Origin of the sequence: Pseudomonas sp. MSSRFD41 (assembly GCF_014230245.1) — a bacterium.
In the GTDB taxonomy this organism is placed as follows: Bacteria; Pseudomonadota; Gammaproteobacteria; order Pseudomonadales; family Pseudomonadaceae; genus Aquipseudomonas; species Aquipseudomonas piscis.
Map to the genome: position 1 here is coordinate 110,552 of NZ_JACKZK010000010.1, position 56,489 is coordinate 167,040.

The following is a 56,489-nucleotide window of genomic DNA, read 5'->3' on the forward strand; positions in this document are numbered from 1 at the left end:
ACCGGGTCCTGCTGGTCCTCAAGCGCTTCCCGATGAAGAACGCCGACGACCTGTACCAGGGCGTGCTGGATGTCGATTGGCAGGACCACATGCTGGCCGACGGTACCCTGGCGGTGGAGTTCAGCGGGCATGGCTCGGGCATCGACAACACCCACTTCGGCGCCTTGAAGGTCAAGGACGCCATCGTCGACAAGCTGCGGACCCCAACCGGCGAGCGTCCCTCGGTGGACAAGCTCAACCCGGACCTGCGCATCCACCTGCGCCTGGATCGTGGCGAAGCCATTCTCTCCCTCGACCTGTCCGGTCACAGCCTGCACCAGCGTGGCTATCGCTTGCAGCAGGGCGCCGCGCCACTCAAGGAAAACCTCGCCGCGGCGGTGCTGATCCGCGCCGGCTGGCCGCGTATCGCCGCTGAAGGCGGGGCCCTGGCCGACCCGATGTGCGGTGTCGGGACCTTCCTGGTGGAGGCTGCGATGATCGCCGCTGACATCGCCCCCAACCTCAAGCGCGAGCGCTGGGGCTTCACCGCCTGGCAGGGGCATGTGCCGGCGCTGTGGCGCAAGCTGCACGACGAGGCCCAGGCCCGTGCCCAGGCCGGATTGGCCCGGCCGCCGTTGTGGATCCGTGGCTACGAAGCCGATCCGCGCCTGATCCAGCCGGGTCGCAACAACGTCGAGCGTGCTGGCTTGAGCGACTGGATCAAGATCTACCAGGGCGAGGTGGCGACCTTCGAGCCGCGCCCGGACCAGAACCAGAAGGGCCTGGTGATCAGCAACCCACCCTACGGCGAGCGCCTGGGGGACGAAGCAAGCCTGCTGTACCTCTACCAGAACCTGGGCGAGCGCCTGCGCCAGGCCTGCCTTAACTGGGAGGCGGCGGTCTTCACCGGCGCCCCGGAGCTGGGCAAGCGCATGGGAATCCGCAGCCACAAGCAGTACTCGTTCTGGAACGGTGCCCTGCCTTGCAAGTTGCTGTTGATCAAGGTGCAGCCGGACCAGTTCGTCACTGGCGAGCGCCGGACACCCGAGCAACGCCAGCTGGAGCGCGAACAGGCCCAGGCCACGCCCGAGCCGGTCGAGCGCCAGTACAACAAGAACGGCAACCCGATCAAGCCGGCTCCAGCCCCGGCCCCGGTGGTGGAGCAGGCGCGCTTGAGCGAAGGCGGGCAGATGTTCGCCAACCGCCTGCAGAAGAATCTCAAGCAACTTGGCAAGTGGGCCAAGCGCGAGGGTGTGGAGTGCTACCGGGTCTACGATGCCGACATGCCCGAATACTCCCTGGCCATCGACCTGTACCAGGATTGGGTGCATGTGCAGGAATACGCGGCGCCCAAGTCGGTGGATCCGGAGAAAGCCCAGGCCCGGCTGTTCGATGCCCTGGCGGCGATCCCCGTGGCACTCGACGTCGACAAGAGCCGTGTGCTGATCAAGCGCCGTGAGCGCCAGAGCGGCACCCGCCAGTACGAGCGCCAGGGGGCCCAGGGGCAGTTCACCGAGGTCCGCGAAGGCGGGGTCAAGCTGCTGGTGAACCTCACCGACTACCTGGATACCGGGCTGTTCCTGGACCACCGGCCGATGCGCATGCGCATCCAGAAGGAAGCGGCGGGCAAGCGTTTCCTCAACCTGTTCTGCTACACCGCTACCGCCAGCGTGCATGCGGCCAAGGGCGGGGCGCGCAGCACCACCAGCGTCGACCTGTCGAAAACCTACCTGGACTGGGCGCGGCGCAACTTCTCGCTCAATGGCTTTTCCGACAAGAACCGCCTGGAGCAGGGCGACGTGATGGCCTGGCTGGAAACCTGCCGCGACGAGTTCGACCTGATCTTCATCGACCCGCCGACCTTCTCCAACTCCAAGCGCATGGAAGGGGTGTTCGACGTCCAACGTGACCATGTGCAGTTGCTCGACCTGGCCCTGGCGCGCCTGGCCCCGGGCGGCGTGCTGTATTTCTCCAACAACTTCCGCAAGTTCCAGCTGGATGAGAATCTCGTTGCGCGCTACCAGGTCGAGGAGATCACCGCGAGCACCATCGATCCGGACTTCGCCCGTAACGGCAAGATTCACCGCGCCTGGAAAATCAGCGTTCGCTGAAGGCCGCACAAGCCCACCGAGGCCTGAATTTCCAGGCTTCGGAATGGCTTGATACTGGTCAAATTAATGGCTAATGGCTATAACTCACAGCAAGTCCGAATGACACCCAAACTCGCTGGCGTGATGAGTTCTACTTATGCCGTTGCATGTGGTACGCCCGAAAATCCTGGGTTTCATCAGTGAAGAAGTTTCCGCCTGGCTGGTGGCCCTGTTGGTGCTGCTGGCCGGTGGCATCCTGACCGGCCTGCTGGCCTGGTCCACCTACAACCTCAACAAGCAGCAGTTGCGCCAGCGCTTCCAGTTGCTGGCCAGCGAGCGCTACAGCCGCATCGAGGAACGCTTCCAGGACCAGGAGCAACGCCTGGATGGCCTGCGGCGTTTCTTCGTCAATTCCGACCTGGTGAGTCGCCAGGATTTCGATGGCTATGCCAAACCCCTGTTGCGTCGTACCCAGGCCTATGCCTGGGCGCCGCTGATCAGTCGTGCCCAGCGTCCGGCCTTCGAGCAGGAGGTGCGAGACCAGGGCGTGGCAGGTTTCTCCATCCTGCAACTCAATGGCGCCGGGCAAATGGAACCGGCCGGCGAGCGCGAGGACTATGCCCCGGTGTTGTACAGCCAGACCCAGAGCCCGATGGGCTCGCCCCTGGGCTACGATCTGCTGGCCCAGCCCCTGCGCCGGGCCACCCTGGAACGGGCGCGGGAGCTGGACGGCATGGCGGTATCGGCGCCGGTGCACCTGGTGGCGGTCGACCCGGCCTATGCCCGCGGCGTGGTGATGGCGGCCCCGGTCCGGCGCGCTGTGCACGGTGGTCAGCAGCAATCGCGGCCTGACGGCTACGTACTGGCGGTGATCAGTCTGCGGCAGTTGGTGGCCGAAGGGTTGTCGGTCCCGGCCAGCGACAATCTCTCGGTGCGCATCCTCGACCTGTCCAGCGAAGGCCGGCACGAGGTGCTCTACGAATCGAACAACCCGCCGATCAATGGCTACCTGCATGCCAGCCGCTTGCTGCGCCTGGCGGACCGCGATTACCAGGTGGAGGTCCGGCCGGGGGCGGCCTTCTTGCATGCGAACCATTTTTCCCTGGCCAGCCTGGTGATTCTCGGCGGTCTCTTGAGCCTGTTGCTCAGTGCCTTGCTCTATGTGCTGGTGAGCCAGCGCCGGCGGGCCCTGACCCTGGTGGAGCAGCGCACCGCCGAGCTGCGCAGTCGCGAACACGAACTGCGCGGGACCCACAGCCAGCTGCGTAGCGTGCTCAACGCCGCGACCCAGGTGGCGATCATCGCCACCGACCTGCGCGGGATCATCACCACCTTCAACGCCGGGGCCGAGCAGATGCTCGGCTACAGCAGCAGCGAAGTGGTGGGGGTGTTGACCCTGGAGAGCCTGCACTTGCCCAAGGAGCTGGAGAGCTGGGCCCAGAGCCTCAGCCAGCGCTATGGCAAGCCGATCCCGATGTCCCAGGCGATGCTGGTGGAAGAGGGCACGACGCGTGGCCAGGAAGCCCGGGAGTGGACCCTGGTGCGTCGCGATGGCAGCCACCTGCCGGTGAACATGCTGGCGACCCCGGTGCTCGACGACCAGGGCTTGTGGATCGGCCACCTGGCGATCTGCATCGACATCACCGAGCGCAAGCGCGTGCACGAGGCCCTGGCCGCCCGTGACCGTTTGCTCAAGCGGCTCAGCGCCCATGTTCCTGGCGGCATCTACCAGTTCAAGATCGACGCCGACGGGCACATGAGCTTCAGCTATGCCAGTGATGGGCTGCGGGAGATCTACGAGATCGATCCGCAGCAACTGCAAGAGGATGCCGCGCCGGTGTTCGAACGCATTCATCCCGAGGACCTGGAGCGGATACGCCAGTCGATCCAGGTGTCGGCGCAGCACCTGAGCCCTTGGCGCGAAGAGTACCGGGTCTGCCTGCCGGAGCGTGGCCTGCGCTGGGTGCGCGGCGCGGCCAGCCCGGAAAGCCAGCCCGGTGGCGGGGTGCTATGGCACGGCTATATCTCGGATATTTCCGATCTCAAGCGGGTCGAGGAAGAGTTGCGTGCGCTGTCGGTCACCGACGCCCTGACCGGTATCTACAACCGACGTTATTTCCAGGAGCAGTTGCAGAATGAGATGCAGCGCCTGGAGCGCAGCGGCGGGGAGATGGCGGTGATCATGCTGGACATCGACCACTTCAAGCGGATCAACGACCGCTATGGCCATGCCGTGGGCGACCAGGTGTTGCGCGGGGTGTGCCAGCGCATCAGCCGGCGCTTGCGCCGCACCGATGTGTTCTGCCGCCTGGGGGGCGAGGAATTCATGCTCCTGTGCCCGGACACCAATGGCCGGCAGGCGCAGGTTTTGGCCCAGGAGCTGTGGCAGGGCTTGCGCGGTGCGCCGATCGAACCGGTGGGCAGGGTCACCGCCAGCTTCGGCATTGCCAGCTGGCGCGTGGGCGAGGGCGCGGATGGCTTGCTGCTGCGGGCCGACTCTGGCGTCTATGCCGCCAAGCAGGCCGGGCGCGACCGGGTGCAGCCCGAGCAGGTGTGAACGGCAGCGGCGGCGCAGAGGCCACCGCTGCAACAGGGCCTAGCGTGTTGCCGCGCTACCGGCCAGTTTGGGCTGGCGATAGAGGTCCAGCAGGACCTGGTCCAGCACCGAGGATGCGCCGAAGGGTTGCGGATCGTTGAGGATCGCCACCACGGCCCAGGTGTTGCCGTTGTCGTCGCGGCTGTAGCCGGCGATGGCCCGAACCGTATTCAAGGTGCCGGTCTTGATGTGCGCCTCGCCGCTCATGGCCGTGCGCTTCAGGCGCTTGCGCATGGTCCCGTCCATTCCGGCGATAGGCATCGAGCTGATGAACTCGGCAGCGTAGGGGCTTTTCCAGGCCGCCTGCAGCAGGCCGGCCATCTCCCGAGCGCTGACCCGCTCGGCCCGGGACAGGCCGGAGCCGTTCTCCATCACCAGGTGTGGCGAGGTGATGCCTTTTCTCGCCAGCCACTGGCGCACCACCCGCTGCGCGGCCTTGGCGTCGTCGCCGTCGGCTTCGTTGCGATACTTGGCCCCCAGGCTCAGGAACAGCTGCTGGGCCATGGTGTTGTTACTGTACTTGTTGATGTCGCGGATGATCTCCGCCAGGTCCGGGGAGAAGGCCCGGGCCAGGACCTTGGCGTCCTTGGGCACCACGGCCAGGCGATCCTTGCCCTGGATGCTGCCGCCCAGTTCGTTCCAGATCGCCCGTACCGCACCGGCGGTGTAGGTGGCATGGTCCAGCAGCGACAGGTAGGTCTGCGAGCTGCAGCCATCGCCCAGCTGGCCGCCGACGGTGACGATCACGCTGCCATCGGCCTGGGGCACCGGGTTGTAGCGCACATCGCCCGTGCATTGCTTGCCGCTGAGGGCCTTGACCTGGTTGTCGATGCGGATCTTGGCGATTGGCGGCTCCACCGATACCAGCACCCGGCCGGAGTCGTTGCGGGCGACGAAGCGCAGGGCCTTGAGGTTGACCATCAGGGCATCGGGCTTGACCAGGAACGGCTTGTTCTCGTCCTTGCCGTCGTCATCGAATTCCGGCAATTGCGGCTGGACGAAATAGTTGCGATCCAGGACCAGGTCGCCGGTGACCTGCTGCACGCCGTTGGCCCGCAGGTCGCGCATCAGCAGCCAGAGCTTCTCCATGTTCAGCTTGGGATCGCCGCCGCCCTTGAGGTACAGGTTGCCGTTGAGGATGCCACCACTGAGGGTGCCGTCGGTGTAGAACTCGGTCTTCCACTGGTGGGTCGGACCGAGCATTTCCAGGGCCGCGTAGGTGGTCACCAGCTTCATGGTGGAGGCCGGGTTGACCGATACGTCGGCGTTGAAGATGGTCGGGGTGCCTGGGCCATCGAGGGGCAGCATCACCAGGGACAGGGCGTTGTCCGGGACCTTGGCGGCCTTGAGGGCTTGCTGGACCTTGGGAGTCAGGGTGGTGTTGATCGGGGCGGCGTAAGCCTGGAATGCCAGGGGCAAGACGACACTGGCGAGCAGCAGTGGACGCAACGATTTGATCATATGGAATGGAACCCTGCAGTCGAGGGGAAAAAAGGCGAGGGGTACCAACGAAAATCCCTCAGTGGTCATGAAAGTGTCGGCATTATGCCCCAAGGTATAGCGGCTTGTGCCGTGCCACGGCTCGCGGTGGCGGTATTTTTTTTGCCAATGGCCGACCGACGTTCTCATAGAGTCAGGCAATCACCTGGCTAAACTGGTAAAGTGCCGCCCGTTATTACTGATGAGGATTGTTCCATGGCCACTAACCGTTCCCGCCGTCTGCGCAAAAAGCTCTGCGTAGATGAATTCCAGGAGCTGGGTTTTGAGCTGAACCTGGATTTCAAAGAAGATCTGTCCGACGAAGCCATCGACGCTTTCCTCGACGCATTCCTCAAAGAAGCGATGGAAGCCAACGGCCTGGGCTATGTGGGCGGTGACGACTTCGGCCTGGTTTGCCTGAGCAAGCGTGGTTCCGTCAGCGAAGAGCAACGTGCCACCGTTGAAGCCTGGCTCAAGGCGCGCACCGAGTTGACCAACGTTGAAGTCAGCCCGCTGCTGGATGTGTGGTACCCGGACAACGCGATCAACCCGACCGTGTGATGTCATGCACGGACGACCCGGCCGGGTCGTCCGTGCGTTGTTGCCCGAGGGCAACCTTTCCTTTTTTCCCTATCGATCGTTGCTCCGGCCTCGGGCTTGTCCCGGGTTTTGGCGTGGGCGCCATTCGCCGGCTCCAGGCTTCAGGCGTTGCGCCAGTTGAGGATCAACAGGGTCAGCACCCCGGCGACGATGCCCCAGAACGCCGAGCCCACCGAGAACAGCGTCAATCCGGACGCGGTCACCATAAAGGTGATCAGCGCTGCTTCGCGCTCCTTGGTTTCGCTCATGGCGACGGTCAGGCCGTTGATGATCGAGCCGAACAGCGCCAGCGCGGCGATAGACAGCACCAGCTCCTTGGGCAGGGCGGCGAACAGCGCGGCCAGGGTGGCGCCGAAGGTCCCGGCGATGCCGTAGAAGATCCCGCACCAGACCGCCGCGGTGTAGCGCTTGCCATGGTCTTCATGGGCATGGGGCCCGGTGCAGATCGCCGCGCTGATGGCCGCGAGGTTGATGCCGTGGGAGCCGAAGGGCGCCATCAGCAACGAACCCAGGCCGGTGGCGGTGATCAGCGGCGAGGCTGGTACGTTGTAGCCGTCGGCCCGCAGCACGGCGACCCCGGGCATGTTCTGCGAGGTCATGGCGACCACGAACAGCGGGATGCCGATGCTGATGGTGGCCGCCAGGGAGAAGTGCGGGGTGGTCCAGACCGGGGTCGCCACTTCCAGCTTGAAGCCGCTGAAATCCAGCAGTCCCATCATCCCGGAGAGCGCCGTGCCGATCAGCAGGGCTGCCAGCACCGCATAGCGCGGTGACAGGCGCTTGACCACCAGGTAGGTGAAGAACATGCCCAGCACCAGGGCGGTGCGATGCTGGGCGGCGACGAAGATCTCGCTGCCGATCTTGAACAGGATCCCGGCCAGCAGGGCTGCCGCCAGGGATGCCGGGATCTTTTTCACCAGGCGTTCGAAGCTGCCGGTGAGCCCGCAGATGATGACCAGCACCGCGCAGGTGATATAGGCGCCAATGGCTTCGCCGTAGGTCACGCCTCCCAGGCTGGTGATCAGCAGCGCGGCGCCGGGGGTCGACCAGGCGATGGTGACAGGGGTGCGGTAGCGCAGGGACAGGCCGATGCTGCATATCGCCATGCCGATGGACAGGGCCCAGATCCACGAGGAGATCTGGCCGCTGCTCAAGCCAGCGGCTTGTCCGGCCTGGAACATCAGCACCAGGGAGCTGGTGTAGCCGGTCATCATGGCGATGAAGCCGGCGACTATGGCTGAAGGCGAAGTGTCGGCCAGGGGGCGCAGTTGCGCGGGGGTGGCATCGGACATCATGGAGTTCCTTGTTCTTGAAAGACGCGATGGACCGGTCTTCCTCCAGGGCGCGAGCCGCGAAGGAGGGCACTGCGATGCCGAAGGTCCAAGGGCCCAAGCCTAAACGTAAACCGTGCTTGCCGTTGTCATACAGCCGCGCCTGCAAACAGCCGTACAGTCCGGGTGCGCCAACGGGGGGCAAGCACACTTTTTACTGTTGCGTCCCAAGGGTTGTGTACAATGTGCACCTGTTTTAACGCGATACTTGCCAGCGCCCCACCGTGGCGTATTAAAGTCACGCTGACACCGCTGCAGTCCTCCCGACCCGAGTGCCCATGAACGAACAGTTGCAACCCCTGAAGAAACAACCGCGAGCAGGCAAGGCCGGACGCAGCGGAACCCAGGACGATATCGTCTACGCGCATATCTTCGAGGCCATTCTCGAACAGCGCCTGGCGCCCGGTACCAAGTTGAGCGAAGAGGCGCTGGGGGAGATTTTCGGGGTCAGCCGCACCATCATCCGCCGCGCGCTCTCGCGCCTGGCCCACGAAGGCGTGGTGCTGCTGCGTCCCAACCGTGGTGCAGTGGTGGCCAGCCCGAGTGTCGAGGAGGCGCGCCAGGTGTTCCTCGCCCGGCGCCTGGTGGAGCGGGCCATCACCGAGCTGGCGGTGCAGCACGCCACCACCGAGCAGTTGCTGGAGCTGCGGCAGATGGTCAACGAGGAGCGCGACAGCTTCTCCCGTGGCGATCGCGGAGCCGGCATCCGTCTTTCCGGGGAGTTCCACCTGAAGCTGGCGGAGGCGGCGAAAAATGCCCCGCTGATCAGCTTCCAGCGCAGCCTGGTATCCCAGACCTCGCTGATCATCGCCCAATATGAAAGCGGCAACCGTTCCCATTGCTCCTACGACGAGCACACCCAGCTGATCGATGCCATCGAGGCGCGGGATGCCGAGCTGGCGGTGAACCTGATGATGCACCACATGGACCACATCGACAGCAAGCTCAATCTCGACGAGGAAAGTGCCTCGGACGACCTGCACGCGGTGTTCTCGCACCTGCTGCAGACGAAAAAACCGGGCCGCTCCAGCGCCAAGCTGTAGGGCCTCGTCGTGCACGACCGATCCCCCGCTCCATGTTCCATGGGGCGGGGGATTTTCGTTTGGTGCCCCGGGGCGCCGGGCGGCCGAATGATTGTTGTGGGTTTTTATTTTAATTGTATACAGTTCTGCCTTCAGCGCTCTCGGCCAGTCCGCGGCGGCTTTTCATCGTGCCCAAGGAGTCCAAGGCATGAGCGGCAGAACCCTGCGTATCCATTCTTGCGCGATCCATTATTTCGACATGGTCCGCCGTTGCCGCTCGATCCGCGAGGCGGCCCGGTGCTTGAACGTTGCGTCTTCGGCAGTGAACCGGCAGATCCTCAAGATCGAGGACGAGATCGGCGCATCGCTGTTCGAGCGCTTGCCCGGCGGCCTGCGCCTGACCCTGGCCGGCGAGGCGTTCAGCCGGCATGTCAGCCTGGTATTGCAGGACCTGGAGCGAGTGCGCCTGGAATTCGATGCGCTGCGTGGACTGCAGAGCGGGCACGTGGAGATCGCCACGGTGGAGGGCGCCACCGTCGACCTGCTGCCGGCGGTACTCAAGCGCATGCGCGACCTCTATCCCCAGGTGACCATCGGCGTGACGGTACAGGGCTCACAGGCGATCCCCCTGGCGTTGATCAATAACCGCGCCGACCTGGGCCTGGCGTTCGCCTTGTCCAGGGCGCCGGATATTCGTCAACTGAGCGTCGGTCACTTTCGCCTGGGAGCGCTGGTCAGCCCCGGGCATCCCCTGGCCGATCGGGGCAGCGTGAATTTCGCCACCTGTGCCGAGCATGGCTTGATCCTGGCCAAGAGCGAGCTCTCGATCCATCACTTGCTGATGCCCCTGCACAAGCGCCTCGGCCTGCTGGACAAGCCACCCCTGCAGAGCAATTCCATGGAACTGGCGCGACAGATGGTCCGCCACGGCCTGGGCGTGGCCTTCCAGACCCGGATCGGAGTCGAGGCGGACCTGGCCCAGGGCGCGCTGGTGCACATCCCCTTGAGCGACCAGGGCGGCATCTACAGCGACCTGGGGCTCTATGCCCGAAGCGGTCGCGACCTGCCTGGCGCGGTGGAGGCACTGGCGCACCTGCTGGATGAAGAGATCGGTATTCGCCAGCGCGCCGAGTGCGCTGGCCGCCAGCCAGTGCTCAATGTCGATCAGCTAAGGAAATCGTAGGAGCGAGGCTTGCTCGCGATGGACTGCAGAGCGCCGCGTTTATCCAGCCAGCAAGCGCTAACGTTGACAACCCTCGCGAGCAATCGAGCGTCGACCGGCTGCTCCTGCAGGGGATCACCTCGCTTAACTGACCGGCATCAGGCCAGCGCTGCCGTTTTGGCAGCATGCCGGGCGATATTCTGTGCTTTGGCCCCTGCGGCGCTTGTGTCGATACTGCGCCGGTCGGCAGCCAGCGAAGCTGCCATCAGCCACAGGACATAATAAAAATGAAAAAGGCACTACAAGGCGCGACCCTGCTGATGACCTTGATCGGAGCGGGGCAAGCGACCGCCCTGGAATGGATGAGCAACAGCGTGGGCTTTCGCTATGGCAAGGCATTCACCAATCCCAACAACCCGCACTCCATCAGCAAGCGCATCTACAGCTTCACCCACGCCAGCGGCTACCAGTACGGCAGCAACTACCTGCACCTGGACGTGCTGCTCTCCGACAACGACGACCCGCGCAAGGGCACCAACAAGGGCAGCAGCGAAGTGTATGGCGTCTATCGTCACCAGCTCTTCGCCTCACGGGTGCTGGATACGCCCCTGGGCACAGGCCTGGTCAAGGATTACGCCCTGACCCTGGGTTTCGACGCCAGCCGCAACAACAACCTGGGTTCGGCGAAGAAACGCGCCCTGGTGTTCGGCCCGACCCTGAAGTTCAACACCGTCGGCGTGCTCGACCTGAGCCTGCTGTACTACAAGGAAAACAACCATTCCGGCATCCCCGGGGCCAAGGACCCCGACCACACCTTCGACGATACCTACCTGCTCAACCTGGCCTGGATGCGGCCATTCGAGCTGGGCAGCCATGCCGCCAAGTTCCAGGGCTTCGTCAACTACATCGGGGAGAAGGGCCATGACTACAACGACCGTGACACGGCCCCGGAAACCCTGATGCGCACCTCGTTGATGTTCGCCGTGCTGCCGGGCAAGAACGTCAAGCCCAACCTCTACCTCGGGGTCGGCTACGAGTACTGGCACAACAAGTTCGGCGTGGATGGCGGCCGTGGCACCCGCACCTCGGCGCCCACCCTGAACCTGGAAGTGACCTTCTAGCCCGAGTAATCGCCCCGGTGCCGGGCCTTCCCCTGGGCCCGGCCACCACCGCCGATCAAGATCTCAACGCCGTTTCACTCGTTCTCTTCCGGATCGGGCTTGAGGCCGGCCAGCAGCGCCTCGAAGCTGGGGGCGAGAATCTCCGGTTCGTTACCGTCGTCGTGTCGCCACAGGCGCACCTCGGGGCCCCGGCTCGGGTCGATGATGAGCTGGTCGCCGCTGCCGTCCCCGGCGATGGCGATCACCTTCCTGCCCAGTTCCTCGCAAGGCCACTCGGAGGCCACGGCGATGCTGTAGCTGTCGTCCGGATCGCTTTCCAGGGCCAGGTAGTGGAAGGCCTCGATGGCGAAGGCGGCCTCGTCGTTCTCGAAGTAGTTCAGCGTGGGCGCGCCGCCATTGACCGTGCGCAGGAACTGCAGGTAGTCCGCGGGCAGGGTGACGCCCTGCCTGGCCTGGAATTCGACGATCTCATCCAGGCTCGGGATGGGCCGTTCGATGACGCAGTTCTGGTAGTAGATGCCCAGTTCAGCTAGCTCTCTCATATGCTTTCTTCCGGTTCGGGGGCGGCCTGCGGCGATGTCCCTTGTTGCTCCATGGGGCCCGGGGCAGAGCAGCAGGGCCCGGGCGAAGGGGCAGATGATACGCAGTACGGGCCCATCCGCGTGAGCGCTTTGCCGATGGTCGGCGCGAGCGTGCGCAGCAGGTTGCGACTCCATGAAAAATCCCCCGGTCGAGCGGTATCGAGCGGGGGATCCTTGGCGCCGGGGGCCGATCAGCGCTGGTGTACTTGCTGGCCGGCGGCGTAGGTCTGCAGCACGGTGCGGTCGTCGCCCAGGGTCATCAGCACGAACAGGGTCTCGGCGATGCTCTTGGCCTGTTGCAGGCGGTACTCCAGCAGCGGCGTGGCCTTGTAGTCCAGGACCAGGAAGTCGGCGTCGGTGCCGGGGTGCAGGGTGCCGATCCGTTCTTCCAGGCGCAGGGCCCGGGCGCCGCCGAGGGTGGCCAGGTACAGGGATTTGAACGGGCTCAGGCGCGCACCCTGCAACTGCATGACCTTGTAGGCCTCATTGAGGGTGTTGAGCAGCGAGAAACTGGTGCCGGCGCCGATATCGGTGCCCAGGCCGACATTGAGCTTGTGCTTCTCGGCCATCGGCAGGTTGAACAGGCCGCTGCCGAGGAAGAAGTTCGAGGTCGGGCAGAAGGCCACCGCCGAGCCGGTCTGCGCCAGGCGCGCGCACTCGTCGTCGCACAGGTGCACCCCATGGGCGAACACCGAGCGTTCGCCCAGCAACTGGTAGTGGTCGTAGACGTCCAGATAGCCCTTGCGCTCGGGGAACAACTCCTTGACCCACTCGATCTCCTGCAGGTTCTCGCTGATGTGGGTCTGCAGGTAGAGATCGGGATATTCCTTGAGCAACTGGCCGGCCAGGGTCAACTGCTGCGGGGTGCTGGTGGGGGCGAAGCGCGGGGTCACTGCGTAGTGCAGGCGACCCTTGCCATGCCAGCGCTCGATCAATGCCTTGCTGTCCTGGTAGCCGGATTCGGCGGTGTCGACCAGGTAGTCCGGGGCGTTGCGGTCCATCATCACCTTGCCGGCGATCATCCGCAGGTCGAGCTTCTGCGCGGCGCTGAAGAAGGCGTCCACCGACTGCGGGTGCACGCTGCCGAACACCAGGGCGGTGGTGGTGCCGTTGCGCAGCAGTTCCTTGATGAACACCTCGGCCACTTCGTCGGCATGGGCCCGGTCGGCGAACTGGCTTTCGCAGGGGAAGGTGTAGGTGTTGAGCCAGTCCAGCAGTTGCTCACCGTAGGCACCGACCATGCCGGTCTGCGGCAGGTGGATATGGGTGTCGATGAAGCCCGGGGTGATCAGCGCGTCCGGGTAATGCTTCACCGGTACCTCGGCGGGTAGGCTCGCGAGCAGTTCGCTGGCATGGCCGAGGGCGCTGATCCGGCCGTTCTCCACCACCAGCAGGCCGTCCTCGAAGTACTCGTAGGAGGCTTCGATTCCGACCTCCGCCGGGTCGGCGATGCTGTGCAGGATGGCGGCACGGTAGGCTTTGCGAGTCTGGGACATGGTCATTCTCAAGTGTGTGGCTGTTTCAGTTCGAGGCCCGGCTGCGGCGCGAGGCCGGCAGCAACTTGGCAATGGGTTCGGCGGTGACGCTGGGCTGGCCGAAATGGGCGTTGTAGGTGGCGATGATTTCACCAGCGATGGAGATGGCGATTTCCACGGGCAGCTTGCCCTTGACCTCGTCCAGCCCCATGGGGCAACGCATGCGTTGCAGGGTGGCGGCGTCGAAGCCGCGACCGCGCAGGCGATGCTCGAACTTCACCCGCTTGGTCCTGGAGCCGATCAGGCCGAAATAGGTGAAATCGTTGCGCTTGAGCAGGGCGGCGGTCAACTCCAGGTCCAACTGGTGATTATGGGTCATGACGATGCAATAGCTGCCGGGGGGCAGGTCATCGATCTCGTCCACCGGCTCCTCGCTGACGATCTTGCGCACCCCCTGGGGAATCTGTTCGGGGAACTCCTGCTCGCGCGAGTCGATCCAGCGCACCCGGCAGGGCAGCGCGGCGAGCAAGGGTACCAGGGCGCGGCCGACATGGCCGGCACCGAACACGGCAATGTGCGCCTGCACCTGGCCCATGGGCTCGAACAGCAGCACCGTGGCCCCACCGCAGCACTGGCCGAGGCTGGCGCCGAGGCTGAAGCGCTCCAAATGCGTACCCTGTTGGCCGCTGGCGAGCATCTGCCGGGCGATCTGCATGGCCTTGTATTCCAGGTGGCCGCCGCCGATGGTGTCGAAGGCCCGGCTGGCGCTGACCACCATCTTCGAACCGGCGTTGCGCGGGGTCGAGCCCAGCTCTTCGATGATGGTCACCAGCACGCAGGGTTCACCCTGGTTCTGCAGGTCGGCGAGGGCGTTGATCCAGTCGTACATGTTCACCTCGACATCGCTGTTGTCTGTTCCGGCCTCATCGCGGTCTAGAGCGGAGCCAGTTCGGATTCGCTCTCGACGGCCTTCGCCACTTGCAACTGGCGCATCTGCTCACAGCCCCAGAGCACCCGCTCCGGGGTCGCCGGGGCGTCGATCCGTGGCTGGTGCCGGTAGTCGCCGAGGCTGGCCACGGCGTCCTTGATGGCGCACCAGGCGGCGATGCCGAGCATGAATGGTGGTTCGCCCACCGCCTTGGAGTGGAACACCGTGTCTTCCGGGTTCTTGCGGTTCTCCACCAGCTTGACCCGCAGGTCCGCCGGCATGTCCGCCACTGCCGGGATCTTGTAGCTGGCCGGGCCGCAGGTCTCAAGCTTGCCCTTGGCGTTCCATACCAATTCCTCGGTGGTCAGCCAGCCCATGCCCTGGATGAAGCCGCCTTCCACCTGGCCGATGTCGATGGCCGGGTTCAGCGACGCGCCGACGTCATGCAGGATATCGGTGCGCAGCATCTTGTATTCGCCGGTCAGGGTATCGACGAGCACCTCGGCGCAGGCCGCGCCGAAGGCGAAGTAGTAGAACGGCCGGCCGCGGGCCTGGGCGCGGTCGTAGTAGATCTTCGGCGTCTTGTAGAAGCCGGTGCTGGACAGCGACACCTGGGCGAAATACGCCTGCTGGATCAGTTCCTCGAAGGTCAGGATCAGCTCGCGAACCCGCACGTGGCCGTTGTGGAACTCTACATCTTCCTCGCTGACCTGGTACTTGCGCGCGGCGAACTCCACCAGCCGGTCCTTGATGGTCTGCGCCGCGTTCTGCGCCGCCTTGCCGTTGAGGTCGGCGCCACTGGAGGCCGCGGTCGGCGAGGTGTTGGGCACCTTGTCGGTATTGGTGGCGGTGATTTGCACCCGGCCGATATCGACCTGGAACACCTCGGCCACCACCTGGGCCACCTTGGTGTTCAGGCCCTGGCCCATCTCGGTGCCGCCATGGTTGAGGTGGATGCTGCCGTCGGTGTAGACGTGGACCAGCGCGCCGGCCTGGTTGAGGAAGCTGGCGGTGAAGGAGATGCCGAATTTCACCGGGGTCAGGGCCAGGCCTTTCTTCAGCACCGGGCTGTTGGCGTTGTACAGCCGGATGGCTTCGCGGCGCTCGGCATACTGGCTGCTGGCCTCCAGTTCGGCGGTCATTTCCTCGAGCATGTTGTGCTCGACGGTCTGGTAGTAGTGGGTGACGTTGCGCTCGGTCTTGCCGTAGTAATTGGCCTTGCGCACCGCCAGCGGGTCCAGGTGCAGGTAGCGGGCGATGGCGTCCATCACTTCCTCGATGGCGACCATGCCTTGGGGGCCGCCGAAACCGCGATAGGCGGTGTTGGAGGCGGTGTTGGTCTTGCAGCGGTGGCCGTTGACCGTGGCGTCGCCCAGGTAGTAGGCATTGTCGGCGTGGAACATTGCCCGGTCGACGATGGACGCCGACAGGTCCGGCGAGCAGCCGCAGTTGCCCGCCAGTTCCAGCTGGATGCCGTGCAGCCGGCCACTGTCGTCGAAGCCCACGTCGTATTCGATGTAGAAGGGGTGGCGCTTGCCGGTCATCAGCATGTCCTCGACCCGGGGCAGGCGCATCTTGGTCGGCTGGCCGGTGAGGCGCGCGATCACCGCGCACAGGCAGGCGGGGCTGGCCGCCTGGGTTTCCTTGCCGCCGAAGCCGCCCCCCATGCGACGCATGTCCACCACGATCTTGTTCATCGAGACGTCCAGCACCTCGGCCACCAGCTTCTGCACTTCGGTGGGATTCTGGGTCGAGCAATAGACGATCATGCCGCCGTCCTCGGTGGGCATCACCGAGGAGATCTGGGTCTCCAGGTAGAAATGCTCCTGGCCACCGATGTGCAGGGTGCCCTGGATGCGGTGGCTGGCGCTGGCCAGGGCGCTGGCCGAGTCGCCGCGCTGATGGGTGTGGCTGTCGAGCACGAAGTGGCGCTTGCGCAGGGCCTCGACCACGTCCAGCACCGGCTCCAGGTCCTCGTACTCGATGATCGCGGCCATGGCGGCCTGGCGTGCGGTATCCAGGTCGCGGGCGGCCACCGCCAGCACCGGCTGGCCGACGTATTGCACGGTGTCGATGGCCAGCAACGGGTCGCCGGGCAACAGCGGGCCAATGTCCTTGAGGCCGGGAATGTCCTCGTGGGTGATGACGATGCGCACCCCTTCGAAGGCATGGCAGGGCGCCGTATCGATGCTGATGATCCGGGCGTGGGCGCGGTCCGAGAGCCGAGCATAGACATGCAGCTGGTTGGGGAATTCCAGGCGGTCGTCGATGTACACCGCTTCGCCGGACACGTGTTTTTCGGCGCTGTCATGCTTGACGCTGCGACCGACGCCGGTGGTCAGGTCCTGGCGAAACAGGGCCGAGAGTTCGTCCTGGGTCTTTTCGACCTTGTGCTGGTTAGACATGAGCGGTCACCCGGGTCTGGATGTGCGGTGTGTGCAGTTCGATGAAGTACTTGCGCAGCAGGTTCTGCGCGCTCAGCAGGCGGTACTCCTTGCTCGCGCGAAAATCCGAGAGCGGCGTGAAGTCCTGGGCCAGGGCCGCGCAGGCCTGCTCGATGCTCGCCTGGGTCCAGTCGGCGCCGGTCAGGATCGCCTCGCAGTGCCTGGCGCGCTTGGGAGTGGCGGCCATGCCGCCGAAGGCGATGCGCGCCTCCTCGATCACGCCGTCGACTATCCGCAGGTTGAAGGCCGCGCAGACGGCGGAGATATCGTCGTCCAGGCGCTTGGACACCTTGTAGGCGCGGAACTGCCGCTCGGCGCTGGCGCGGGGCACGATGATCTTCTCGATGAACTCGCTGTCCTGGCGGGCGGTGACGCGGTAATCGATGAAGTAATCCTCCAGGGCCAGGGTCCGGCGCACCTGGCCCTTGCACAGCACGATCTGCGCGCCCAGGGCGATCAGCAGCGGCGGCGAGTCGCCGATGGGCGAGGCGTTGCCGATATTGCCGCCCAGGGTGCCCTGGTTGCGGATCTGCAGCGAGGCGAAGCGTTGCAGCAGTTCGCCGAAGTCCGGGTACTCGCCGCGCAGGGCGTCGTAGCAATCGGTGAGGGTGGTGGCCGCGCCGATCTCCAGGCGGTCGTCGAAGCATTCGATGCGCTTGAGCTCGGCGATATTGCCGACGTAGATCATCACCGGCAGGGTACGGTGGAACTGCGTCACCTCCAGCGCCAGGTCGGTGCCGCCGGCCAGCAGGCGGGCCTGGGGATAGGCGTCGTAGAGGTCGGCCAGGTCGGCGACGGTCAGGGGCACCAGGCAGCGCTTGTCACCGCTGTTGAGCTCGGCCGTGTCTTGCGGGGCGATGGCCTTGAGGCGGGCGATGGTCTCGGCCTGGCGGGCATCGAACTGGTCGCCGCGCTCATCAGCGCAGGCCTGTTCGGCGGCGGCGAGGATCGGCCGGTAGCCGGTGCAGCGGCAAAGGTTGCCGGCCAGGGCTTCGTGGGCCTTGTGGCTGTCGGGCCGGCTGCTGTTCTTCTGCAGGGCGAACAGCGACATGACGAAGCCCGGCGTGCAGAAGCCGCACTGCGAGCCGTGGCAGTCGACCATGGCCTGCTGCACGCTATGCAACTGGCCCTGGTGCTTGAGGCCTTCGATGCTGATCAGTTGCTTGCCGTGCAGGGAGGATACGAAGGTCAGGCACGAGTTGAGGCTGCGGTAGCGGATCGATTCGTCGCCCCGGGCATCGACTTGCAGCTCGCCGACCACCACGGTGCAGGCCCCGCAGTCACCACTGGCACAGCCTTCCTTGGTGCCGGGCTTGCCCAGGTGTTCGCGCAGGTAGTCGAGCACGGTCAGGTTCGGGTCCAGGGTGCGCTCGCTGCGGAGCTCCTGGTTGAATAGAAACTGGATCACGGAAGGCCTCGCAAACTCATTATTGTTGTTAAGCGACGTGGGCCGAATTTAGTCATGTCTGACTTTTCGGTCAATAATTTTCTGACTTGTAGGTCAGGAAATTTATTCACCCAACAATTCAAGTATGACCAAGATCCTCATGGCCGCAGGCGCGGGGCCGGGCAGCAGTCGACAAGCAGCGGCGCAGACCCGACCGATAGCCGTCCGTCTGCGGGTTTCATGGCAAATTCCGCTGCCCTGGCACTCCGCGCCGGGGTATCAATTGCGCTACACTTCGCCGCTTGTGCCGATTAAAGATTCTGAAGGAAAACCATGACGTTCAAGGCGCCGGACAGTCTCGCCGAGCAAATTGCTCACCACCTCGCCGAACGTATCATTCGCGGGGATCTCAAGCCTGGGGAGCGCATTCAGGAACAGAAGGTCACCCTGGCCCTCAATGTCAGTCGCGGCTCGGTCCGCGAAGCCTTGCTGATCCTGGAGCGCCGCCACCTGATCGCCATCCTGCCGCGCCGCGGCGCCCATGTGACCGAGCTCACCGAGCACAAGGTCCGCAGCCTCTGCACCCTGATGAGCGAGATGTACATCCTGCTCGGCAACTCGGTGGCCAGCGGCTGGCAGCAGCAAAGCGACATGGCGCCGTTCCTGCAGATCCAGCAACGCCTGGAAAGTGCCTACCAGAGCCAGGACATCCGCGCCTTCGTCGAAGACAGCTTCAGCGTGATGCGCGCCGCCTATCCCTTCGCCAACAACCCGTACCTGCAGGAGACCGTCGAGAACCTGCAGCCGGCCATGAGCCGCGCCTATTACCTGGCGCTGGACCAGCGCAAGGCGTCCATGAGCGAGTACCTGGAGTTGTTCGAGCAGCTGCTGGCTGCCGTGCTGGCCCGTGACCTGGCGCAGATCCGCCGGGTGCTGACGGCCTACGGCCAGCGCAGCAGCGACCTGGTGGTGTCTGCCCTGGCGGATGCGTAAACGTGCGACTCAAGTGCATCAAGCTGGCGGGGTTCAAATCCTTCGTCGATCCGACCACGGTCAACTTCCCCAGTAACATGGCGGCGGTGGTCGGGCCCAATGGCTGCGGCAAGTCGAACATCATCGATGCCGTACGCTGGGTGATGGGCGAAAGCTCGGCGAAGAACCTGCGCGGCGAATCGATGACCGACGTCATCTTCAATGGTTCCACCAGCCGCAAGCCGGTGAGCCAGGCGAGCATCGAGCTGGTATTCGACAACTCCGATGGCACCCTGGTGGGTGAGTACGCGGCCTATGCGGAGATCTCCATTCGCCGCAAGGTGACCCGCGACAGCCAGAACAGCTACTACCTGAACGGCGCCAAGTGCCGTCGCCGCGACATCACCGACATCTTCCTCGGCACCGGCCTCGGGCCACGCAGCTACTCGATCATCGAGCAGGGCATGATCTCCAAGTTGATCGAAGCCAAGCCCGAGGACCTGCGCAACTTCATCGAGGAAGCCGCGGGCATTTCCAAGTACAAGGAGCGCCGGCGCGAGACGGAAAACCGCATCCGCCGGACCCATGAGAACCTGGCGCGCCTGACCGACCTGCGCGAGGAGCTGGAGCGCCAGCTCGAGCGCCTGCATCGCCAGGCCCAGGCCGCTGAGAAATACCAGGAATACAAGGCCGAGGAGCGTCAGCTCAAGGCGCAACTGTCGGCCTTGCGCTGGCAGGCGCTGAACGAGCAGGTGGGGCAGCGCGAGTCGGTGATCGGCAGCCAGGAGGTCAGCTTCGAGGCCCTGGTGGCCGAGCAGCGCAACGCCGATGCCGCCATCGAGCGCCTGCGCGACGGCCACCATGAGCTGTCCGAACGCTTCAACCAGGTGCAGGGACGCTTCTACTCGGTAGGTGGCGACATCGCCCGGGTCGAGCAGAGCATCCAGCACGGCCAGCAGCGCTTGCGCCAGTTGCAGGACGACCTCAAGGAAGCCGAGCGCGCGCGACTGGAGACCGAGTCGCACCTGGGCCACGACCGCACCTTGCTGGCGACCCTGGGCGAAGAGCTGGCGCTGCTCGAGCCCGAGCAGGCACTCACCAGCGCCGCTGCCGAGGAAGCCGCGGCGGCCCTGGAAGAGTCCGAGGCCACCATGCATGGTTGGCAGGAACAGTGGGACGCGTTCAACCTCAGGTCCGCCGAGCCAAGGCGCCAGGCGGAAGTGCAGCAGTCGCGCATCCAGCAGTTGGAGGCCAGCCTGGAACGCCTGGCCGAGCGCCAGCGCCGCCTGGGCGAAGAGCGCGAGCAACTGGCTGCCGATCCGGAAGACGCGGCCATGCTCGAGCTCCATGAACAACTGGCCGCCAGCGAGGCCACCCTCGAAGACCTGCAAGCCAGCGAGGAGTCCCAGGTCGAGCGCCTGGAACAGCTGCGCCAGCAGTTGCAGCAGGCGACCCAGGCCCAGCAGCAAGCCCAGGGCGAGTTGCAGCGGCTCAATGGTCGCCTGGCGTCCCTGGAGGCGCTGCAGCAAGCGGCCCTGGACCCGGATACCGGCACCGCCCAATGGCTGCGTGAGCAGCAACTGGCCGAGCGTCCACGCCTGGCCGATGACCTGCAGGTGGAGGCCGGCTGGGAGCTGGCGGTGGAAACCGTGCTGGGTGCCGATCTGCAGGCAGTGCTGGTGGAGGATTTCACCGGTATCGACCTGGCTGGGTTCGAGCAGGGCGACCTGCGCTTGTTGAGCCTGCCGGGAGAGGCTTCGTCCTTGCCCGGCAGCTTGCTGGACAAGGTGCAGTCCCAGGTCGACCTGGCGCCCTGGTTGGGCCAGGTCAGGCCGGTGGACAGCCTCGAGCAGGCCTTGGCCTTGCGTGGCCAGCTGGCGGCGGGGCAGAGCCTGATCAGCCGCGACGGTTATTGGGTCGGCCGGCATTTCCTGCGGGTGCGTCGCGCCAGCGACGCGCAGAGCGGGGTGTTGGCCCGGGGCCAGGAAATCCAGCAACTGATACTCGAGCGCGACGAGCGTGAAGCCAGTGTCGAGGACCTGGAAAGCCAGTTGCTCAACCTGCGGGCCCAGCAGCGCCAGCAGGAAAACGGGCGTGAGCATCTGCGCCGGCTATTGCAGGACGAGGCTCGCCAGCAGGGTGAGTTGAAAGCCCTGTTGTCCGCTGGCAAGGCCAAGGCCGAGCAGTTGCATCTGCGCCGTAGCCGCCTCGACGAGGAACTGGTCGAGCTGGCTGAGCAGCGCGAACTGGAGCATGAGCAGATCGGCGAGGCGCGCCTGCAACTGCAGGATGCGCTGGACGGCATGGCCTTGGACACCGAGCAGCGCGAGTCGCTGCTGGCCCAGCGCGACAGCTTGCGCGAGCGTCTCGACCGGGTGCGCCAGGAGGCACGCCAGCACAAGGACCACGCCCATCAGTTGGCGGTGCGCATGGGCTCGCTCAAGGCCCAGCACGATTCCACGCGCCAGGCCCTGGAGCGCCTGGAGATGCAGTCCGAGCGCCTGACCGAGAAGCGCGAACAGTTGAGCCTCAACCTGGAGGAAGGCGAGGCGCCCCTGGAAGAGTTGCGCCTCAAGCTCGAAGAGTTGCTGGAGCGGCGCATGAGCGTGGATGTCGAGCTCAAGGCCGCGCAGATCGCCATGGAGGATGCCGACCGTGAATTGCGTGAAGCCGAGAAGCGTCGCAGCCAGGCCGAGCAGCAGTCGCAGTTGATCCGCGGGCAGCTCGAGCAGCAACGGATGGAATGGCAGGCGCTGAGCGTGCGGCGCAAGGCGCTGCAGGAGCAGTTGCTGGCCGATGGCTACGACCTGGACGGGGTGCTGGCGACCCTGGCGGCGGATGCCAGCGAGCCTGCCGCGGAAGAGGAACTGGAGCGGATTGCGGCGCGGATCCAGCGCCTGGGGGCGATCAACCTCGCGGCGATCGACGAATACCGCCAGCAATCCGAGCGCAAGCGCTACCTGGATGCCCAGGATGCCGACCTGGTACAGGCCCTGGAAACCCTGGAGAACGTGATCCGCAAGATCGACAAGGAAACCCGGAACCGGTTCAAGGACACTTTCGACCAGATCAATGGTGGCCTGCAGGCATTGTTTCCAAAAGTTTTCGGTGGCGGCAGCGCTTATTTGGAACTGACGGGCGAAGATCTACTCGATACAGGGGTGACGATCATGGCGCGCCCTCCGGGTAAGAAGAACAGCACTATTCATTTGCTCTCCGGTGGAGAAAAGGCACTGACCGCCCTGGCCCTGGTATTCGCCATCTTCAAGTTGAATCCGGCACCTTTCTGCATGCTCGACGAAGTTGACGCACCGCTGGATGACGCTAACGTTGGACGCTATGCAAAGCTGGTCAAGGAGATGTCGCAAACGGTGCAGTTCATCTATATCACCCACAACAAGATCGCCATGGAAATGGCCGATCAATTGATGGGGGTGACGATGCACGAGCCCGGTTGTTCGCGCCTGGTAGCCGTGGATGTCGAAGAGGCCATGGCGATGGTGGACGCTTGAGCCGGCAGGGTTGAGGGGGCTGTGGGGGGCAGCGCAGGTGGTTTTTCACCATTGTCGGGCTAGCCAGGCGACATATTGGCCATAAGCGGCGCGACAGACGGTGTAAAGTTGCCTTTGGTCGTGCTAGTTTAATGTCAATTTTTTCTACGCGTGAGCAAAAGGCCATTCAGAACATAGAGTTGGCGCCACGTTTTAAAGCGGTTTGCAGATTGTAAGCCCCTTATTTTTCAGCATTTTTCATAGAGGCACGGGATTACATGGAAATCGGTCTGCGCGAGTGGCTGATCGTCATCGGCATTATTGTCATCGCCGGTATTCTTTTTGATGGCTGGCGGCGTATGCGCGGCGGCAAGGGCAAGTTGAAGTTCCGTCTTGATCGAAGTCTTTCCAACTTGCCGGACGATGATGGCAATGCCGAATTGCTGGGTCCGTCCCGGGTGCTGGACAACCACAAGGAACCGCAACTGGATGAGCATGACTTGCCTTCGGTGAGCATGCCGGCCCGCGAGCCCCGGGAAAGTTCTTCGTCCAAGCGTGGCAAGCGTGGCAGCGAGCCGCAGCAGGGTGACCTGAACCTGGACCTGGATCTGGACAGCGGCCCGGGCTTCAGCAGCCGTGACGATGATTTCCCGGCCGATGAAGGCAAGGCTGCCAGCCTCGGCGACAAGGAGCAGCCCCAGGCCGAGGAAGTGCTGGTGATCAGCGTGATCTGCCGCGATGCAGCGGGCTTCAAGGGCCCGGCGCTGTTGCAGAACATCCTCGAGAGCGGCCTGCGTTTTGGCGAGATGGATATTTTCCACCGCCACGAAAGCATGGCTGGCAACGGCGAGGTGCTGTTCTCCATGGCCAACGCGGTCAAGCCCGGGGTGTTCGACCTGGACGATATCGACCACTTCAGCACTCCGGCCGTGAGCTTCTTCCTGGGCCTGCCGGGCCCACGTCATCCGAAACAGGCTTTCGACGTGATGGTGGCCGCGGCGCGCAAGTTGTCCCAGGAACTCAATGGCGAGCTCAAGGACGACCAGCGCAGCGTCCTGACCGCCCAGACCATCGAGCATTACCGCCAGCGCATCGTCGAGTTCGAGCGTCGCGCCCTCACCCAGAAGCGGTGATCCTCTGATCGCTGGCCAGCGATTTCGCCAAAGCGGGATCTATCCTGTAGGAGTCGACCGGCCAGCCAAGCCTGTACACAATTTTCGATCGAGCAGCCTAGGCTGCTCTTTTGCTTTATGAGAGAACCCCATGACCGCCGCCGAAACCCGCATTCTTGAGCTGCGTGCCGAGCTGGACCTGCACAACTATCGCTACCATGTGCTCGATGAGCCCAGCATCCCGGATGCCGAGTACGACCGCCTGTTCCGTGAGCTCAAGGCCCTGGAGGCCGAGTACCCGGAGCTGGTGACCAGTGACTCGCCGACCCAGCGGGTCGGCAGCGCGGCGCTCTCGGCTTTCACCCAGGTCCGCCATGAGATCCCCATGCTCAGCCTGGGCAACGCCTTCGAAGAAGTCGACATGCGCGAGTTCGATCGCCGGGTCAATGAGGGCCTGGACCTGCCGAGCGGCGACCTGTTCGGCGGTGGCGCGGTGGTGCAGTACAGTTGCGAGCCCAAGCTCGACGGCCTGGCGGTCAGCCTGCTGTACCAGGACGGTGTGCTGGTGCGTGGCGCCACCCGGGGCGACGGCACCACCGGCGAGGACATCAGCATCAACGTGCGTACCGTGCGCAACATTCCGCTGAAGCTGCAGGGCAGTGGTTGGCCGGCGACCCTGGAAGTGCGTGGTGAGGTGTTCATGTCCAAGGCCGGCTTCGAGCGCTTGAACGCCGCGCAACTGGAGGCGGGCGGCAAGACCTTCGCCAACCCGCGCAACGCCGCGGCGGGCAGCCTGCGCCAGCTGGATTCGAAGATCACCGCCAGTCGGCCCCTGGAGTTCTGTTGCTACGGCCTGGGCCAGGTCACGGCGGACATCGCCGATACCCATATCGGCAACCTCGAGCAGCTCAAGCAGTGGGGCATGCCCATCAGTCGCGAGCTGCGCCTGGCCAAGGGGATCGACGAGTGTCTGGACTACTACCGCGAGATCGGCGAGCGGCGTAACGCGCTGCCCTACGAAATCGACGGCGTGGTGTTCAAGGTCAACAGCATCGCTTCCCAGCGCGAGCTGGGCTTCCGTGCCCGGGAGCCGCGCTGGGCCATCGCCCACAAGTTTCCGGCCATGGAAGAACTCACCGAGTTGTTGGATGTGGAGTTCCAGGTCGGTCGTACTGGCGCGGTGACGCCGGTGGCGCGCTTGAAACCGGTCAAGGTGGCGGGGGTGACCGTATCCAACGCCACCTTGCACAACATGGACGAAGTGGCGCGCCTGGGGCTGATGATCGGCGACACGGTGATCATCCGGCGTGCCGGCGACGTGATCCCGCAGGTGGTGCAAGTGATCACCGAACGGCGTCCGCAGGATGCCCGGCCGGTGCAGATTCCCGAAAGCTGCCCGGTCTGTGGCTCCCATGTCGAGCGCACGCAACTGGTCAAGCGCAGCAAGGGCCGCGAAACCGTCAGCGAAGGTGCGGTCTATCGCTGCGTGGGCCGCCTGGCCTGCGGTGCCCAGCTCAAGCAGGCGATCATCCACTTCGTGTCCCGGCGTGCCATGGATATCGAAGGCCTGGGGGACAAGACCATCGAGCAACTGGTGGACGAGCAGCTCATCGCCTCGCCGGCCGATCTCTACAAGCTCGAGTACGAGCAGATCATCGATTTGGAAGGCTTTGCCGAGGTCTCCAGCAACAAGCTGCTCAAGGCCATCGAAGACAGCAAGCGCCCGTCACTGGCGCGTTTCGTCTATGCCCTGGGCATCCCCGATGTCGGCGAAGAGACCGCCAAGGTCCTGGCGCGCTCCCTGGGCACCCTGGAGCGGGTACGCCAGGCGTTGCCGCAGGTGTTGACCTACCTGCCGGATGTCGGCCTGGAAGTCGCCCACGAAATCCACAGTTTCTTCGAGGACAGCCATAACCAGCAGGTGATCGGCGCCTTGCTGGCGGCGGACCAGTGCGCCCTGGTGCTGCAGGACCAGGGCGAGCTGGGGGCGGAATTCGCCGCCAGCACCACCTTGGGCGGCATGCTCGACAAGCTGAACATTCCTTCAGTGGGACCGGGTGCGGCACAGAAGCTGGCGGACAAGTTCGGTTCCTTGCAAGGGGTGATCGACGCCGATTGGCTGGACATGCGCCAGGCCTTGCCGGAGAAGCAGGCCAAGGCGGTCCGTGAGTTCTTCGACAATCCCGATAATGCCCAGTTGGCCCAGGCCATCGAGCAGCAGTTGCGTGACTTCGGCATGCACTGGCAGAGCGAGAAGAAGGTGGTCGAAGGCTTGCCCCTGGCCGGCCAGACCTGGGTGCTGACCGGTTCCCTGGAGTTGATGAGCCGCGATGTGGCCAAGGACAAGCTGGAAAGCCTGGGAGCCAAGGTAGCGGGTTCGGTTTCGGCCAAGACCCATTGCGTGGTGGCGGGGCCCGGGGCCGGTTCCAAGTTGGCCAAGGCCAACGAACTGGGCCTGAAGGTGCTGGACGAGGAGGCATTCGTCGCCTTCCTTGGTGAGCACGGCATTTCCGCTTCCGCCTGAAGCTTGGGCCGGCCGGCGCGAGCCAGCGTCCGTCGGCCCTGCTTGGCGACACTCCAAGTGCTTGAAGCCCTTCGAGTTTTTTATTCTGCAATGAGCGGTTGTATCTTCAACTCAGATAGGTACAATGGCGCGGCTCGCCGTCAGGTGAGCGTCGTTATGGTGGCCCCATCGGTCCCCCCGCAACGATTACCCGTCAACCTGGTCAGGCCCGGAAGGGAGCAGCCACAGCGGGAACATTGTGTGCCGGGGTGTGGCTGGTGGGGCTGCCTCCATAACGCCCTCGTCGGTCCTCGATGAGTCCTAGCCAAAGCAGAATCCTGAATCTTGTACAGCGCAAGCTGTGCAGGTTTTGTCGCGCCTGCAGGTTTTATTACCTGTCCTGGCGGCTTCGGCGTGCAGTGTCAGCTGCACTCGGCGCCGGGGATGGCAACCCCTACACAAGGAGTGAACATGGCGTTGACCAGCAAGATTTCCCCCTACGACCCGCGATGGCCCCTGGCATTCGCCGCCGAGCGCGAGCGTATTGCGCCGGGTTTTGCCGATGATCTGCTGGCCATTCACCACGTGGGCAGTACTGCCGTGGCCGGGCTTGCGGCCAAGCCGGAAATCGATGTGCTGCTGGTGGTCGCGCAGCATCGGGACGAGGCGCTGCGCCAGGCTTTCATGGCGACCTTGGGTTATGTCCGAGGCAGCGATTTGTCTGCCGGACATCATTTCTATCGGCGGGACGTCGCTGGGGTGCGGACCCACAAGGTGCACGTGTGCCTGGCGGGGCATGGGCAGATCCGGCGGATGCTGGGGTTTCGCGACCTGTTGCGCAGCGACCCCGACCTGCGCCAGCGCTATCAGGAACTGAAGTTGCAGCTGCAAGCCAGTAACCGCGACGGCATCGGTGAGTACCTCGCGGGCAAGGCGCCTTTCATCGATGCGGTGATGGAGAGCTGTCGGTCGTGATTGCTCCGGGCGCGCTCATGCGCCGAGTTTCTCGCGCAGCAACTGGGCGAAGGCATCCCGGGCGCGGTGCTGCTGCACGTCCTGGTGCCAGACAAAACGGTTGTCTACCGGCGCCAGGTCATCGAAGCGCTGCACGGTCAGGGTCGAGGACTGCGCATAACGATCCAGTACCCCTTCGGGGATCAGCGACACCCCCACGCCCGCACTGACGCAGCCGATGATGGTGCCCCAGCTGGCATAGCCAGTGATCGGCAGGTTCAGGCCGTGCTTGCCGAGCCAGTTCTCCAGGGCGCGGCGATAGGGGCAACCGGCTGGCCACATGAACAAGTGCTGGCCCTGCAGGTCGCTGGCGCTGTGGATCGGTGCGCTGCCGGCACTGGAAATCAGCACCAGGGGTTCGTGGTAGAGCACGGTCTGTTGCAGTTTCGCCGGCAGCGTATCGATGGCCACCAGGGCGCCGTCGATACGCTGGTGGCGCAATGCTTCGAAGAGTTGCGACCAAGTGCCAGTGACCAGTTCCACGCTGACGTGTGGGTAGCGCCGGTGATATTCGGCCAATAGCGGTGGTAAGCGGCCGCCGGCGCAGGACTCGATCGAACCCAGGCGCAGCGGGCCGCTGGGTTCGGCCTGGCTGTCGACCGCGCGTCGGGCCTCGTCCACCAGGGCGAGGATGCGCTCGCTGTAGCCGAGGAAGATTTCCCCGGCCGGGCTGATCCTCAGGCCGCGCCCGATGCGGGTGAACAAGGGGGTGCCCAGTTCGTTTTCCAGCTGCTTGAGGCGGTTGGTGATATTGGACGGCACGCAGTGCAACTGCTCGGCCGCGCGGGCGATGCTGCCGAAGCGGGCCACGGCTTGCACCATCTTCAATTGAGCCAGTTCCATCGTTCATTTCTCGTGAGTAATGGGCTCAGTATTGATCAATTGTTGTGAGCTTTCGAGGGCGCGACACTGCAACTCCCTACCTTGCCTGGAAGTTTGCCTCGTGAAGATCTCGCCCTCGCTGAAACTGGTTCTGGCTACGGCCATGGTCATCTTGTGCTGGGCCTATTCGCCGGTGGGTATCCATATCGGCCTTGAGGGCTACAGTCCCGGGCACCTGGCGTTGCTGCGCTTTCTCATCGCTTCGGTATTCATGGTCGGCATGGCACTGGTTGCGGGTATTTCCCTGCCGCGCTGGCGCGACATGCCCTGGTTACTGGTGCTGGGATTCTTCGCCATCGCCCTGCATCACGTCAGCCTCAACTACGGGCAGCAGGGTTTGAGCGCTGGCGCATCCAGCGTGCTGGCGCAAGCGGCCCCGATCTTCAGCACCCTGATCGCGTTTTTCTGGCTCAGGGAGCCGGTCAGTGCCTGGTGCTGGGGCTGTGTGGCGCTGGGCCTGGTGGGTGCATTGCTGGTGGTGGCTGGTGATCGCGGCCTGGGTTCGATCCAGCCGCAGGGCTTGCTGGTGCTGCTGGCGGCTTTTTCCTGGGGGCTGTATTTCGTGCTGCAGCGGCGCTTTTCCGGGCGCTACGGGCTCTTGACCACAACGTGCTACATGGTCTGGGGCGGGACCTTGCTGTTGGCGGTGTACACCCCGGGCCTGACCCAGGCCGTTGTCCAGGCGCCCTTGCGGGTGAACCTGGCGGTGCTGTTGCTCGGGTTGTTTCCCAGCGCACTGGCTTACCTGGCCTGGGCCTATGTGCTGGCGCGGGTCGAGGTCAGCCGGGCGTCGATCGCCATGTACCTGATCCCGCCGGTGGCCATGCTGCTGGCCGCGATCGTCCTGGGCGAGACGCTGCGCTCCGGGGTGCTGTTGGGGGCGGCGGTGGTGCTGGGGAGTGTGATGGCGATGCAGTTGGAGGGGCGCTGGAGCAAGAGCGCCAGTGCGCGGGCCATGAACGACAAGGCCCCGGTTTGACGGGGCCTTATGCAGTGGATCAGCTTTTCTTCTTGAACAGTCGGCCGATGAAGGCGACGACAGCAAGCACGCCGATGACGATGAACTTCTTGCCGGCCAGGAGCAGGACCCCGAGCTTGGCGAACAGTCCGGCCTTGCTGGCAATACCGCCGGCCACCAAGGCTGCCAGGCCATAGGTGGCCAGCTTGTCGGTGCTCGGGTTGTAGTCGGCGTAGCGGTTACCGTCGGTGAAGTTGGTGAAGGCCAGCACCTTGGGAATCTCGCGCTTGATGGTGGGCAGGTCTTGCATGGAGGCGACCGCATTGAGCTCCAGCACGCCTTCACGACCCAGCACGCGGATGCTGTAGTTCAGGGTGTTGTGCTCGGCGCCTTCGGCCTTGAGCTCGCGGGCCCAGTACATCTTGTGCGATTGCGCGTCATAGCTTGGCTGCTCGGCCCAGCCCAGCAGATGGATGGCGCCGTAGCCTTGCTCCTTGCGCTCTTTGTTGTCTTCCTCGTCCGCGGCCTGCATTTCTTTGAGCAGGTCCTGGTAGTCGATCTTCGCTGCGTCTTCGTCGGAGATGTGGCCGTCGTTCTTGTAGCTGATGATCACGCCCCAGCCTTCGGCGGCCAGCGGGCTGACGTCACTGGGCACGATCATGCCCAGGGTGGTGAAGCCAGGCGGGTTGCCCCAGCCTTCGGTGAGCAGCTTCTCGGTGTCCTTGGGAGTGAGGTAGTAGAACTCCTTGCTCAGATCGAGGCTGGCGATGTCGCCAGGTAGCTTGATGTTGCCGTGGCGTGGCGAGAGCGAGGCGAGAAACTGTTCGGCAGTCTGGGGTTCGGCGTCCTTGGTGTCGGGCGTGTCGGCAGCGTTGGCGAAGAATGGGGTGGCGCAGAGCACGACCATGGCCATGAGGTGACGCAGGTACTTCATCGTATTCCCTTACATTTTGTGACAAGTAATAGGCGCGCAAGGATAACGATGAGCCGCTTGCTGCTCAATGCAATGTTTCCATTTATTTCCGATGAGTGGCGAAGGACGGTCCAAGGGCGACGATTGCGCCCCTGGGAAATAAGAGGTCAGTTCGCGGTGAGGTACAGCACTCGCAGGCGGTGCCCGTCGGGGTCGAGGGCGAGCAGGGTGTAGCCGAAACCCGTCTCGGTCGGCTCCTGGACGATGGTGATGCCCAGCGCCTGCCAGTGACGATGCAGTTCATCCACCGCTTCGCGGCTGTCCACGGCCCAACCCAGTTCGCCACCGCCCGCGCACGCCTGGGATTCGGGCTTGACGGCCTGCCGGGACCAGAGTCCGAGCTTGATTCCCGAGTCGAGGATGAACAGGGCGAAATCCGTCGAAGCCTGCGCCGGCGGCTTGTCCAGCAGGCGGCTGTAGAAGTCCGCGCTGTCAATGGGGCTATCCACGTAGAGCAAAAAATAGGTGTTGGTGATCATCATGACTCCTGGAGGACTGGATTGCAGCGGCAGCTTATGCGCCGGGGCCGTCAGTTCCTGTCAGGAGTCGCAAGGTGAAAAAGAGGCCCGCTCGCAAGGGGGGGCGAGCAGGCCTCTCTTGATTGATTGCGGGGCTCAAGGCTTGGACAAGGCCTGGTCTACCGCTGCTATCAGCTTTCCCAGATCCTTCGGGGTGGCTTTGTGAATGACACCGAACAAATAAGCCCGCTGTTCGTCTTCATCACCCAGATCGGCGAAGAAGGCTTTCAGCTTCACTCCCAGTACTTCGGCCAATAGAAATAGAGCTTCAACGCTGGGGGTGTAGGTGCCGGTTTCGAAGCGGCTGATGGTTTTGGGGTCAAAACCGGTTTTTTCACCTAGTTCAGCCTGAGTAAGCCCCGCTACCTTTCGATAGCGCTTGATGGCTGCACCCAAACTTGAAATTTGCATCGCTCAATTCCCATTTAGAATCAAGAACTTAACGATAAATATTGGCATTAGACAACACCATGTTTCATCACCTTGCTTTGCAAAATGTGATGTATTTCGTAGAATCGGCGCCTCGGACAGGTATTTGGTGATCTAGTTTCAGAAGGCAGGTTTATGAAACAAGAAATCATTGCATTTCCCTTGTTCACCTAAACCCAGGACTTGGCAGAGGCTCGAACGTCTCGTAATCCCGCCAACACTTCGTCCGCCGCCTCCATCTGACGCCTTACCTGATCCTAGTTGATCTATGTCGAACCGACGGTCAACCGCGGCGCAAACCCGCTGTACGGCTGCAATCAGGGCGTATCTTCCGATTGAGTTGTACCGCCAGGAAAGTAATCGCCAATCAATTAATGCCGACTCTGGCAACTATTGATTGCAGGCTGTCTATGGAGTTCTAAAGTGCGTCTCAATTTGCCGGTCAACTCTATCGAGCAGACCTTTCCCGACCAGCAGCGGCTCATATCCGCCACCGATACCAGCAGTCACATTACGTACTGCAATGCCGAGTTCGCCGCCATGAGTGGCTTCAGCCAGGGCGAACTGATCGGCAGCACTCACAACCTGGTACGACATCCGGATATGCCGGCTGCGGTGTTCGAATCCATGTGGCGCTATCTCAAGGCCGGGCGCAGCTGGATGGGGGTGGTGAAGAACCGCTGCAAGAACGGCAACTTCTATTGGGTCAGCGCTTATGTCACGCCGATCCTCGAGGACGGGCGACTGGTGGGGTATGAGTCGGTGCGGGTCAAGCCGACCCGGGAGCAAGTGCGCCGCGCCGAAGCCCTGTATGCAAGGCTGCGCGCCGACAAGTCACCGGTCCCGGCGTGGCGGCACCTGGAGGCTGGCGCCCGGCCTTTATTGCTGCCCATGGCCGTCGCCACGGCCTGCCTGGCGGCATTCAACTGGCTGCCGACCCTGGCGGCCCAGGGCCTGACGCTGGCCGGCTTCCTCGGCGTCGGCCTGTTGGCCCAGCGCCACCTGGGACGACAACTCAAGGAGATCGTCAGCAGCACGCCCAACACCTTCGCCGATCCGATCTGCGCCCTGGCCTATAGCGAATCCCTTGGCCCGGCAGCGCAACTGCAGATGATCCTGGTCAGCGAGGAGGCTCGATTGAAAACCGCCTTGACCCGCCTCAGCGACCTGGCCCGGCAAATGGCGGAAGCGGCGGCCGACTCCAGCCAGTTGTCCAGTCGTACCGAGACGGCTCTTCTGGAGCAGCGGGCGGAAACCGACATGACCGCCGCCGCGATGACCCAGATGGCCGCCTCGATCACCGAAGTCGCCGAACATGTGCAGCACACCGCCAGCGAAGCCCATACCGCCAACCTGCTGGCACAGCAGGGCAGCGAGGTGGCGGGCACTTCCCGTGATGCCATCCAGGTGCTGGCGCGCACGGTCACCCAGATCAACCAGGCGGTGGGCGACCTGGCCGGGCAGACCCAGGACATCATGGTGGCGGCGAGCATGATCCAGGCAATCGCCGACCAGACCAACCTGCTGGCCTTGAATGCGGCCATCGAGGCCGCAAGGGCCGGTGAACAAGGACGCGGGTTTGCCGTGGTGGCCGATGAGGTGCGGGCCTTGGCCGGCAAGACTCGGGAGTCCACCGAACAGATCCAGGGCATCATCCACAGCCTGAGGGCCGGGGCCGACGAGGCGGTGCAGATCGCCAGCCTGGGGATCGAGGAAGCCGAGCAGGGGGTGCGGCAGGTATTGCAGGCGCAGCAGGCCTTGTTAGGCATCGGCGCCGCGGTCGAGCGCATCACCGATATGAGCCAGCAGATGGCTGCCGCTTCCCAGGAGCAGTCCCATGTAGCCGAATCGGTGTCGGAACAGATCAACAGTGTCGCCGCCACGGTGCAGCGCACTGCCGAGAACGCCAGCGCCGGGGTTCTTCGCGGCGCCGAGCTGGAAAACATCTCTTGCGGGCTGCATGCCCTGGTCGAGCGGTTCAACCGCTAGCGACAGTGAGTTCGACTCATGGATGAGAAATACCGCAGGGCCGTCGATGCCGCCGCCATTTTTTCCGAAACCGACCTGGCCGGGCGCATCACCTATGTCAACGATCTGTTCTGCCACATCTCGGGCTACAGCCGTGAAGAGCTGATCGGCGCCGACCACAGCATGCTCAGTTCCGGGCTGCATGCTCCGGAGTTCTTCGCCGAGCTGTGGCGCACCATCACCCGGGGCCAGGTTTGGAAGGGCGAGATCTGCAACCGCGCCAAGGACGGCAGCCTGTACTGGGTCGACAGCACCATGGTGCCGCTGGTGGACCAGCGTTCGGGGCGCGTGGTGCGCTATGTGTCGATTCGTTTCGATGTCAGCGAAAAACGCCAGCTCCTGCATTCACTGCAATGGCGGGTCGGGCATGACGTGCTCACTGGGCTGCCCAATCGCGCGTTCCTCTCCGACCGGCTGCACCAGGCCCTGGAATTCTCGCGCCAGGAAGAGATTCCACTGGCGGTATGCATGCTCGATCTGGATGGCTTCAAGGCGGTCAACGACGGTTATGGCCATGCCTGTGGCGACCTGCTGCTGGTGGAGGTGGCCGCGCGGCTGCGCTCGATCATCCGTGGCGAAGACGTGGTGGCGCGCCTGGGGGGCGACGAGTTCGTGCTGATCCTGCGTTACGTGCGCGACATGCTGGAGTTGCGCGCCGCGTTGCAACGGGTGCTGGCCACCATTTCCCAGCCGTATTCGATCCAGGGCAAGGACATCAATGTCTTCGCCAGTATCGGCGTGACCCTGTTTCCCGCCGACAACCAGGATGCCGACACCCTGCTGCGCCATGCCGATCAGGCCATGTACGTGGCCAAGCAGAGCGGCCGCAACCGCTTCCACCTGTTCGATGTATTGCGCGATCGCGAGGTGATGGTCACCTACCAGACCGTCGAGCAGGTACGCCAGGCCCTGGACGGCGGGCAGTTGCGGTTGTTCTTCCAGCCCAAGGTGAACATGCGCAGTGGGACCGTGGTGGGCCTGGAGGCCATGTTGCGCTGGCAGCATCCGCAGCGCGGATTGCTGGCGGCCCACGAGTTCCTGCCCCAGGTGGAAGAGACCGACTTGATCGTCGATATCGGCGAATGGGTCATGGATGGCGTGATGGACCAGTTGCAATCCTGGCAGGCCGCCGGGCAGCAGTGGCCGGTCAGCCTGAATGTCGCCGCCCGGCATTTCCAGCGGGCGGATTTCGTCGAGCGGCTCAAGGGCATGCTCGATCGTTATCCGGACGTTTCTCCAGCCTTGCTGGACCTGGAAATCGTCGAGTCGGTGGCCATCGATAACATCCGCAAGGTCAGCGATTGCCTGGATGCCTGCCAGGGTTTTGGCGTGCAGTTCTCCCTGGGCGACTTCGGCACCGGGCATTCGTCCCTGAGCTATCTCAAGCACCTGCGGACCCAGACCATCAAGATCGACCGGTTGTTCGTGCGCGACATGCTCCACGACCAGGACGACCAGGCGCTGGTCCAGGCCCTGGTGGGGTTGGCCCAGGCGTTTGGCCGCCAGGTGGTGGCCGAGGGCCTGGAAAGCCTGGCCCATGGCGAGCGCCTGATGGCCCTGGGCTGCGAGGTGGCCATGGGCGACTTCATCGCCGCGCCGATGCCGGCGGGCGCCGTGCTGGAGTGGGCCCATCGCTATCTGCCGCCGCCAGCCTGGCGCGTCGGTTCTCAGGGCGTGGCCGAGGCTTGCGCGGGCGGGGTGGAGTCGACGTAGCGCTGGACGATGGCATCGATTTCGCCGGATTCCTTCATTTGCCGCAGGGTACCCAGGATCTCTTCGCCCGGTACGGCCGGATCATTGCGCACATAACAACCCACGGCCTGGTCCTGCACCAGGGCGACCCCATGCAGCGGGTTGTCGCTGGCCTGGGTCTTGTTGAACCAGTCCAGGGTCCACTGGCTGGCGATGGCGTAGCGGTAGCGGCCCACCACCAGCTTCTGCAATACCTGCTGCTCGTTGCGCGCGTCATCGCGAATCAGCAGGTTGGCGTCGAACAGTGGCTGCAAGGGAGCATAGGTATAGCTCAGGACCGTGCCGATGTGCTGGCGCGGCAGGTCGTCGAGCTTGATGACGGCGGGTACCGGGCTGGTGCTCACCAGCAAGTTGCGCTGACGGAACAGCGGAGCGCTCCACAGGTAGTCGGCGGACGGAACCGGCAGCCAGGCCGGGGCGGCGTAGCAGCGCACGTCGACTTCGCCCTGGGCCATGGCCTTTTGTACCCGGGCCCGGGCCAGGACATGGAATTCGGCGCGCAGGCCCAGGTGCCGGGCCAGGCTGTCCATGGTGTCGTAGAGAATGCCGCCGCTGGGGCGGTCGTCCTCCAGTGCGATGGCCGGCATGGCCCAGCTGTCGGCGACGACGAAGCGCAGGGGCGGTTCCGTGGCATGCAGGTTGCCGCAGAGCAGAAGCAGGGCGCCTGGGATCCAGCGCATAGAGTCTCCGGGTGTCGGCGAGCGGGCAAGCCTTGGCAGAAGGCAGCTTAGACAGATTAGACGAGCGCGCCGGATGCAATTTCGCCCTTGCTCCGCTAGCATTACCGGCTTCCGCTTTCCAGTTGCGACGGTTTTCGATGAGTTATCAGGTTCTTGCACGTAAATGGCGTCCGCGCTCGTTCCGCGAAATGGTCGGCCAGACCCATGTGCTCAAGGCTCTGATCAATGCCTTGGACAGCCAGCGGCTGCACCATGCCTACCTGTTTACCGGTACGCGCGGGGTGGGCAAGACCACCATCGCGCGGATCATTGCCAAATGCCTGAATTGTGAAACGGGCATCACTTCCACGCCGTGCGGCACCTGTTCGGTGTGCACCGAGATCGACGAAGGGCGCTTCGTCGACCTGATCGAGATCGATGCCGCGAGCCGGACCAAGGTGGAGGACACCCGCGAACTGCTGGACAACGTGCAGTATGCCCCGAGCCGCGGGCGCTTCAAGGTCTACCTGATCGACGAAGTGCACATGCTCTCCAGTCACTCGTTCAACGCCCTGCTCAAGACCCTCGAGGAGCCGCCGCCCTACGTCAAGTTCATCCTGGCGACCACCGATCCGCAGAAGCTGCCGGCGACCATCCTGTCCCGCTGCCTGCAGTTCTCCCTGAAGAACATGACCCCCGAGCGGGTGGTCGAGCACCTGAGCCATGTGCTGGGTGTGGAGAACGTGCCGTTCGAGGATGATGCCCTGTGGCTGCTGGGACGCGCCGCCGACGGATCGATGCGCGACGCCATGAGCCTCACCGACCAGGCCATCGCCTTTGGCGAGGGCAAGGTCATGGCCGCCGATGTCCGGGCCATGCTCGGCACCCTCGATCACGGCCAGGTCTACGATGTGCTCCATGGGCTGATCGAGGGCGATGCCAAGGCTCTGCTGGAGGCGGTACGCCACCTCGCGGAGCAGGGGCCGGACTGGAACGGCGTGCTCTCGGAGATCCTCAACGTGCTGCACCGGGTGGCCATCGCCCAGGCGCTGCCCGAGGGCGTCGACAACGGTCACGGCGATCGCGAGCGAGTGCTGGCCCTGGCCCGGGCCCTGCCGGCCGAAGATGTACAGTTCTATTACCAGATGGGCCTGATTGGCCGGCGCGACCTGCCCTTGGCGCCGGACCCGCGTGGCGGTTTTGAAATGGTCCTGCTGCGGATGCTGGCCTTCCGGCCGGCCGATACCGCGGATGCACCGAGACAATCGCTAAAGCCAGTGGGGATCAGCCAGGCCACAGTTGATTCCGCCCAAGCCGTGGCGGCGCCAGCAGCGGTCGAGTCCGTTGCCGCGCCTGTGGCCAGTGTGCCGCTCGCTTCGGCCCCTGCCGCCTCTCCTGCTGCGCAGCCGGTAGCCGATCCGGCCGCTGCGCCAACGCCAATACCTGCGCCAGCACCCGAGCCGACCCCGGCCCCGGTCGAAGCCGAGCCTGAACCTGAGCCGGTACAGGCCGAAGAGGTGGTCGACCTGCCGTGGAACGACCCGGTGGAGCCGCCGCTGGAGCAACAGCCGGCCGTGGAGCCGATGCTGGATGTCATCGCCGAACCACCGGAGCTGCCAGCCGTCCTGACCCCGGTGCCGGACAGCGTGGTGCCGGACGTCCCGGAGTGGGCCAGTGCGCCGATGCCCGAGCCGAGCGTGGCCGAGGTGGATGCCGCGACCCCGGGGATCGACCTGGACGACGAGCCGCCGCTGGACGAGGACTACATCGAGCCGGACATGGATTCGGCCTACAGCTACCTCGATGAACTGGCCAGCGAGCACACCGCCGAGCCAGCCCCGGAACCCGAGCCGGAGCCGGCCGCCATGCCGGCCACCGGCCTGGCCCTGGAGTGGCTGGAACTGTTTCCGAAGCTTCCTATTTCCGGGATGACTGGCAGTATTGCCGCCAACTGCACCCTGATCGCGGTGGACGGTGACCAGTGGCTGCTGCACCTGGACCCGGCCCATAGCGCGCTGTTCAACGCCACCCAGCAGCGCCGCCTCAACGAGGCACTGAACCAGTACCACGGGCGTACGCTGACGCTGAACATCGAACTGATCAAGCCCGAGCAGGAAACCCCGGCCCAGGCCGCGTCCCGGCGTCGCGCCGACCGTCAGCGCGAGGCGGAGGAATCGATTCATGGCGATCCGTTCATCCAGCGGATGGTCCAGGAGTTCGGTGCGGTGGTGCGCCACGATACCATTGAACCTGTCGAGGCCCCGGCCGCGCAGGGTTGAGCATTTAACTTAAAGGGCGCCGGCCAAGGGCCGGGCGCCGTTCTCATCACCATACTTGAGGTAATTACCATGATGAAAGGTGGCATGGCCGGCCTGATGAAGCAGGCGCAGCAGATGCAGGAAAAGATGGCCAAGATGCAGGAAGAACTGGCCAACGCCGAAGTCACCGGCAAGGCTGGTGGCGATATGGTCAGCGTGGTCATGACCGGTCGTCATGACATCAAGCGCGTGAGCATCGATCCAAGCCTGCTCGAAGGCGTCAGCGACGACGATCGCGAAGTGCTGGAAGACCTGTTCGCCGCCGCGGTGAACGACGCCGTGCGCAAGATCGAAGCCAACAGCCAGGAAAAGATGTCCGGCATGACCGCCGGCATGCAGCTGCCTCCGGGCATGAAGCTGCCTTTCTGATTCGCTGCGGCGTATCGGATTGCAACGAACAATGCCAGGCCCGGAGCCTGGCATTTTTTTGCCCATCGATTGGCCCGGCGGGGGCCGAAACGCCCTGTGTGAAGCTGCGGCCAGGGGCAGAAACATCGAACACCGGTGCCTGGCCATGGTCTGCACCCTATACAGTCTTGTCCATTCATCGATAACGGAGTGTCTGGGATGCCGCAAACAATGACCCTCAATCAGCGTGTGGTACTGGTGTCGCGCCCCCAGGGCGCGCCGGTTCCGGAGAACTTTCGCCTGGAGCGGGTGGCGCTGCCGGAGCTGGCGGACGGCCAGGTGCTGCTCAAGACCCTGTACCTGTCCCTGGACCCTTATATGCGTGGGCGCATGAGCGATGCGCCATCCTACGCGGCGCCGGTGGAAATCGATGAAGTCATGACCGGAGGCGCGGTGAGCCGGGTCGAGCGTTCGCTGAATCCCAAGTTCCAGGAAGGCGATCTGGTGGTGGGCGCCACCGGCTGGCAGAGCCACTGCATCAGCGATGGGCGCAACCTGGTGCCAGTGCCGGCGGGCTTGCCCAGCCCGTCCATGGCCCTGGGTGTGCTGGGCATGCCTGGCATGACCGCGTACATGGGCTTGATGGACATCGGCCAGCCCAAGGCCGGGGAGACCCTGGTGGTGGCCGCGGCATCCGGGGCGGTGGGTTCGGTGGTGGGACAGGTGGCCAAGCTCAAGGGCCTGCGCGTGGTGGGAATCGCCGGTGGGGCCGACAAATGCCGCTACGCGGTGGAGGAACTGGGATTCGATGCCTGTATCGATCACAAGAGCCCGGAGTTCGCCGACGAACTGGCCCAGGCGTGCTTTAAGGGCGTGGATATCTATTTCGAGAACGTCGGCGGCAAGGTGTTCGATGCGGTGCTGCCGTTGCTCAATGCCAAGGCGCGCATCCCCTTGTGTGGCCTGATTGCCCAGTACAACGCCCAGGAGCTGCCGGCGGGGCCGGATCGCCTGCCGTTGCTGCAACGCAGCCTGCTGACCAAGCGGGTGCGGATCCAGGGGTTCATCGTGTTCGACGACTACGGTGATCGCCAGCCGGAGTTCATCAAGGCCATGGCGCCCTGGGTGCGCGAGGGCAAGGTCAAGTTCAGGGAGGATGTGGTCGAAGGCCTGGAGCAGGCGCCGCAGGCGTTCATCGGCCTGCTGGAAGGGCGCAACTTCGGCAAGCTGGTGGTCAAGGTCGCCACCGACGGGAGCATTTGACGCTATCCCGGGGCGCGGGTATAAACCGCGTCTCGTCGTTTTGTCGGACCCTTGCCCATGAGCTTCAGCCCCCTGATTCGCCAACTGATCGATGCCCTGCGCACCTTGCCCGGGGTGGGGCAGAAAACCGCCCAGCGCATGGCCCTGCAGCTGCTCGAGCGTGATCGCAGCGGCGGTCTGCGCCTGGCCCAGGCCCTGAGCCAGGCCATGGATGGGGTGGGGCATTGCCGCCAGTGCCGGACCCTGACCGAAGACGAACTCTGCCCGCAGTGCGCCGATCCGCGTCGCGATGACAGCCTGCTGTGCGTAGTCGAGGGGCCGATGGATGTCTACGCGGTGGAGCAGACTGGCTATCGCGGTCGCTATTTCGTGCTCAAGGGGCACCTGTCGCCCCTGGACGGCCTGGGGCCGGAAGCCATCGGCATTCCGCAATTGCTGGCGCGGATCGAAGAGCAGGGCACCTTCAGCGAGGTCATCCTGGCCACCAACCCCACGGTGGAGGGCGAAGCCACCGCCCACTACATCGCCCAGCTGTTGACCGACAAGGGCCTGATCACTTCGCGGATCGCCCATGGTGTGCCCTTGGGGGGCGAGCTGGAGCTGGTGGACGGCGGCACCCTGGCCCATTCCTTCGCCGGACGCAAACCCATCACCCTGTAACCCGATCCGTCTGCCGGCGGACGGATCTTTGCGCTCCCTTGAAAACCAAGCAAGCGCTTGGTAAGTTCCTTCGACCCTTCAGAGGAGCTTGCCGATGTCTGTCTGCCAGGAATACTTCGATCCCAGCCACCAACTGATCCGTGACAGCGTGCGACGTTTCGTCGAGCGCGAGATCCTCCCCGAAATCGAGCAGTGGGAGGAGGCCGAGAGCTTTCCCCGAGAGTTGTATCTCAAGGCCGGCGCGGCTGGCATCCTCGGTATCGGTTATCCGGAAGCCCTGGGGGGCAGTCACGAAGGCGACCTGTTCGCCAAGGTCGCCGCCAGCGAAGAGTTGATGCGCAGCGGTTCTGGTGGCCTGGTGGCGGGATTGGGCTCGCTGGATATCGGCTTGCCGCCCATCGTCAAGTGGGCGCGTCCCGAGGTTCGCGAGCGTGTGGCGCCCCTGGTGCTGTCCGGAGAGAAAATCTGCGCCCTGGCGGTGACCGAGCCCGGCGGCGGTTCCGACGTGGCCAGCCTGCAGACCCGCGCAGTGCGCGACGGCGATCATTATCGGGTCAGCGGCAGCAAGACGTTCATTACCAGTGGTGTGCGCGCCGATTTCTACACCGTGGCCGTGCGTACCGGCGAGCCAGGTTATGGCGGTATCAGCCTGCTGTTGATCGAGAAGGGCACGCCCGGCTTCACTGTGGGCCGGCAGTTGAAGAAGATGGGGTGGTGGGCGTCCGATACCGCCGAGCTGTTCTTCGAGGACTGCCGGGTGCCGGTGGGCAACCTGATCGGTGTCGAGAACATGGGGTTCGCCTGCATCATGGGCAACTTCCAGAGCGAACGCCTGGCCCTGGCGTTAATGGCCAACATGACTGCGCAGATGGCCGTGGAAGAGAGCCTGAAATGGGCACGCGAACGCGAGGCGTTCGGCAAGCCGGTGGCCAAGTTCCAAGTGATCAAGCATCGGCTGGCGGAAATGGCCACGGCTGTGGAGGTGTCCCGGGAGTTCACCTACCGCCAGGCGGCCAAGATGGCCGCCGGCCAGAGCGTGATCAAGGAAATCTCCATGGCCAAGAACTTCGCCACCGACACTGCCGATCGCGTCACCTACGACGCGGTACAGATCCTCGGTGGCCTGGGCTACATGCGCGAAAGCCTGGTGGAGCGCCTGTATCGCGACAATCGCATCCTGTCCATCGGCGGTGGTACCCGTGAGGTGATGAACGAAATCATCAGCAAGCAGATGGGGCTATAGTCGTCCCGGGGCTGCGATGGCACCCCTGGTCAGCGTTCGGTCAGGGAGAACTGGGTCAGGCAGAAGGTCGGGATGCCCATGTCCTGGAGCTTTTGCGATCCACCAAGCTCCGGCAGGTCGATGATGGCTGCGGCTTCATGGATCTTCGCGCCCATGCGCCGTATCAGGTTGGCAGCGGCGATCAGCGTGCCGCCGGTGGCGATCAGGTCATCGAACATCAGCACCGAGTCGCCCTCGCACAGGCTGTCGGCATGGACTTCGAGGAAGGCTTCGCCGTATTCGGTCTGGTAGCCCTCGGCCAATACGTCCGCTGGCAGTTTGCCTTGCTTGCGAAACAGGATCAGCGGTTTGTTCAGCTGGTAGGCAATGATCGAACCGATCAGGAAGCCCCGGGCGTCCATGGCGCCGATGTGGCTGAAGTCTTCTTCGACATAGCGCTGGGCGAAACTGTCGGCCACCAGGCGCAGGGCCCGTGGAGACTGGAACAGGGGGGTGATGTCGCGGAAGATCACGCCCGGCTTCGGGAAGTCGATGACGGGGCGGATCAGGGATTTGATGTCGAAGGAATCGAAGGCCATCTGCAGGTGTCCTGGCGGGCGAAATAAGCCGCGCCAGTATACCCGCGACCGAGCCGCTTGGCTCAGTCGCAGCGCCTGTGGATCAGGCGTCCACCGAGCCGCCGGCCAGGGCGCAGAGCTGGATCGGGTCGAGGATGTGGACTTCCTTGCCTTCGGCGGCAATCAGTTCGTTCTGCTGGAAGCGGGTGAACACCCGGGACACGGTTTCCACCGCCAGGCCCAGATAGTTGCCGATTTCGTTGCGCGACATGCTCAGGCGGAACTGGTTGGCGGAAAACCCCCTGGCACGGAAGCGCGCCGACAGGTTCACCAGGAAGGTGGCGATGCGCTCGTCAGCGGTCTTTTTCGACAGCAGCAGCATCATCTGCTGGTCGTCGCGGATCTCGCGGCTCATGACCCGCATCAACTGGCGACGCAGTTGTGGCAGCTGCAAGGCCAGTTCGTCCAGGCGCTCGAAGGGGATCTCGCACACCGAGGTGGTTTCCAGGGCCTGTGCCGAAACCGGATGGCTCTCGGTATCCATGCCGGACAACCCTACCAGCTCGCTGGGCAGGTGGAAGCCGGTGATCTGTTCTTCGCCGCTGTCGCTGAGGCTGAAGGTTTTCAGGGCTCCCGAGCGGACGGCATAGACCGAGTCGAAGCCATCACCCTGACGGAACAGGAATTCGCCTTTTTTCAATGGGCGGCCACGTTTGACGATTTCGTCCAGCGCGTCCATGTCTTCCAGATTCAGAGAAAGTGGCAGGCAGAGAGGTGCCAGGCTGCAGTCCTTGCAATGGGCCTGGTTATGAGCGCGCAGTTTAACTGGCTCGGACATTCTAGAATCCTTGTGGGAAAGCACACATAAGCCGTAAGGGTAACTCACGGGAGGAGGTTCCGGCCAGTCCGTGCCGTGTTGATGATCCGTCGTAAAGCAATCCTTTAATGGGTCGATAGCCTGTTAACAGAAGCAACTTGGAGATGCGCGGTTATGTCCTCCGTTGGCGGTATTACTAATGGCAGCAATAACTTGCAGCTGTTTTCAGAGTCCTCGAAAACCGCTGATGACGAAGAACTAAGGATTTCTCCGTTAGTTGCCGAACCGTCATCGCGGGAGGGCGTCAAAGTGTCGCTGTCCGGGGCCGGGCTGAAGAAATCCTCCAAGGCTGCCGGGGACGACAGCGACATCGAGGAAAGTGGCTTGCCCCAGACCATTCAGCAAATCCTCAAGATGATCAGGAAATTGCAACAACAAATTTCAGAGAAGACCGCCGAGCTGCAGGCGGCCATGGCCGACAAGCGCTTGAGCCCCGAAGAAGCCAGGATCAAGGTCGGTGGCCTGCAAGCGGCCCTGGCCACTCTCAACGGTGGCTTGCTGTCTGCCAATGCCTCCCTGGTCAAGGCAATGAGGCAGGAAAGCCTGACCCCGGAGCAAGTGATGAAGGCCGCTGCGCTGCTGATGAAGTCCTAGCGACGCTACGAAAGGGAGCCGGGCTTCGATCATGTTGTGGGCTCGATGTTCGGCAAGTTTTCGTGCCCGTCTTAAATGACTCGGGAAAAACGCTGGCGGTTTTGCTGGGCCAGGTAAGCATCGAACACCATGCATACCGAACGTACCAGCAGGCGCCCCGCCGGCAATACCGTAATGCCCTGGTCGTTTAGTTCGATCAGGCCATCGTCGGCCATCTCCTGCAAGTTTGCCCATAGTTCATGGAAATAACCGCGGAAGTCGATATTGAATGCCTGCTCGATGTTTTCGAACTCAAGACTAAAGTTGCATATCAGTTGTTGAATTATTTCACGGCGCAGATGGTCGTCAGTATTGCAAACCAAGCCGCGACTTGTCGCTAGTTGTGCTCCCGCCAAAGTATTTTGATAGTGGGCCAGGTCACTGCTGTTCTGGCAGTACAGGTCGCCGATCTGGCTGATGGCCGAAACCCCCAGGCCAATCAGGTCGCAATGGCCGTGGGTGGTATAGCCCTGGAAGTTGCGTTGCAGGGTCGACTCTTCCTGGGCTATGGCCAACTCGTCATCGGGCAGGGCGAAATGATCCATGCCGATGTAGCGATACCCGGCGGCGGTCAGCTGTTCGATGCTGCGTTGCAGCATCTGCAGTTTTTCCGCGGGAGCCGGCAGTTCGCTGCTGTTGATCCGGCGCTGTGGCATGAAGCGCTCGGGCAGGTGCGCGTAGTTGAATACCGAGAGCCGATCCGGTTGCAGGCTGATGACCTCGTCCACGGTCCGTGCGAAGTTCTCCGGCGTCTGCTTGGGCAGGCCATAGATCAAGTCGATGTTGATCGAGCGGAACTGCAGGGTCCGGGCCGCCTCGATCACTGCGCGGGTTTCCTCCAGGCTCTGCAAGCGGTTGACCGCACGTTGCACGGCCGGGTCCAGGTCCTGCAGGCCGATACTGACCCGGTTGAAACCCAGCTCCCGCAACAGGCCCATGGTCGACCAGTCGGCCTCCCTGGGATCGATCTCGATACCGTAGTCGCCGGAGTCGTCGTCGAGCAGGTTGAAGTGCTTGCGCAGCAAGGCCATCAGCTGGCGCAGTTCGTCATGGTTGAGAAAGGTCGGCGTGCCGCCACCGAAGTGCAGTTGCTCGACCCGCTGGTTCGGGGCCAGGTGGCAGGCGATCAATTGCATCTCCTGCTCCAGTCGCTGCAGGTAGGGCAGCGCGCGGCTGCGGTCCTTGGTGATGACCTTGTTGCAGGCGCAGTAGTAGCAGATGTTGGCGCAGAACGGGATGTGCACGTACAGCGACAGCGGGCGCTGGGCCTTGCGGCTGTCGCGCAAGGCGTGCAGCAGGTCGAAGGCGCCGACCTGGCTGTTGAATTGCACAGCGGTCGGGTACGAGGTGTAGCGTGGGCCCGCCAGGTCGTAGCGGCGGATCAGATCTGTGTCCCAACGAATGGCGTCGAGCATGCGGGAATTCCCCCGGATAGGCTGGCAATGCTCGCGAGTCTAGGGGGTAGGGGCTGAAGCCATCTTGATTTGTATCAAGGGTGTTCCGAGGCGGCTGGGGTAGCGCTTCGCGAAGGTTTCAGTGGCCCATCAACCAGTGCTGGTGCGGACCTGGCAGGGTCCAGATGCCGAACAGCATGACCAGCAGGCCGCCGGCCAGGCGTACGCTGCGACGGCGCAACAGGGCCGTGACCCGTTCCGCCGCCAGGCCGGTGGCCAGCAGGACCGGCCAGGTGCCCAGGCCGAAGGCCAGCATCAGCAGCGCGCTGTCCAGGGCGTTGCCCTGGCTCGCCGACCACAGCAGGGTGCTATAGACCAGACCGCAGGGCAGCCAGCCCCAGAGTGCGCCGAGTACCAGGGCCCGCGGCAGGCTGGACACCGGCAGCAGGCGGCTGGCCAGGGGCTGGATATGCCGCCACAAGCCCTTGCCCAGGGCCTCGATGCGGGTCAGGCCGCTCCACCAGCCGGCCAGGTAGAGGCCCATGGCGATCAGCAGCAGCCCGGCCAGGGTGCGCATGAACAGGGCCAGGGGGCTGTTGGCCACTGCCCAGCCCGCCAGGCCCAGCAGCAGGCCGGCCAGGGCGTAGCTGAGGATGCGCCCCAGGTTGTAGGCCAGTAGCAGGCGCAGGCGCCGCCCACGTTGTTCCTGGGGGATGGCCAGGGTCAGGGCGCCCATCAGGCCGCCGCACATGCCCAGGCAGTGGCCGCCGCCGAGCAGGCCGAGGATCACCGCGGAAACCAGTAGTGGAGCCAGCTCAAGCATGGGGCGGTTCCGATTTCTTGGCCTGATCCTGCTCGGCGGCCGGTTGGCCCTTGGCGGCATCCACCGCAGCGGTGTGGCTTGGATCCTGGTCGTCGAACAGGATGCTGTGGGCCGGGCCGTCGAGATCGTCGTATTGGCCGCTGTCGACGGCCCAGAAGAAGATGTAGATGGCAATGGCCACGATCAGCAGGGCGGCCGGGATCATCACGTAAAGAGCTGGCATCTGGGACTCCAGGCCCGGCGACTCAGGCCGGCAGCGGGCGGGTTGCGGGGGCTTCGGCGCTGTCGGCCAGCCGCGGCATGCGGGTCAGGCGCAGGGCGTTGAGCACCACGGTCAGGGAACTGATGGACATGCCGACCGCGGCCCAGACCGGAGTGATCCAGCCAAGGGCGGCGAACGGCAGCATCAGGCCATTGTACAGCCCTGCCCACAGCAGGTTCTCGATGATCACCCGACGAGTCCGGCGAGCCAGGCTGAAGGCCTGTACTAGGGCCTCCAGGCGATTGGACAGCAGCACCGCATCGGCGCTGGTCTTGGCCAGGTCGGTGGCCGAGCCCATGGCCACGCTGATATCGGCGGCGGCCAGCACTGGCACGTCGTTGACCCCGTCGCCGAGCATCAGCACCTTGCGGCCCTGCTGGTGCAATTGCTGCAACACTTGCAGCTTGTCGTCCGGGCGCAGGCCGCCGCGGGCTTCGTCGATCTGCAATTGCGCGGCGACGCTGGCGACCATCGGCGAGCTGTCCCCGGACAGCAGCAAGGTGTGCCAGCCGCGGGCCTTGCAGGCTGCCAGCAGGGCCGGGGCATCGCTGCGCAGGCAGTCGTCGAGCACTAGCCAGGCGAGGGCGCCCTGGGTATCGCCGAGCAGCAACCACTGGCCGGCTTCATCGGGCATTTGCGGTATCGCGCAACCGCTGAGTTGGCAGACGAACGCCGGTTGGCCGATCCGCAGGCGCTGGCCCTGGACCGATCCTTCCAGGCCCAGCCCCGGGCTGCTGGTGACATCCTCGGCGGCCACCGGTGCCCGGCCGAACGCCTTGGCGATAGGATGTTCGGAGCGGTTTTCCAGGGCCGCGGCCAGGCTCAGGCAAGCATCGCCGGACAGGCTGCCCAGGGGGCGGATGGCGCGCAGGGCCAGGCGGCCTTCGGTCAGGGTGCCGGTCTTGTCGAAGATCACCGTATCGATCTGGTTCAGGCCTTCGAGGACATGGCCGCGGGTCAGCAGCAGGCCAAGCTTGTGCAGGGTGCCAGTGGCGGCGGTGAGAGCCGTGGGGGTGGCCAGGGACAGCGCGCAGGGGCAAGTGGCGACCAGCATCGCCAGGACGATCCAGAAGGCCCGTGGCGCGTCCAGTTGCCACCACAGCAAACCGATGGCGGCTGCGGCTATCAGCGACAACAGCAGGAACCACTGGGCGGCGCGATCGGCCACTTCGGCCAGGCGGGGTTTTTCGGCCTGGGCCCGGTCCAGCAGGCGGACGATGGCCGACAGGCGAGTGTCCTGGCCCAGGGCCCGGACCTCCACGGTCAATGCCCCCTCGACGTTCAAGGTTCCGGCGGTGACGGTATCGCCCAGGCCCCGGGGTTGTGGCAGGTATTCGCCGGTGAGCAGCGATTCGTCGACGCTCGACTGGCCGTCGAGGATCTTGCCGTCCGCCGGCAACACCGCGCCGGGATGCACCAGCACCCGGTCGCCCAGGCGCAATTCGCTAAGCAGGATGCGTTCGCTCTGGCCGTTTGCGTCCAGGCGCAGGCAGGAGGCCGGTAGCAGGTTGACCAGTTGCGCGGTGGCCGCCGCAGTCCGTTCCCGGGCTCGGCGCTCCAGGTAGCGGCCGGCGAGGAGGAACAGGGCGAACATGCCCACCGCGTCGAAATACAGCTCGCCGACTCCGCTGATGGAGGTCCAGATGCCTGCCAGGTAGGCCCCGCCGATGGCCAGGGACACCGAGACGTCCATGGTCAGGTGGCGAGTGCGCAGGTCACGCATCGCGCCCTTGAAGAACGGCGCGCAGCTATAGAAGACGATAGGAGTGGTGAGGAACAGCGCGACCCAGCGCAGGATGGTGTGCAGTTCCGGGCTCAGGTCGATGTTGAATTCCGGCCAGGTGGCCATGGTCGCCATCATTGCCTGGAACCACAGCAGGCCGGCCACGCCCAGTTGGCGTAGGGCCAGGCGGTTCTCGCCAGCCAGTTGCTCGCTGGCTTTGTCCGGCTGGTAGGGATGGGCGGCGTAGCCGATCTGGCGCAGCTGCGCGAGCAACTGGCTCAAGGGCAGCTCGCTGTCGGCCCAGCTCACGTGCAGGCGATGATTGGACAGGTTGAGCCGGGCTTCGGCCACTGCCGGCAGGCTGCGCAGGTGCTTCTCGATCAACCAGCCGCAGGCGGCGCAACTGATGCCTTCCATGAGCAGGGTGGTCTGCGCCAGTTCGCCCTCGTGGCGGACGAAGGGCTGTTGCACATCGGCGCGATCGTACAGCGCCAGTTCATCCACCAGTTGTACCGGCAAGGCCTCGGGGTTGGCGGATGCTTCACTGCGGTGGCTGTAATAGTGCTCCAGGCCACCGGCGACTATCGCCTGCGCGACCGCCTGGCAACCCGGGCAGCAGAACTCCCTGGATTCGCCGAGCACGACGGCGGTGAACCGGCTGCCGGGAGGAACCGGCAGGGCGCAGTGGTAGCAAGGCAGTGGCGTGGTCATCGGCAGTCTTTTGGCTCTGGGAAAAACTCATCGCCGGCCAGTCGACTCCTGCCTGGGGGCAGGGAGGCGGCAGGCCGGCGATGTATGGCGGGTGTCGATCAGTTCAGGTCTTCGGCGCCTTGCAGCGGCTCGTCGCCCAACAGCAGGTCCTTGTCGTGGCTGACCTGTTCTTCCTCGAACATGCGCCAGGTCTTGTCGCTCTCGACCCCGAGCAGCTCGACGAAGCGCCGGCCCTCGACCTTGTCGTTCACCTGGCCGATGTAGCGACCGTGTTCGGTTTCGCTGCGGGTCAGGACGATCTTGCGATCCTTCTCTGGCTGGGTCGGCGAGATCAGGTTCAGCTCAAGGCTCTTGGGCTGGCTGTCGCCGCTCAAGCGCAGTTCGACTTCGCCGGTCAGGTCGTCGAGGTGCACGCTGGCGCGCATCTTCAACGTTTGTGCCAGCAGCTCGCGGTCCAGGGAGCGGTTGATGCCTTTGCCGGCCTCGTAGTAGTTGTCGTTGACCAGGTTGTCCGGGTTGTTCACCGCAATGGTCACCATGGACAAGGTCAGGGCTACCGAGCAGGCGAGGATGCCGATGATGATCCAGGGCCAGAGGTGCTTGTACCAGGGGGTTGTGGCGACGGCTGTAGGCATGCTCATTTCTCTTAACGAATTTGTGGGCCGATGAATCGGCTCTTGGCTTCGACCTGGACGCTTTCGTCATCGATGTCCTTGAGGATGAACTTCACCTCGTTGGTGGTCGATGGCAGTTGTTCCGGAGCGATCGACAGCTCCGCGGGCATGCTGACGATGTCGCCAGCCACCACATGGATTTCGCGCTTGCCCTGCAGCTTGAGGTCCGGCAGGCCGGTGGCGTCCAGTACATAGGTATGGTCGCGCTGGTCCTTGTTCATGATCTTCAGGCTGTAGACGTTCTCGATCCGGCCTTCGGCGTTCTCGCGGTACAACACCCGGTCCTTGCTGACGTCGAAGCCCACCAGCGAGCGCATCAGGAACGCGGTGACCAGCAGGCTGATCATGGTCAAGAGCACCAGGGCGTAGCCGATCAGGCGCGGACGAAGTTTATGGGTTTTCTGTCCGGAAAGGTTGTGTTCGGTGGTGTAGCTGATGAGACCGCGAGGGTAGTCCATCTTGTCCATGATGCTGTCGCAGGCATCGATGCAGGCGGCACAACCGATGCACTCGATCTGCAGGCCGTCGCGGATGTCGATGCCGGTAGGGCAGACCTGGACGCACATGGTGCAATCGATGCAGTCGCCCAGGCCCTGGGCCTTGTAGTCGGCGCCTTTCTTGCGTGGGCCACGGCCTTCGCCCCGGCGTGGGTCGTAGGACACGATCAGGGTGTCCTTGTCGAACATCACGCTCTGGAAGCGGGCGTAGGGGCACATGTAGATGCACACCTGCTCACGCAGCCAGCCGGCGTTGCCGTAGGTGGCCAGGGTGAAGAACCCGACCCAGAAATAGGACCAGCCATCGGCCTGGCCGGTGAAGAAGTCGATGACCAGTTCACGGATCGGCGAGAAGTAGCCGACGAAGGTCATGCCGGTGACGAAACCGATCAGCAGCCACAGGCTGTGCTTGGCGAACTTGCGCAGGAACTTGTTGGCGCCCATGGGTGCCTTGTCCAGCTTGATCCGCTGGTTGCGGTCGCCTTCGGTGACCTTTTCGCACCACATGAAGATCCAGGTCCAGACGCTCTGCGGGCAGGTGTAGCCGCACCAGATGCGCCCGGCGTAGACGGTGATGAAGAACAGGCCGAAGGCGGCGATGATCAGCATGCCCGACAGCAGGATGAAGTCCTGGGGCCAGAAGGTGGCGCCGAAGATGAAGAACTTGCGCTCCGGCAGGTTCCACCAGACGGCCTGGTGGCCGCCCCAGTTGAGCCAGACGGTACCGAAGTACAGCAGGAACAGGCCGGCACCGCCCATCATGCGCAGGTTGCGGAACAGGCCGGTGAAGGCACGGGTGTAGATTTTTTCTCTGGAGGCGTAGAGGTCGACGCTTTTGCTGGCGTTTTTGGCAGGCGGGGTTACATCGTGTACAGGAATCTGATTGCTCATCATTGCATCCCACGGCAGTGGAAAAATGCCTCGGCCAGTACGTGCCGACCGGGGTCAAAAGGGGTGTTGCAGTGGCGCAATGATACGCCTGTCGCTCTAGGGCAAGGGTGCGACCTTTGGTCGCGTTGGGGGAAGTCAAGCGATAGTGTAGTGACCTGAATCAATTGACTTGTGGATTATGGACGGTTTTGCACTCCATGCCGTTCGAATCTTTCATGGCTTCGGAAAAATCCCTGGGCAGTTGTCGGCTTTACCTTGGGCTTCTATGCGTTACGAAGGGCATTTTGGGCAGAGAATGGCGCCCAATGAAAACGGCCCCGCCAACATGCGTTGGCGGGGCCGTTCGGGTATCGCCTTCAGGCCATGGGCTTATTCGGCGTCGGCCTGCTTGTCACCGTGGGACAGGCTGTAGACATAAGCCGCCAGCAGGTGGACCTTGTCGTTGCCTTGCAGTTGCTCCTGGGCAGGCATCACGCCCTGGCGACCATGGCGAATGGTCTGCTGCAACTGGGCGAAGCTCGAACCGTAGATGAACGCTGCCGGGTGGGTCAGGTTGGGTGCGCCCATGGCTGGGGTGCCCTTGCCTTCAGGACCGTGGCAGACCGCGCAGTTGGCGGCGAACAGCTTCTGGCCATTGGCCGGGTCGGCCTTGATGCCTTCCGGCAGCTTGCGACCATCGAGGTTGGTCAGGACATAGGCGGCAACATCGCTGACGCCTTGTTCCTTGATCACATCCACCCAGGCCGGCATCACGGCGTGACGACCGCCCATGATGGTGGCCTTGATGGTTTCCGGCTCGCCGCCCCAGCGCCAGTCGGCGTCGGTCAGGTTGGGGAAGCCATAGGCACCCTTGGCATCGGAACCGTGGCAGACCGAGCAGTTGGAAGCGAACAGGCGGCCACCCATTTTCAGGGCTTGCGGATCCTTGGCGACTTCCTCGATCGGCATGGCTGCGTATTTGGCGAAGATCGGACCGAACTTGGCGTCGGACCGAGCCATTTCCTTTTCCCACTCATGTACGCCGGTCCAGCCGGACTGGCCGTTGGCGAATGCGGTCTGCTTCTCGTTATCAAGGTAGTTGTAGCCAGGCAGGAGGCCTTTCCAGTTGCCCAGGCCGGGGTACAGCACCAGGTAACCCAGGGCGAAGACGATGGTGCCGACGAACAGCATGAACCACCATTTCGGCAGTGGGTTGTCGTACTCCTCGATCCCGTCGAAGGCGTGGCCGACCGTCTCGTCGGTCTGCTCGGCGCGCTGGCCCTTGCGGGTCGACAGCAGCAGCCAGGTCAGGGCGAAGATGGTACCCAGACTGAGGACTGTGACGTACAGACTCCAGAACGTAGTCATTCTTTGTTACTCCTAGAAGCTTGCTCGACGTGCTTGATGGCGTCGGGGTCATCCGCGAACGGCAGCAAGGTCGCGTCGTCAAACTCGGACTTGCGCTTGGGGCTGAACACCCAGAGTGCCAGGCCGACGAAGGCCACCATCACGACAAGGGTGCCCAGGCCACGAATCATCCCGATATCCATCTAGATCACCGTTTGCTTTTGATGATGGTGCCCAGGCCTTGCAGATAGGCCACCAGCGCGTCCATTTCGGTCTTGCCCTTCACGGCATCCTTGGCTCCGGCGATGTCTTCGTCGGTGTAGGGAACGCCGAGCGCGCGCAGGACTTCCATTTTCTTCGCGGTGTCCTTGCCGTCGAGCTTGTTTTCTACGAGGAACGGATAAGCCGGCATCTTCGACTCGGGGACAACGTTGCGCGGGTTGTACAGATGCGCACGCTGCCAGTCATCGGAGTAGCGGCCGCCAACCCGGGCCAGGTCCGGACCGGTACGCTTGGAGCCCCACAGGAATGGATGATCCCAGACGCTTTCACCGGCTACCGAGTAGTGGCCATAGCGTTCGGTTTCGGCGCGGAACGGACGGACCATCTGCGAATGGCACTGTACGCAGCCTTCGCGGATGTAGATGTCGCGGCCTTCCAGTTGCAGCGCGGTGTAGGGCTTCATGCCTTCCACCGGCTTGTTGGTGACGTCCTGGAAGAACAGCGGGACGATCTGGGTCAGGCCGCCGATGCTGACGGCGATGACCATGAAGAAGGCCAGCAGGCCAATGTTCTTCTCGACTACTTCATGCTTCATCAGTGAGCTCCAACTACAGCGATCTGAGCAGCGGCTTCAGCTTCCGCCGGGTTCGAGGCGCGCACGGTACGGAATACGTTGTACGCCATGATCAGCATGCCGGCGGCGAAGAAAGCACCGCCCAGGGCGCGGACGATGAAGCCCGGGTGACTGGCTTGCAGCGCTTCGACGAAGGAGTAGGTGAGGGTGCCGTCGTCGTTGATCGCACGCCACATCAGGCCCTGGGTGATGCCGTTGACCCACATCGAGGCGATGTAGAGCACGGTACCGATGGTCGCCAGCCAGAAGTGGGTGTTGATCAGGCCGATGCTGTGCATCTGCTGACGACCGAAGACTTTCGGGATCAGGTGGTACAGGGCGCCGATGGAGATCATCGCTACCCAGCCCAAGGCACCGGCGTGTACGTGGCCGATGGTCCAGTCGGTGTAGTGGGAGAGGGCGTTGACGGTCTTGATCGCCATCATCGGACCTTCGAAGGTCGACATGCCGTAGAACGCCAGGGACACCACCAGGAAGCGCAGGATCGGGTCGGTGCGCAGCTTATGCCAGGCGCCCGAGAGGGTCATCATGCCGTTGATCATGCCGCCCCAGCTCGGAGCCAGGAGGATCAGCGACATGATCATGCCCAGCGACTGCGCCCAGTCCGGCAGCGCGGTGTAGTGCAGGTGGTGCGGACCGGCCCAGATGTACAGGGTGATCAGTGCCCAGAAGTGCACGATCGACAGGCGATAGGAGTAGACCGGACGCTCGGCCTGCTTGGGCACGAAGTAGTACATCATCCCCAGGAAGCCGGTGGTCAGGAAGAAGCCCACGGCGTTGTGGCCGTACCACCACTGAATCATCGCGTCGGTGGCGCCGGCATAGGCCGAGTAGGACTTGAAGAAGCTGACCGGCAGGGAGGCGTGGTTGACGATGTGCAGCATCGCCGTGACCACGATGAAGGCGCCGTAGAACCAGTTACCCACGTAGATGTGCTTGGTCTTGCGCTTGGTGATGGTGCCGAAGAACACCAGGCCGTAGGTGACCCACACGATCGCCAGGAGGATAGCCAGGGGCCATTCCAGTTCGGCGTATTCCTTGGTGGTGGTGTAACCCAATGGCAGGGTCACGATGGCACCGACGATCACCGCCTGCCAACCCCAGAAGGTGAAGGCCGCGAGGCTGTCGGAAATCAGTCGCGTCTGGCAGGTTCGCTGCACGACATAGTAAGAGGTGGCAAACAGTGCACATCCACCGAAGGCGAAGATCACCAGGTTGGTGTGCAGTGGGCGCAGGCGTCCAAACGTCGTCCATGGCAGGCCGAAGTTCAACTCCGGCCAGACCAGTTGCGAGGCGATGAAGACACCGAGCCCCATGCCAAGGATCCCCCAGACCACCGTCATGATGGCGAACTGGCGGACTACCTTATAGTTATAAGCAGTCGGACTGATTGCTGTGCTCATTTCTAAGGTTCCACGGTTTGGGTGTTTTATTAGGGATAAAAATCGGTCGCAAGTATGGAGAAAGCAGGGGGTCATTGCAACGCGCCATGACCTGCGTCAATGCGTTCCATGCCTGATTCTGCGGCCTTTCCCTATGCCGAGTAGGGACAAAAAACACCCTCTGACAAACAGTCGCAGTGGACAAAAAAATCGGGGTGTCAGGTCAGTTGTAACCGGGTGTGTTCAAGCCCCTTGAACAGCTGACAGGCGGTCAGCGAGTCGACAGCCGGTATAAACCAGCCTTTGCGGCCTGTCATCGAACGAAAGCTTCGAGCGTCGCCCATACCTTTGGCCTGCGACCGGCTTTCGCCAGTCCACTTCGGGGTAAGCCTAGACCTGATTCGAATGGGTGCAAACGTGGCGGGGTAGAGGGGTGCGACACTTGGTCGCAAAGAGGCGAGGGGAACTTCAGGGGACAAGCTGCGGGTAAACCCGCAGCTTGTTGGTGTTGCTTTACTGACCGCTTGCAGCTTGCGGCTTGCTGCCGTGGGACAGGCTGTACACGTAGGCCGCCAGCAACTGCACCTTGTCGTTGCCCAGCAGTTCGCTCTGCGCCGGCATGTGGCCCTGGCGACCATGGCGGATGGTCTGTTGCAGTTGGGCCAGGCTGGTGCCGTAGATGAAGCCGGCTGGTTGGGTCAGGTCCGGCGCGCCCATGATGGCGGTGCCCTTGCCATTCGCACCGTGGCAAGCCACGCAGGTGGTGCTGAAGGCTTGCTGGCCGGCTACCAGGTCAGCGTCGTTATCGGCTGGCAGCGGCAGGCCGGCCAGTTCATGACGCACATAGGCGGCGACGTTCTTCACGCCGTCTTCCTTGAGCACTTCACCCCAGGCCGGCATCGCGGCCATGCGTCCGCCCATGATGGTGGCCTTGATGGTCTGGGCATCGCCACCCCAGCGCCAGTTGTCGTCGGCCAGGTTCGGGAAGCCGAAGGCACCCTTGGCGTCGGAGCCGTGGCAGACCGAGCAGTTGGAGGCGAACAGGCGACCACCCATTTTCAACGCTTGGGGGTCCTTGGCGACTTCTTCCACGGGCATGGCGGCGAATTTGGCGAAGATCGGACCGAACTTCACGTCCGCCTTGGCCATTTCCTTTTCCCATTCCTTGGTCTGGGTCCAGCCGTCCTCATAGCCCGGCAGGACGCCTTTCCAGTTGCCCAGGCCCGGATAGAGGATCAGGTAGCCAACGGAAAACACCAGGGTGCCGGCGAACAGCAGGAACCACCATTGCGGCAGGGGGTTGTCGTATTCCTCGATGCCATCGAACGCGTGACCCATGGTCTGGTCCACGCTGCCCTTGGTTTCACCCCGACGGGTGCCGACCAGCAGCCAGGTCAGGCCGATCAGGCTGCCGATGGTCAGTACGCAGATCCACGTACTCCAGAAGGTGGTCATGGCCGAATGCTCCTTGTTGCAGGCTCTTGTGGTTGAGCGTCATCAGATGAAGTGCTCGCCGCCGGGTCATCGGCGAAGGGCAGCAGGCGTGCCTGGGCAAACTCGGGATTGCGCTTGGTGTTGAACACCCAGATCGACAAGCCGACGAAGGCGATCATCACTACCAGGGTCCCGAGCCCGCGGATCATGCCGCTATCGAGTGCAAAGCCCATGGCTCACCTCTTGCTCTTGATCGAAGTGCCAAGCACTTGCAGGTAGGCCACCAGGGCGTCGATCTCGGTCTTGCCCTTGAGCGAGGCGGTCGCACCGGCGATGTCTTCGTCGGTGTAAGGCACGCCAAGGGTACGCATGACCTTGAGCTTGGTTTCGGTATGGCTGCTGTCCACCGGTGCGGTCACCAACCATGGGTAGGCTGGCATCTTCGACTCGGGCACGACGTTGCGCGGGTTGTACAGGTGCGCACGGTGCCAGTCGTCGGAGTAGCGGCCGCCAACCCGGGCCAGGTCCGGACCGGTACGCTTGGAGCCCCACAGGAATGGATGATCCCAGACGCTTTCACCGGCTACCGAGTAGTGGCCATAGCGTTCGGTTTCGGCGCGGAACGGACGGACCATCTGCGAATGGCACTGTACGCAGCCTTCGCGGATGTAGATGTCGCGGCCTTCCAGTTGCAGCGCGGTGTAGGGCTTCATGCCTTCCACCGGCTTGTTGGTGACGTCCTGGAAGAACAGCGGGACGATCTGGGTCAGACCGCCGATGCTCACCGCGAAGACCATCAGCAGCATGAGCAAGCCGACGTTTTTCTCAATCGTTTCGTGTTTCATGGCGGACTCCTCAGGCCATCTGCGCAGCGGCGTTGACTTCGGCTGGCGCCGCGGCACGCACGGTGCGCCAGGTGTTGTAAGCCATCAGGAACATGCCGCTGAGGAAGATCGCCCCACCGACCAGCCGCACGATGAAGCCTGGGTGGCTGGCCACCAGGGTTTCGACGAAGGAGTAGGTGAGGGTGCCGTCTTCGTTGACTGCACGCCACATCAGGCCCTGGGCGATGCCGTTGACCCACATCGAGGCGATGTAGAGCACGGTGCCGATGGTGGCCAGCCAGAAATG

48 protein-coding genes, 1 other RNA gene and 1 pseudogene (2 of these 50 running past the window's edge) are annotated in these 56,489 nt (G+C 63.8%); 22 read left to right on the plus strand and 28 right to left on the minus strand.

Annotated features, from left to right (window positions below):
* A protein-coding gene (gene rlmKL, locus H7A76_RS17045; RefSeq protein ID WP_185699581.1) for a bifunctional 23S rRNA (guanine(2069)-N(7))-methyltransferase RlmK/23S rRNA (guanine(2445)-N(2))-methyltransferase RlmL crosses the window boundary here: on the plus strand, window positions 1-2,090 show its 3' portion. The gene continues 172 nt to the left of window position 1, outside the view; 2,090 of the gene's 2,262 nt are visible here — the last part of the coding sequence; the start codon falls outside the window, past its left edge; the stop codon is at window positions 2,088-2,090.
* Between the two features lie 136 nt (window positions 2,091-2,226).
* A complete protein-coding gene (locus tag H7A76_RS17050; RefSeq protein WP_185699582.1) occupies window positions 2,227-4,626 on the plus strand; it encodes a diguanylate cyclase in 2,400 nt (799 codons plus the stop codon).
* 39 nt (window positions 4,627-4,665) lie between these two features.
* Here H7A76_RS17050 and dacB read toward each other — a convergent pair whose 3' ends face one another.
* Complete coding sequence (dacB, locus tag H7A76_RS17055; protein WP_185699583.1) at window positions 4,666-6,126, minus strand: D-alanyl-D-alanine carboxypeptidase/D-alanyl-D-alanine-endopeptidase; 1,461 nt, start codon at window positions 6,124-6,126, stop codon at window positions 4,666-4,668.
* 234 nt (window positions 6,127-6,360) lie between these two features.
* Between dacB and H7A76_RS17060 the strand changes: the two genes are divergently transcribed.
* Window positions 6,361-6,705 (plus strand): YggL family protein, encoded by a 345-nt coding sequence (locus H7A76_RS17060; RefSeq protein WP_185699584.1) that lies wholly within the window; start codon window positions 6,361-6,363, stop codon window positions 6,703-6,705.
* Between the two features lie 140 nt (window positions 6,706-6,845).
* Here the strand turns inward: H7A76_RS17060 and H7A76_RS17065 are convergent, their stop codons facing one another.
* Window positions 6,846-8,036, minus strand: coding sequence for a benzoate/H(+) symporter BenE family transporter (locus H7A76_RS17065; RefSeq protein ID WP_185699585.1), 1,191 nt, complete (start codon window positions 8,034-8,036; stop codon window positions 6,846-6,848).
* A gap of 317 nt (window positions 8,037-8,353) precedes the next feature.
* Between H7A76_RS17065 and H7A76_RS17070 the strand changes: the two genes are divergently transcribed.
* The 3 genes from H7A76_RS17070 to H7A76_RS17080 all read left to right on the plus strand — a co-directional run bounded on the left by H7A76_RS17070 (window position 8,354) and on the right by H7A76_RS17080 (window position 11,380).
* Window positions 8,354-9,118: a GntR family transcriptional regulator gene (locus H7A76_RS17070; RefSeq protein ID WP_022643289.1), complete on the plus strand. Its 765-nt coding sequence runs from the start codon at window positions 8,354-8,356 to the stop codon at window positions 9,116-9,118.
* Between the two features lie 187 nt (window positions 9,119-9,305).
* Complete coding sequence (locus H7A76_RS17075) at window positions 9,306-10,280, plus strand: LysR family transcriptional regulator (RefSeq protein WP_185699586.1); 975 nt, start codon at window positions 9,306-9,308, stop codon at window positions 10,278-10,280.
* A 266-nt stretch (window positions 10,281-10,546) separates the two neighbouring features.
* The gene (locus H7A76_RS17080) at window positions 10,547-11,380 is read left to right on the plus strand and encodes a nucleoside-binding protein (RefSeq protein ID WP_185699587.1); all 834 of its coding nucleotides are present in this window, start codon (window positions 10,547-10,549) and stop codon (window positions 11,378-11,380) included.
* Window positions 11,381-11,454: 74 nt separating this feature from the next.
* On the opposite strand, the gene H7A76_RS17085 is transcribed toward H7A76_RS17080, so the two are convergent.
* The 5 genes from H7A76_RS17085 to xdhA all read right to left on the minus strand — a co-directional run bounded on the left by H7A76_RS17085 (window position 11,455) and on the right by xdhA (window position 18,216).
* Complete coding sequence (locus H7A76_RS17085; RefSeq protein ID WP_185699588.1) at window positions 11,455-11,922, minus strand: SMI1/KNR4 family protein; 468 nt, start codon at window positions 11,920-11,922, stop codon at window positions 11,455-11,457.
* 230 nt (window positions 11,923-12,152) lie between these two features.
* A complete protein-coding gene (guaD, locus tag H7A76_RS17090; RefSeq protein WP_185699589.1) occupies window positions 12,153-13,457 on the minus strand; it encodes a guanine deaminase in 1,305 nt (434 codons plus the stop codon).
* 25 nt (window positions 13,458-13,482) lie between these two features.
* A complete protein-coding gene (xdhC, locus tag H7A76_RS17095; RefSeq protein WP_185699590.1) occupies window positions 13,483-14,325 on the minus strand; it encodes a xanthine dehydrogenase accessory protein XdhC in 843 nt (280 codons plus the stop codon).
* Between the two features lie 44 nt (window positions 14,326-14,369).
* Entirely contained in the window at window positions 14,370-16,769 is a 2,400-nt protein-coding gene (gene xdhB, locus H7A76_RS17100) for a xanthine dehydrogenase molybdopterin binding subunit (protein WP_185699591.1), read from the minus strand.
* The gene (gene xdhA, locus H7A76_RS17105; RefSeq protein WP_185699592.1) at window positions 16,762-18,216 is read right to left on the minus strand and encodes a xanthine dehydrogenase small subunit; all 1,455 of its coding nucleotides are present in this window, start codon (window positions 18,214-18,216) and stop codon (window positions 16,762-16,764) included. Before xdhA ends, xdhB begins: the two co-directional genes overlap by 8 nt.
* 312 nt (window positions 18,217-18,528) lie before the next feature.
* Between xdhA and H7A76_RS17110 the strand changes: the two genes are divergently transcribed.
* From H7A76_RS17110 to H7A76_RS17135, 6 genes are all read left to right on the plus strand, one after another.
* Window positions 18,529-19,188 (plus strand): GntR family transcriptional regulator, encoded by a 660-nt coding sequence (locus H7A76_RS17110; protein WP_185699593.1) that lies wholly within the window; start codon window positions 18,529-18,531, stop codon window positions 19,186-19,188.
* A 2-nt stretch (window positions 19,189-19,190) separates the two neighbouring features.
* A complete protein-coding gene (gene smc / locus H7A76_RS17115; RefSeq protein WP_185699594.1) occupies window positions 19,191-22,679 on the plus strand; it encodes a chromosome segregation protein SMC in 3,489 nt (1,162 codons plus the stop codon).
* Window positions 22,680-22,936: 257 nt separating this feature from the next.
* Window positions 22,937-23,791 carry a cell division protein ZipA gene (zipA, locus tag H7A76_RS17120; protein ID WP_185699595.1) on the plus strand — a complete coding sequence of 285 codons (855 nt, stop codon included), beginning with the start codon at window positions 22,937-22,939 and terminating at the stop codon, window positions 23,789-23,791.
* A 130-nt stretch (window positions 23,792-23,921) separates the two neighbouring features.
* Window positions 23,922-26,294, plus strand: a complete 2,373-nt coding sequence (gene ligA, locus H7A76_RS17125) for an NAD-dependent DNA ligase LigA (protein ID WP_185699596.1) — start codon at window positions 23,922-23,924, stop codon at window positions 26,292-26,294.
* Between the two features lie 166 nt (window positions 26,295-26,460).
* Window positions 26,461-26,557, plus strand: an RNA gene (gene ffs, locus H7A76_RS17130) — signal recognition particle sRNA small type.
* Between the two features lie 187 nt (window positions 26,558-26,744).
* On the plus strand, window positions 26,745-27,248 hold the full coding sequence (locus H7A76_RS17135) for a GrpB family protein (RefSeq protein WP_185699597.1): 504 nt from the start codon (window positions 26,745-26,747) through the stop codon (window positions 27,246-27,248).
* Window positions 27,249-27,263: 15 nt separating this feature from the next.
* On the opposite strand, the gene H7A76_RS17140 is transcribed toward H7A76_RS17135, so the two are convergent.
* Window positions 27,264-28,130, minus strand: a complete 867-nt coding sequence (locus H7A76_RS17140) for a LysR family transcriptional regulator (RefSeq protein ID WP_185699598.1) — start codon at window positions 28,128-28,130, stop codon at window positions 27,264-27,266.
* Between the two features lie 100 nt (window positions 28,131-28,230).
* Here H7A76_RS17140 and H7A76_RS17145 point away from each other — a divergent pair, with 100 nt between their 5' ends.
* Window positions 28,231-29,148 (plus strand): DMT family transporter, encoded by a 918-nt coding sequence (locus H7A76_RS17145; RefSeq protein WP_312026259.1) that lies wholly within the window; start codon window positions 28,231-28,233, stop codon window positions 29,146-29,148.
* 19 nt (window positions 29,149-29,167) lie between these two features.
* Here H7A76_RS17145 and H7A76_RS17150 read toward each other — a convergent pair whose 3' ends face one another.
* From H7A76_RS17150 to H7A76_RS17160, 3 genes are all read right to left on the minus strand, one after another.
* Window positions 29,168-30,061, minus strand: a complete 894-nt coding sequence (locus tag H7A76_RS17150; protein ID WP_185699600.1) for a DUF2167 domain-containing protein — start codon at window positions 30,059-30,061, stop codon at window positions 29,168-29,170.
* A 146-nt stretch (window positions 30,062-30,207) separates the two neighbouring features.
* Entirely contained in the window at window positions 30,208-30,579 is a 372-nt protein-coding gene (locus tag H7A76_RS17155) for a VOC family protein (protein WP_185699601.1), read from the minus strand.
* A 135-nt stretch (window positions 30,580-30,714) separates the two neighbouring features.
* Entirely contained in the window at window positions 30,715-31,029 is a 315-nt protein-coding gene (locus H7A76_RS17160; RefSeq protein WP_185699602.1) for a helix-turn-helix domain-containing protein, read from the minus strand.
* A gap of 441 nt (window positions 31,030-31,470) precedes the next feature.
* Between H7A76_RS17160 and H7A76_RS32830 the strand changes: the two are divergent.
* The 3 genes and pseudogenes from H7A76_RS32830 to H7A76_RS17170 form a co-directional block, all read left to right on the plus strand.
* Window positions 31,471-31,752: pseudogene (locus tag H7A76_RS32830) on the plus strand (PAS domain-containing protein); the annotation flags it as partial.
* Window positions 31,753-31,938: 186 nt separating this feature from the next.
* Complete coding sequence (locus tag H7A76_RS17165; protein ID WP_409519191.1) at window positions 31,939-33,036, plus strand: methyl-accepting chemotaxis protein; 1,098 nt, start codon at window positions 31,939-31,941, stop codon at window positions 33,034-33,036.
* Window positions 33,037-33,054: 18 nt separating this feature from the next.
* Window positions 33,055-34,788, plus strand: coding sequence for a putative bifunctional diguanylate cyclase/phosphodiesterase (locus tag H7A76_RS17170; RefSeq protein WP_185699604.1), 1,734 nt, complete (start codon window positions 33,055-33,057; stop codon window positions 34,786-34,788).
* On the opposite strand, the gene H7A76_RS17175 is transcribed toward H7A76_RS17170, so the two are convergent.
* Complete coding sequence (locus H7A76_RS17175; RefSeq protein WP_185699605.1) at window positions 34,743-35,507, minus strand: ABC transporter substrate-binding protein; 765 nt, start codon at window positions 35,505-35,507, stop codon at window positions 34,743-34,745. The genes H7A76_RS17170 and H7A76_RS17175 overlap by 46 nt on opposite strands.
* 137 nt (window positions 35,508-35,644) lie before the next feature.
* Here H7A76_RS17175 and dnaX point away from each other — a divergent pair, with 137 nt between their 5' ends.
* The 5 genes from dnaX to H7A76_RS17200 all read left to right on the plus strand — a co-directional run bounded on the left by dnaX (window position 35,645) and on the right by H7A76_RS17200 (window position 41,318).
* Window positions 35,645-37,765, plus strand: a complete 2,121-nt coding sequence (gene dnaX / locus H7A76_RS17180) for a DNA polymerase III subunit gamma/tau (RefSeq protein ID WP_185699606.1) — start codon at window positions 35,645-35,647, stop codon at window positions 37,763-37,765.
* A gap of 69 nt (window positions 37,766-37,834) precedes the next feature.
* The gene (locus tag H7A76_RS17185) at window positions 37,835-38,173 is read left to right on the plus strand and encodes a YbaB/EbfC family nucleoid-associated protein (RefSeq protein WP_031321305.1); all 339 of its coding nucleotides are present in this window, start codon (window positions 37,835-37,837) and stop codon (window positions 38,171-38,173) included.
* 198 nt (window positions 38,174-38,371) lie between these two features.
* Window positions 38,372-39,415 (plus strand): NADP-dependent oxidoreductase, encoded by a 1,044-nt coding sequence (locus H7A76_RS17190; RefSeq protein WP_185699607.1) that lies wholly within the window; start codon window positions 38,372-38,374, stop codon window positions 39,413-39,415.
* Between the two features lie 57 nt (window positions 39,416-39,472).
* Entirely contained in the window at window positions 39,473-40,075 is a 603-nt protein-coding gene (recR, locus tag H7A76_RS17195; RefSeq protein ID WP_185699608.1) for a recombination mediator RecR, read from the plus strand.
* 94 nt (window positions 40,076-40,169) lie between these two features.
* A complete protein-coding gene (locus H7A76_RS17200; RefSeq protein WP_185699609.1) occupies window positions 40,170-41,318 on the plus strand; it encodes an acyl-CoA dehydrogenase family protein in 1,149 nt (382 codons plus the stop codon).
* Window positions 41,319-41,347: 29 nt separating this feature from the next.
* Here H7A76_RS17200 and H7A76_RS17205 read toward each other — a convergent pair whose 3' ends face one another.
* Both H7A76_RS17205 and fnr read right to left on the minus strand, forming a co-directional pair.
* A complete protein-coding gene (locus H7A76_RS17205) occupies window positions 41,348-41,896 on the minus strand; it encodes an adenine phosphoribosyltransferase (RefSeq protein ID WP_185699610.1) in 549 nt (182 codons plus the stop codon).
* Window positions 41,897-41,978: 82 nt separating this feature from the next.
* Window positions 41,979-42,713, minus strand: coding sequence for a fumarate/nitrate reduction transcriptional regulator Fnr (gene fnr / locus H7A76_RS17210; protein WP_022643317.1), 735 nt, complete (start codon window positions 42,711-42,713; stop codon window positions 41,979-41,981).
* Between the two features lie 288 nt (window positions 42,714-43,001).
* Here fnr and H7A76_RS17215 point away from each other — a divergent pair, with 288 nt between their 5' ends.
* Window positions 43,002-43,346 carry a hypothetical protein gene (locus tag H7A76_RS17215; RefSeq protein WP_260498001.1) on the plus strand — a complete coding sequence of 115 codons (345 nt, stop codon included), beginning with the start codon at window positions 43,002-43,004 and terminating at the stop codon, window positions 43,344-43,346.
* Window positions 43,347-43,417: 71 nt separating this feature from the next.
* Here the strand turns inward: H7A76_RS17215 and hemN are convergent, their stop codons facing one another.
* From hemN to ccoN (H7A76_RS17285), 14 genes are all read right to left on the minus strand, one after another.
* Window positions 43,418-44,800, minus strand: a complete 1,383-nt coding sequence (gene hemN / locus H7A76_RS17220) for an oxygen-independent coproporphyrinogen III oxidase (RefSeq protein ID WP_185699612.1) — start codon at window positions 44,798-44,800, stop codon at window positions 43,418-43,420.
* A gap of 118 nt (window positions 44,801-44,918) precedes the next feature.
* Window positions 44,919-45,602, minus strand: a complete 684-nt coding sequence (locus H7A76_RS17225; RefSeq protein ID WP_185699613.1) for a sulfite exporter TauE/SafE family protein — start codon at window positions 45,600-45,602, stop codon at window positions 44,919-44,921.
* Window positions 45,595-45,825, minus strand: coding sequence for a cbb3-type cytochrome oxidase assembly protein CcoS (gene ccoS / locus H7A76_RS17230; RefSeq protein WP_185699614.1), 231 nt, complete (start codon window positions 45,823-45,825; stop codon window positions 45,595-45,597). The genes H7A76_RS17225 and ccoS overlap by 8 nt, the downstream gene beginning before the upstream one ends.
* Before the next feature lie 22 nt (window positions 45,826-45,847).
* A complete protein-coding gene (locus tag H7A76_RS17235) occupies window positions 45,848-48,298 on the minus strand; it encodes a heavy metal translocating P-type ATPase (RefSeq protein WP_185699615.1) in 2,451 nt (816 codons plus the stop codon).
* 98 nt (window positions 48,299-48,396) lie between these two features.
* The gene (locus H7A76_RS17240) at window positions 48,397-48,933 is read right to left on the minus strand and encodes a FixH family protein (protein WP_185699616.1); all 537 of its coding nucleotides are present in this window, start codon (window positions 48,931-48,933) and stop codon (window positions 48,397-48,399) included.
* A gap of 11 nt (window positions 48,934-48,944) precedes the next feature.
* The gene (gene ccoG, locus H7A76_RS17245; protein ID WP_185699617.1) at window positions 48,945-50,360 is read right to left on the minus strand and encodes a cytochrome c oxidase accessory protein CcoG; all 1,416 of its coding nucleotides are present in this window, start codon (window positions 50,358-50,360) and stop codon (window positions 48,945-48,947) included.
* A 369-nt stretch (window positions 50,361-50,729) separates the two neighbouring features.
* Window positions 50,730-51,707, minus strand: a complete 978-nt coding sequence (gene ccoP / locus H7A76_RS17250) for a cytochrome-c oxidase, cbb3-type subunit III (RefSeq protein WP_185699618.1) — start codon at window positions 51,705-51,707, stop codon at window positions 50,730-50,732.
* On the minus strand, window positions 51,704-51,889 hold the full coding sequence (locus H7A76_RS17255) for a cbb3-type cytochrome oxidase subunit 3 (RefSeq protein ID WP_031321312.1): 186 nt from the start codon (window positions 51,887-51,889) through the stop codon (window positions 51,704-51,706). Before H7A76_RS17255 ends, ccoP (H7A76_RS17250) begins: the two co-directional genes overlap by 4 nt.
* A 5-nt stretch (window positions 51,890-51,894) precedes the next feature.
* A complete protein-coding gene (ccoO, locus tag H7A76_RS17260; protein ID WP_185699619.1) occupies window positions 51,895-52,503 on the minus strand; it encodes a cytochrome-c oxidase, cbb3-type subunit II in 609 nt (202 codons plus the stop codon).
* Complete coding sequence (gene ccoN / locus H7A76_RS17265) at window positions 52,503-53,945, minus strand: cytochrome-c oxidase, cbb3-type subunit I (protein ID WP_185699620.1); 1,443 nt, start codon at window positions 53,943-53,945, stop codon at window positions 52,503-52,505. The genes ccoO (H7A76_RS17260) and ccoN (H7A76_RS17265) overlap by 1 nt, the downstream gene beginning before the upstream one ends.
* Window positions 53,946-54,437: 492 nt before the next feature.
* Window positions 54,438-55,379, minus strand: a complete 942-nt coding sequence (gene ccoP / locus H7A76_RS17270; RefSeq protein WP_185699621.1) for a cytochrome-c oxidase, cbb3-type subunit III — start codon at window positions 55,377-55,379, stop codon at window positions 54,438-54,440.
* Window positions 55,376-55,591: a cbb3-type cytochrome oxidase subunit 3 gene (locus H7A76_RS17275; protein WP_022643330.1), complete on the minus strand. Its 216-nt coding sequence runs from the start codon at window positions 55,589-55,591 to the stop codon at window positions 55,376-55,378. Before H7A76_RS17275 ends, ccoP (H7A76_RS17270) begins: the two co-directional genes overlap by 4 nt.
* 3 nt (window positions 55,592-55,594) lie before the next feature.
* On the minus strand, window positions 55,595-56,203 hold the full coding sequence (gene ccoO / locus H7A76_RS17280) for a cytochrome-c oxidase, cbb3-type subunit II (RefSeq protein WP_022643331.1): 609 nt from the start codon (window positions 56,201-56,203) through the stop codon (window positions 55,595-55,597).
* 10 nt (window positions 56,204-56,213) lie between these two features.
* Window positions 56,214-56,489, minus strand: partial view of a cytochrome-c oxidase, cbb3-type subunit I gene (ccoN, locus tag H7A76_RS17285; protein WP_185699622.1) — the 3' end only. 1,149 nt of this gene lie beyond the right edge of the window; only the last 276 of its 1,425 coding nucleotides appear in the window; the start codon falls outside the window, past its right edge; the stop codon is at window positions 56,214-56,216.

Excerpts from the sequence above, each read along its gene's own strand:
- H7A76_RS17275 (WP_022643330.1), bottom strand. The coding sequence starts at position 55,591 with ATGGGCTTTGCACTCGATAGCGGCATGATCCGCGGGCTCGGGACCCTG.
- guaD (WP_185699589.1), bottom strand. The coding sequence starts at position 13,457 with ATGTCCCAGACTCGCAAAGCCTACCGTGCCGCCATCCTGCACAGCATC.
- H7A76_RS17185 (WP_031321305.1), top strand. The coding sequence starts at position 37,835 with ATGATGAAAGGTGGCATGGCCGGCCTGATGAAGCAGGCGCAGCAGATG.
- ccoO (WP_022643331.1), bottom strand. The coding sequence starts at position 56,203 with ATGAAACACGAAACGATTGAGAAAAACGTCGGCTTGCTCATGCTGCTG.
- H7A76_RS17170 (WP_185699604.1), top strand. The coding sequence starts at position 33,055 with ATGGATGAGAAATACCGCAGGGCCGTCGATGCCGCCGCCATTTTTTCC.
- H7A76_RS17075 (WP_185699586.1), top strand. The coding sequence starts at position 9,306 with ATGAGCGGCAGAACCCTGCGTATCCATTCTTGCGCGATCCATTATTTC.
- H7A76_RS17065 (WP_185699585.1), bottom strand. The coding sequence starts at position 8,036 with ATGTCCGATGCCACCCCCGCGCAACTGCGCCCCCTGGCCGACACTTCG.
- H7A76_RS17190 (WP_185699607.1), top strand. The coding sequence starts at position 38,372 with ATGCCGCAAACAATGACCCTCAATCAGCGTGTGGTACTGGTGTCGCGC.
- H7A76_RS17205 (WP_185699610.1), bottom strand. The coding sequence starts at position 41,896 with ATGGCCTTCGATTCCTTCGACATCAAATCCCTGATCCGCCCCGTCATC.
- H7A76_RS17060 (WP_185699584.1), top strand. The coding sequence starts at position 6,361 with ATGGCCACTAACCGTTCCCGCCGTCTGCGCAAAAAGCTCTGCGTAGAT.
- H7A76_RS17200 (WP_185699609.1), top strand. The coding sequence starts at position 40,170 with ATGTCTGTCTGCCAGGAATACTTCGATCCCAGCCACCAACTGATCCGT.
- hemN (WP_185699612.1), bottom strand. The coding sequence starts at position 44,800 with ATGCTCGACGCCATTCGTTGGGACACAGATCTGATCCGCCGCTACGAC.
- ligA (WP_185699596.1), top strand. The coding sequence starts at position 23,922 with ATGACCGCCGCCGAAACCCGCATTCTTGAGCTGCGTGCCGAGCTGGAC.
- H7A76_RS17240 (WP_185699616.1), bottom strand. The coding sequence starts at position 48,933 with ATGCCTACAGCCGTCGCCACAACCCCCTGGTACAAGCACCTCTGGCCC.
- dnaX (WP_185699606.1), top strand. The coding sequence starts at position 35,645 with ATGAGTTATCAGGTTCTTGCACGTAAATGGCGTCCGCGCTCGTTCCGC.
- H7A76_RS17140 (WP_185699598.1), bottom strand. The coding sequence starts at position 28,130 with ATGGAACTGGCTCAATTGAAGATGGTGCAAGCCGTGGCCCGCTTCGGC.
- dacB (WP_185699583.1), bottom strand. The coding sequence starts at position 6,126 with ATGATCAAATCGTTGCGTCCACTGCTGCTCGCCAGTGTCGTCTTGCCC.
- H7A76_RS17080 (WP_185699587.1), top strand. The coding sequence starts at position 10,547 with ATGAAAAAGGCACTACAAGGCGCGACCCTGCTGATGACCTTGATCGGA.
- H7A76_RS17070 (WP_022643289.1), top strand. The coding sequence starts at position 8,354 with ATGAACGAACAGTTGCAACCCCTGAAGAAACAACCGCGAGCAGGCAAG.
- H7A76_RS17175 (WP_185699605.1), bottom strand. The coding sequence starts at position 35,507 with ATGCGCTGGATCCCAGGCGCCCTGCTTCTGCTCTGCGGCAACCTGCAT.
- H7A76_RS17110 (WP_185699593.1), top strand. The coding sequence starts at position 18,529 with ATGACGTTCAAGGCGCCGGACAGTCTCGCCGAGCAAATTGCTCACCAC.
- H7A76_RS17050 (WP_185699582.1), top strand. The coding sequence starts at position 2,227 with ATGCCGTTGCATGTGGTACGCCCGAAAATCCTGGGTTTCATCAGTGAA.
- H7A76_RS17255 (WP_031321312.1), bottom strand. The coding sequence starts at position 51,889 with ATGGATATCGGGATGATTCGTGGCCTGGGCACCCTTGTCGTGATGGTG.
- fnr (WP_022643317.1), bottom strand. The coding sequence starts at position 42,713 with ATGTCCGAGCCAGTTAAACTGCGCGCTCATAACCAGGCCCATTGCAAG.
- H7A76_RS17155 (WP_185699601.1), bottom strand. The coding sequence starts at position 30,579 with ATGATCACCAACACCTATTTTTTGCTCTACGTGGATAGCCCCATTGAC.
- xdhB (WP_185699591.1), bottom strand. The coding sequence starts at position 16,769 with ATGTCTAACCAGCACAAGGTCGAAAAGACCCAGGACGAACTCTCGGCC.
- ccoP (WP_185699621.1), bottom strand. The coding sequence starts at position 55,379 with ATGACCACCTTCTGGAGTACGTGGATCTGCGTACTGACCATCGGCAGC.
- xdhC (WP_185699590.1), bottom strand. The coding sequence starts at position 14,325 with ATGTACGACTGGATCAACGCCCTCGCCGACCTGCAGAACCAGGGTGAA.
- ccoO (WP_185699619.1), bottom strand. The coding sequence starts at position 52,503 with ATGAAGCATGAAGTAGTCGAGAAGAACATTGGCCTGCTGGCCTTCTTC.
- ccoN (WP_185699620.1), bottom strand. The coding sequence starts at position 53,945 with ATGAGCACAGCAATCAGTCCGACTGCTTATAACTATAAGGTAGTCCGC.
- H7A76_RS17235 (WP_185699615.1), bottom strand. The coding sequence starts at position 48,298 with ATGACCACGCCACTGCCTTGCTACCACTGCGCCCTGCCGGTTCCTCCC.
- recR (WP_185699608.1), top strand. The coding sequence starts at position 39,473 with ATGAGCTTCAGCCCCCTGATTCGCCAACTGATCGATGCCCTGCGCACC.
- H7A76_RS17085 (WP_185699588.1), bottom strand. The coding sequence starts at position 11,922 with ATGAGAGAGCTAGCTGAACTGGGCATCTACTACCAGAACTGCGTCATC.
- ccoS (WP_185699614.1), bottom strand. The coding sequence starts at position 45,825 with ATGCCAGCTCTTTACGTGATGATCCCGGCCGCCCTGCTGATCGTGGCC.
- H7A76_RS17160 (WP_185699602.1), bottom strand. The coding sequence starts at position 31,029 with ATGCAAATTTCAAGTTTGGGTGCAGCCATCAAGCGCTATCGAAAGGTA.
- H7A76_RS17225 (WP_185699613.1), bottom strand. The coding sequence starts at position 45,602 with ATGCTTGAGCTGGCTCCACTACTGGTTTCCGCGGTGATCCTCGGCCTG.
- H7A76_RS17165 (WP_409519191.1), top strand. The coding sequence starts at position 31,939 with ATGGCCGTCGCCACGGCCTGCCTGGCGGCATTCAACTGGCTGCCGACC.
- ccoG (WP_185699617.1), bottom strand. The coding sequence starts at position 50,360 with ATGAGCAATCAGATTCCTGTACACGATGTAACCCCGCCTGCCAAAAAC.
- H7A76_RS17150 (WP_185699600.1), bottom strand. The coding sequence starts at position 30,061 with ATGAAGTACCTGCGTCACCTCATGGCCATGGTCGTGCTCTGCGCCACC.
- ccoP (WP_185699618.1), bottom strand. The coding sequence starts at position 51,707 with ATGACTACGTTCTGGAGTCTGTACGTCACAGTCCTCAGTCTGGGTACC.
- H7A76_RS17135 (WP_185699597.1), top strand. The coding sequence starts at position 26,745 with ATGGCGTTGACCAGCAAGATTTCCCCCTACGACCCGCGATGGCCCCTG.
- zipA (WP_185699595.1), top strand. The coding sequence starts at position 22,937 with ATGGAAATCGGTCTGCGCGAGTGGCTGATCGTCATCGGCATTATTGTC.